The organism is Pseudomonas sp. NPDC085632, assembly GCF_044541255.1.
GTDB lineage: Bacteria > Pseudomonadota > Gammaproteobacteria > Pseudomonadales > Pseudomonadaceae > Aquipseudomonas.
The window spans coordinates 114,973-161,130 of sequence record NZ_JBITSX010000009.1 but is presented as its reverse complement, the minus strand read 5'-3'; the positions used below and the strand labels follow the sequence as shown (position 1 = coordinate 161,130).

Sequence of the window (46,158 nt, the reverse complement as noted above, 5' to 3'; positions counted from 1 at the left end):
GGCTTCGATCAACCTCGAAAGCGTGCTGCACAAACTGGCGTTTCTTCAGCTGTCGCCGAGCGGCAGCGGGATTCACGGGCTGGTCTACAGCATCGCCCAGGGCGAGGCGGGCAAGCGCCTGACCCGTTACAAAATCTCCTTGCGTCCGCAACTGGCGTACCTCGCGCATCGGGTCAACCAGCGCATCTTCCAACAGATGACCGTGCAGCAGATCATCAGCCAGGTGCTGGAAGAGCACGGCATTCTCGCCAGCGATTACCACTTCCAGCTCAGCGCGATTTATCCCGAACGCATTTACTGCGTGCAGTACGACGAGTCGGACCTCGATTTCATCCAGCGCCTGTGCGAGGAGGAGGGGATTCACTACCACTTTCAGCACACCACCAGCGGCCACAAACTCACCTTCGGTGATGACCAGACGGTGTTCCCCAAACTGGCGCCCGTGGCCTATCAGCAAGACTCCGGGCTGGTCGCGGACAAACCGGTGGTCAAGCGTTTCGGCCTGCGTCTGGCCACGCGCACCAGCCGTACGACACGGCGCGATTACGACTTCGTCAAACCGAAGATCGAGCTGGAAAGCGATGCCAAAAGCAGCGCCCAACCGGATCTTGAGGACTACGACTACCCGGGCCGTTTCGTCGATCGCGAGCGCGGTAAACACCTGGCCAATCGCGCGCTGGAACGTCATCGCAGCGACTATCGTCTGGCCGAAGGCAACAGTGATCAGCCGATTCTGGTCAGCGGGCATTTCCTCGCCCTGACCGAACACGCAAACCCGACGTGGAACGACCTGTGGCTGCTCACTGAGATCTTCCACGAAGGCAAACAGCCGCAAGTGCTGGAAGAGTCGGTGACCAGCGACACAACGGACAACAAGGACGATTTCCACCAGGGCTACCGCAACCGCTTCAGCGCGATCCCGTGGGACGTGCCGTACCGTCCGCCGCTCGATCACCCGAAACCGAAAGTCCTCGGCACCCAGAGTGCCGTGGTCTGCGGCCCGGAAGGCGAAGAGATCTACTGCGACCAGTACGGCCGGGTGAAGGTGCAGTTCTTCTGGGACCGCGAAGGCAAGCACGACGACATGACCAGTTGCTGGATGCGTATCGCGTCGAGCTGGGCCGCGGAAACCTTCGGTTCGATCAACATCCCACGGGTCGGCATGGAGGTGTTGATCACCTTCCTTGAGGGCGATCCCGATCAGCCGCTGATCACCGGTTGCCTGTACCACGGCGCGAATCTGCCGCCGTACAAGCTGCCGGATTTCAAGACCCTGGCCACGGTCAAGAGCAAGGAATACAAGGGCAGCCGCGCCAACGAATTGCGCATCGACGATACCACCAGCGAGATCAGCATTGCGCTGCGCAGTGACCACGGTGCGAGTGCGATCAACCTTGGTTATCTGACTCATCCGCGCCCGAGCGGTGGCCAGCCGCGCGGTGAAGGTTTTGAACTAAGAACCGATCGCCACGGTGCGGTGCGTGCGGCGGCCGGTCTGCTCATCACGACTGAGCCGCGCCCGAACGAATCCAAGCATCACAAGGATCTGCCGGAAACCGCCGAGCGCCTCGCGACTGCCAGCGATCAGCAAGATGGATTCGCCGTTCAAGCCAAAGAGTTGCAGGCCCAGGAAGCTGGCGATCAGGACGACGTCGCCAAAGCGCTGCACGCTCAGCATCAAGGCGTACTCGGCTCGGGTCCTGCGAACCTCACTGCCAACGAATTCCCCGAGTTCACCGAGCCGCATCTGGTCCTCGCCAGCCCGGCTGGTATTGCCCTGACCACGCCGCGCTCCAGCCACATCGCCACCGGCGAACACCTGGCGCTGAGCAGCACCGGCCACACCAGCCTGTCGATCGGCAAACGCCTGCTGGCCAGTGCCAGTCGCGGCATGCGCCTGTTTGTGCAGAGCATGGGCTGGCGGCTGGTCGCGGCCTCCGGCGACATCGACGTACGCGCGCTGAAGGACAGCATCAACCTGCTGGCCAAACTCAACATTACCGCCAACGCCGACCGCATCACCATCACCGCAAAAACCGAACTGGTGATTCAGGGCGGCGGCAGCGCCACCACCTACAACGCCGGCGGCATCACCCACGCCACCAGCGGCCCGTACACCGCGCACGCGGCGAACTTCGCCTACACCGGGGCGAAAAGTCTCGCTGGGGTATTCCCGGAACCACCGAAACCGGGCAAGGGCAACCTGGAATTGTTCAACCAGTACGCTGGGCGTCAGGGCATCAAAGAGGGCGATTACGAAGTCATCGATGCGCTGGGCAAAAGCATCAAGGGCAAGCTCGACGGCAAGGGTTTCGCCAGTGTCGCCGGCGCCGCACCGGGGCCTGCGCGGGTGCTGTTCGGTAAAGACCCGGCGGATACCTGGAGCGATGGCAGTTACATCGGCAAGCCGGAATGGCCGTTGAATCCGCCGGGGCCTGAAGAGGTGCCGAGCCAAGTGCAGGCGATGGTCGCGCAGGTGTTGCCGAGCAAGAGTTGGGAGATGTTGGAGAAGGGCAAGGACATGGCGCAAACAGGGATGAGTGCGATGCAGACGGCGCAAGGTGCGATGCAAACGGCGCAGCAAGTGAAAGGTGTGGTGCAGGGCGGGGTGGCGGGGTTGCCGAAGCTGGCGAGTGCGGTGTTGCCAAGTGCGTCGGGGCTTCTAGGGGCGGCGAGCAAGGCGGGCAAGTTGCCGAGCCTGCCTGCACCGAGTCTGCCAAAACCTTCCTTGAAAACCCCGGGCCTGTTGGCGGGTGAGATGCTGTCATGACTAATGAAGTAGCTGCTGTAAAACGTGAACCTCAGGTTGCCATCGTTCCACTGAACGCCATCGACATTCAGGACGTCGCCAGCAGTGCGGCAACCTTCGATGCTTGGCTGCAATCGGCTACGGATGGCGTGGTCACGCTTGATCGAATCAAGAACTACGCCGGCTTCCTGCCGGTGGTGGGCAACATCATGGCGCTAGTCGATGCGCTGGGTGACATCGTCACCCTGTCGAACGCCAAGCAACGCGACTTGCTCGCGTGGGCCAGCCTGGGCATCAACCTGATTGGCGTATTGCCTTTGCCGCCGTCGATGGCAGCTGCGCGCATGACTTTGCGCCCGACGCTGTTTCTGGTGCGTCAGGAAATGAGGGCCAGTAGCAAATTGCTGCTGAGCACTTCAGTGATTGAAGTGTTGGTCGGTCACCTGAACGCCTCGATTATCGGCACCCTCGATGATTTTGTTGAGCAAGCCAAAGGTAAGTTGCCGGGTATTCTGGCGGACGCTGGCAAGCTCGGTGAAGAAGTCATCAATGAGATTGCCAAAGGCATCGAAGCGGTGGCGTTCGGCAATCTGGATGCCAAAGGTGATCTGAATGCAGCCAGCGCCCAGGCGAGCGCCGCAGCCGATCAATTCAAGAATGATCCGCTGGCCTCATTCAGCAATGTTTTCGGGGCTGCCAACAGCGCCCTGAAGTCGGCAGGCAAAGGCCTGGCCAACAGCGTGGCGCAAAACCTTGTCCCCGATGACTTCAAAAAAACCGTTTCTGACGAAACCAAAAAACTGCGCGCCATGGGCCCGGAGCTGCGTACGCAGTTGAGCAAGCTCGACGATGAGTCGGTGCAGAACTCGATCGGCTGGTTGCTGCTGATCCTCTCCAGTGCCGTGACCTTGTGGCGCAAGCGCAATGCCCATGGGCAGAACGCCGCGGTCCACCCGGACAAGACCGGTCAGGCGAAGCGTACGGCATCCGAGGGGCAGTTGGCCTCTAACGGCCAACAGGCTTCGGCGACTCACGCACCCGAGCCGAAAAAAAACTGCGCCTGCGCCAGCACGGGGCGCAGTATCAATTTCGCCATAGGCTCTGAAAGCCTCAGCCATACCGATTTCAGCCTGCCCGGCCCCTTCCCGATCGAATGGACGCGCACCTACAACTCACGCCTCGACGCCTACGATCAGAGTGAACTCGGTGCGCGCTGGATCAACGAATTCACCACACGTTTCGACTGCGTGGACGATGGCCTGACCTTCTACGGCGCTGACGGCCGCGACCACAGCTACCCACTGCCAAAAGTCGGCCTGTTCCACTACGACGCCATCGAAGACATCACCCTGGTCCGCAACAGCGAAGATCAGTTGTTGCTGTGCCGTGGTTTCGAGCGCAAGGAAACCTACGTCCGCCGTGGCCAGCGCTTTGTGCTGAGCAATATCTCGCTGCGCAACGGCGCCGGGATGATGCTGCATTACGAGCATCGTCACGGCGAACACTCGGTGCTCTCCGACCTGATCACCTATCAGGAAAACGACTTCACCAAAGTCCATTTGCACCTCGGCACGATGATCGACGATCACGGCCGGTTTATCGGTGTCTGGCAGATCGTTGATGGAGAACCGCTGCGCCAGCTGTGTGCGTACCAGTACGACGCCTATGGCGACCTGATTCAGGCGCAGGACGAGAGCGGTGCAGTCTGGTCGTATCAGCTCCAGCATCACCTGATCACCCGCTACACCGACCGCACCGGGCGCGGCACGAACCTGCAGTGGGACGGTTCGAGCGCCAAGGCCAAAGCCGTGCGCGAGTGGGCGGACGACGGCAGCTTTGATACCCGTCTGGAGTGGGACGAGAACATCCGTCTGACCTACGTCACCGATGCCCTCGGCAACGAGACCTGGCACTACTACGACATCCTTGGCTACACCTATCGCATCCGCTACGCGGACGAGCGTTCGGAATGGTTCTTCCGCGACGAGGCGAAGAACATCGTGCGCCGCGTCAATGCTGACGGCAGCACCGATCGCTACAGCTACGATGAGCGCAGCAACCTGCTCGAACACATCCGCGCCGACCATACCGTGATGCATTACGCCTACGACGATCAGGACCTGCTGATCAAGATCAGCGACGCCGAGGGCGGTCAGTGGCAGCGCGCCTATGACGACCAGGGCAATCTGGTCGAAGCGCTCGATCCGCTGGGCAACAAAACCGAATACGCCTACAACAAATCCGGCCTGCCCACCGCGATCAAGGACGCCAACGGCAACGAAAAGACGTTGGACTACAACGACGCCGGGCAACTGGTCGAGTACGTCGATTGCTCGGGCAAAACCAGCGCGTGGGAATACAACGAACTCGGGCAGATGACCTGCTTCACCGACGCTGCCGGCAACGCCACCGAATACGAATACAAGGCCGGGCAATTGGTGTTGATCAAGCACCCGGACAAGACCGAAGAGCGCTTTGAGCGCGACGCCGAAGGTCGGTTGTTGGCGCACGTTGATGGACTTGATCGTTGCACCACGTGGAGCTACAGCGCTGCCGGTTTGATCGCCGAACGCATCGACGCAGCCGAACAAACCCTGCGCTATCGCTGGGACCGTCTCGGACGGTTAACGGCTTTGGAAAACGAAAACGAACAACGCGCGCACTTCCACTACGACCCGGTCGGTCGTCTGCTCGAGGAACGCGGTTTCGATGGGCGCAGCACGCGTTATCAGTACGACCCACTGACCGGTCGCCTCGCCCAATCGATCAATGGCCAACGTGTCATCTCTTTGAGCTTCGACCCGATGGGCCGTTTGACCGAGCGTCGCGCCACTCTGGGCGATCAGTCGCAAAGCGAAACCTTCGCCTACGATGGCAACGGCAATCTGGTGCTGGCCGACAACGCCGACAGCCGCCTGCAATGGTTCCACGACCCGGTCGGCAACCTGCTGCGCGAGCACCAGCATTACCTCGGCCTGGAAAAGCCCACCGTCGCGATCTGGCAGCACGAGTACGACGTGCTCAACCAACGAGTCGCCACCGTGCGCCCGGACGGCCACCGCGTCAGCTGGCTGACGTACGGCAGCGGCCACCTGCTGGGCCTGCGCCTCGATGAACACGAACTGATCGGCTACGAACGCGACGACCTGCACCGCGAAGTCGCCCGCCATCAAGGCAACCACCTGCTGCAAACCCAAAGCTGGGACCCGGCCGGCCGTTTGCAAGAACAACTGCTGGGACGCAGCGACGACAAATCCACACTGCTCAAACGCGAATACAGCTACGACGCCGCCGGCCAACTGACCGACATCAACGACAGCCGTCGTGGCCCGCTCGCCTATCGCTACGATCCCGTCGGCCGATTGCTCAGCGCCACCACACGTCAAGGCGTGGAAACCTTCGCCTTCGACCCGGCCGGCAACCTGCTCGACGACAAGGCGACAGAAATTCGCCGCCCACTGGACCTGACCCCACCGCGCAGCAAACTGGTCGACAACCTCCTGCGCGAATACGCCGGCACGCATTACGACTACGACGAACGCGGCAACCAGATCCAGCGCTGGCACAACGGCCAACGCAGCGACCTGCGCTGGGACCTGTTTGATCGACTGGTGCATTTCGAAGACCCGCGCCTCAGTGTGGATTTCGCCTACGACGCACTGGGACGACGCCTGCACAAAAACTCGCGTGCGCACTACAAGCAGCGGCCTGAAGCAGGCTCTCTCTGGAACAGAAACGAACACGCGCGCAAACAACGCGAACTCGGCTGCGGCTTCACCTTGTACGGCTGGGATGGCGACAACCTCGCCTGGGAAAGCAGTCCGGCACAGAGCGATGGCGAACCCGGCCGCACGGTGCACTACGTCTTCGAACCCGGCACTTTTGTTCCTGTTGCACAGGCTGTACGGCATGCGCCAATTGATCTGATTGGGCTGCCGGATTACAGCGGTGAATACAGCCTTGATGAAGATCCAGTGTGGAATCACAAGGCAACGGCATTACCGTTTGATGCGGTGGCCTGGTATCAGTGTGATCACCTCGGCACGCCGCAGGAGCTGACCGATTCCCAAGGCAACATGGCGTGGACCGCACAGTACAAGGCGTGGGGACAGGTGACGGAACAGCGCTCGGAGTGGGCGCGGCAGCATGGCGTGAAGAACCCGATACGGTTCCAGGGGCAGTATCACGATCATGAGACGGGGCTGCATTACAATCGCTACCGATACTACGATTCTGAGGTAGGGCGTTTCATTTCACAGGACCCGATTGGGCTGGCTGGTGGACTGAACCTTTATCATTACGTACCTAACCCGCTGGAGTGGATTGATCCACTTGGCCTTTCCGCCTCTTCTGATCTACCTCGGATGAAAGGTACGAGTATTCCTCGCGCCGGTAGAACGTTGAACAGCGCTGGATTTTCGAAAACCAAAGACAATGGGGTTAACGAAACCTGGAAGCATGCAGACGGTTCAGAGGTCAGGGTTCACAAGTACGGAAACTTGAATGCCTGCCCTCACAAATCTGGCAACAATGCACACATCCATAAACAGGATCCGTCCAATCATCAACTGGATGATGAGGGTAAAGTTTCCACCGATCCTAATAAAACTCACATTGGCATTCGTAATCCTGCCGATTTACCAGCTGTCCGAGGGAGACCACACGGATCATGAGTTATGAATACAAATTGGTGTTTGACGACAACTCTACAGCTCAGCATGTCATCGACATTGTTAAAGCTAGTAGTGCTTGTGTTCGCTCGGGCGACGGTGATCTTTATTTGAAGGATCACTCGTTGAATAGCAGTGGGGCTTACGATAGTCGTCTCATTTATGGGGATGATGAATCCCTGTGGCTCCAAGTGAATTTCCAATCAGCAGAACTGTACGCCCTACTTAAAACAGCACTCAATGGAAGAAATTTCAGGTGTCTTGAAGATGGGGACGAGGATGAAGAGGTTGGCTTAAATGAGGCCTTCCGCGTGTAGGTTGACTCTCGGTAAAATTGCAGCCGAATAGCCACTTTTTAATCTCTAAAAATTTATGAAATATATCAGGGGCAGGCCACGTTTTTGAAGGTTGATTAAACGCAACCTGCCTCTGATAAAAATCTCTGCCATTGGTGGCCGAAAGACGCGAAATTGATCGAGGCTGCAGTCAACCCTCGTAGTCGAAGGAGTGACAACATGAAAGACGCCATTCGCTTGGGCGACTCCACCACTCACGGTGGCAAAGTCCTCGAAGCCTTTTCCCAGACCGACCTAAACGGCAAGCCCATCGCCGGGGTGGGTCACAAGGTCAGCTGTCCTCTGTGCAAAGGCATTTTTCCAATTGCCGAAGGCAGCAGCACTTACACCGTCGATGGAACGCCCATCGCGCTGGACGGCATGAAAACCGCCTGCGGGGCCTCGCTGATTGCCAGTGGCCCCAAAGGAGCGGTGGTCAGTTGAATCCGCGAGGGTGAGCTCTTCGTTCGCCCTCAGGAATACTGCAAGTAAACAACCTGGCTTCATCCATTAAAGGAATAAACATGAAGAACACCGCTTTGATCCTCGCACTGACCGCCGCTCTCGGCACCGTCAATGTTGCTCACGCAGAAGGACCGGACGCTGCTACGTTGAAAGGGATGTACGACACTGGGCGCAACATGTCCGGTCTGATTAACCATTGCGTTGACAAAGGTTTCCTGAAAGCTGAAAGCACTGCGAACGCCAATAAAATGGTGGCGTTTGTTGCCGGTATTCCAGGGCAGATGGACAAGAGCGACGGCGATAAGAACGAGGCGCAAGGTCGCAAGGGTGAGGTATTGGACGATGGTCAATACAAAACCCTGGAGGCCAATCTGCCGCCGAGTCTGACGCTGAAGCAATGGTGCGAGCAGGCGGATCAAGGCATGCGCCAGGGATTGGAGCGTGTGGGTCTGTAATCTCCTTGGTGATTGATCGTTCCCACGCGCAACAATGGAATGCCTCAAGGGACGCTCCGCGTTCCAGTTCGCGAAGGTACGCGGAGCGTGGGAACGATCAGCGTTGGAGGTTATTTGGCGGAGAACTTCAACACCACGCTGTGGCTGTAAGTCTGCCCCGGATCAAGGCGAGTGCTCGGGAAGTCCGGCTGATTCGGTGAATCCGGATAGTGCTGAGTCTCCAGGGTAAACGCGCCCCAGTGCGGATACACCTTGCCACCCTTGCCCTTGACCGTGCCGTCGAGGAAGTTGCTGGTATAGAACTGCACACCCGGTTCCGTGGTGAACAACTGCAGCACGCGACCGGATTGCGGATCGCTCACCTCAGTCGCAACTTTGCCGATATCACCCTTGGTATCCAGCGCCCAGTTGAAATCGAACCCACCCTGTTTCGGCTCAGCGAATTTCAGCTGCGGATGATCAGCCTTGATGTGCGTACCGATCGCGGTCGGTTTGCTGAAGTCCATCGGCGTGCCGGCCACGGGCGCCAGTTCGCCGGTCGGGATCAATTTGGCGGTGACCGGGGTGTAACGGCTGGCGTGCAGGGTGGCGACCTGTTTGAGGATGTCGCCATTGCCGGCGCCGGCGAGGTTGAAATAGCTGTGGTTGGTCAGGTTGAGCACGGTCGGTTTGTCGGTGCTGGCCTTGTAGTCGATGCGCAGTTCGTTGTTGTCGGTGAGGCGATAGGTCACTTCGGTGGTGAGGTTGCCGGGGAAGCCCATTTCGCCGTCCGCCGACAGATAGGTCAGGGTCACGCCGACGGAATCCTTGTCCTTGGTTTCCTGTGCTTTCCAGACTTTCTTGTCGAAGCCCAGCGTGCCGCCGTGCAGCGCATTGGTCTTATCGTTTTGCGGCACTTGATAGCGCTTGCCGTCGAGTTCGAACGCACCTTCGGCGAGGCGATTGCCGAAGCGGCCGATGGTCGCGCCGAAGTAGGCGGTGCCCTTCTGGTAGCCCTGCACATCGTCGAAGCCGAGCACGACGTCGTCGAACTTGCCGTGCTTGTCGGCGACTTTCAGCGATTGCAGGGTCGCGCCGTAGGTGATGACGGTGGCTTGCATGCCGTGGCTGTTGCGCAGGATGTATTGTTCGACGGGCGTGCCGTCATTGGTTTTGCCGAAGGCTTTGTGTTCGGCGCTGAGGCCGGCCGCGTTGGCGGAGAGGGCGGCGATCATCAGGGACAGTCCGAGGCCGGAGAGCAGGTGACGGGATTGAAGCATGGTTGACGTTCCTTTTTGTTGTTGTTTTCAAAATGGCGCCGATGCCGTGTAGGAGCTGCCGACGGCTGTGATCTTTTGCCTTTGATTTCAGAGGCAAGATCAAAAGATCGCAGCCTTCGGCAGCTCCTACATGGGTACTAGTCATGCTATTTGTTGTATGGAAGGAAATTTATAGCTGATGAATCGTTTATTTCAACAATAAAGACAGACTAATTGGTTGTGGCGAAGGTGCCGAAGGTCGGTTGGTCATGTGCACCACTGCACTTTTTCGCAATCGGCGGCTCTATCCATGGCCAGGATGCGGTGACTCCCGCCGCACAGGAACGTGCCTGATCGAGAATTCATGCCGAGCGCTTTTCATCTGATTGCCCCTTTTTTTCGTCGTCCGTGCTTGTTGCTCGTCTGTTTGTCGTCGCTGTTGTTCAGCGGCTGCAGCCATCAGGACGGCAACGGTTTTTTCAACCAGATGCGTGACGGTCAGCCGCAGGAATTTTTGCAGACCAGCGTCGACCGCATGGCCACGCTGGCGATGCGCGACAACCTCAGCAGTCTTTACCGCTTGCAAGGCAAGCTGTACTTGCGCAACCCGGACGAGCTGCGCAAGTCGGGTTTCCTCAACATCCATGCCGCGGTGAAACAGGTGCGCCAGGCCATCGAGCAGCAACAGCCGCTGCCGGTGTTGGGTGGTCGAAAGGATCTGGCCGCGCTCAGCTATGCGATGAGTCCGGAGTTTCTCGGTGATCGCGTCGGCGCGTTCATCTATGCAATCGGCAGCATGCTGGTCACCGCCCACGGCAATCGCACCGAGTTCTACATGACGGACGCGATCAACCCGACGTTCGTTCACAACGCCGCCCGCAATATCGAAAAAGCCACGTGGATTTTGTCCCAACGCCAGAACAAGGAGGGCCAGCCGCTGCTGTTTTCCAATGAGATCTCGGAGGAGGGCAGCAACCTGAGCTTCGCCACCGAGTTCGGCAAAATCGTTGCGCGACTGGACCTGATCACGCAGATGCTTGATGAGCGCTACCGGCGGATCGGCCTTAACTATGCGCAGAGTTTGCTGTTCCTGAATTTCTTGCCGGTGCAATGAGTTCCACGAAACCTGTGGTGTGCAGATATCAAATGTGGGAGCGAGCCTGCTCGCGAATGCGGTCCTTCAGGCGCTGAAGTGTTGACTGAACTAGCGCATTCGCGAGCAGGCTCGCTCCCACATTGATCCAATAGTGAAGGTTGTTTTTGTATACAATCCACCGCCACTATTGATCAAAAAGGAGCTGCACCCGTCATGACCGACCCCGCAAGCGCCGATTTCACTCGTGTCGACCGCAACGCCCGAGCGGACAAACTGCCTTATGCCGCGTTGCTGGCGTTTGCCATGACCGGCTTCATCGCCATCCTCACCGAAACCCTGCCCGCCGGGCTGCTGCCGCAAATCGGCGCCGGGCTCAATGTCAGCGAGGTGCTCGCCGGGCAACTGGTGACGCTCTTCGCGTTGGGTTCGATTGTCGCGGCGATTCCGCTGACCGTCGCCACGCGCGGCTGGCCACGGCGGCGGGTGTTGTTGATGACGGTTGGCGGGTTTCTGGTGTTCAACACCGTCACCACGTTCTCCAGCCATTACGGTCTGACCCTGGCTTCGCGTTTTCTCGCCGGGATGGCGGCGGGGCTGTCGTGGGGGATCATGGCCGGTTATGCGCGCGGCATCGTGCCGGAGCATCAACAGGGGCGGGCGCTGGCGATTGCCATGCTCGGCACGCCCGTGGCGTTGTCACTGGGCACGCCGGCGGGAACGTGGCTGGGCAACCTGATCGGCTGGCGCGCGTCGTTCGGGATCATGTCGGCGCTGGCCCTGGTGTTGGCCGCGTGGATTGTCATTGCGGTGCCGGATCGTCCGGGGCAAGCCAGTGCCGAGCGTCTGCCGCTGCTTGAGTCCATGCGTCTACCGGGCGTGCGACCGGTGTTGTTCGTGGTGCTGACGTGGATGCTCGGACACAACATTCTCTACACCTACATCGCGCCGTTTCTGATGCAGGCCGGGCTCGCCGACCGGGTCGACCTGGTTTTGTTGGTGTTTGGCCTGTGTTCGCTGGTGGGGATCTGGATTATTGGCATGCTGGTGGATCGCTGGTTGCGCTGGCTGACGTTGATCAGCCTCGCGGTGTTTGCCCTGACGGCGCTGGTACTGGCATTGGCGGCACCGTCACCGCTGGTCATTTACGCGTGCATGGCGGTGTGGGGCTTGTCGTTTGGCGGCTCGGCCACCTTGCTGCTGACCTCGGCGGCGGACTCGGCCGGTGAGCATGTCGATGTGGTGCAGGCGATGCTTACAACCTCGTGGAACGTGGCGATTGCCGGGGGCGGCTTGTTTGGCGGTTTGCTACTGGATCGCGCAGGGGCGATGTCGTTTCCGTGGGCGTTGCTGATTCTGTCGCTGATCGCGCTGGCCACGGTGTGGATCAACAGAACCCACAGCTTCAAGCCGGGCCGGCGGGTGCACTAACTATCGAAGCCAGCCACACAACCCCTGTTGGAGCGAGCCTGCTCGCGAATGCGGTGGATCATTCAACTCATGTGTCGACTGACACAACGTATTCGCGAGCAGGCTCGCTCCCACAGGGGGGAAAGAGTGGTGAGGTTGATATGGCATAACGATAGACCGCATCGATATATGTGGTTATAAGAAAAATCGCTATGCTGCGGGCCAGATTTTTCCTGTCGTTTTTCTGGACGGTTTAATGGAATTGGCAAATTTCGGACTGGTGATTGCCGGGCTGGTAGTAGGGTTTATCGTCGGCATGACCGGTGTCGGCGGTGGTTCGTTGATGACGCCGATCCTGCTGTGGTTCGGCATCAACCCGGCAACCGCGGTGGGCACTGATCTTTTGTACGCCGCCATTACCAAATCCAGTGGTGTGCTCGTCCATCGCAAAAACAAAAACATCGACTGGGCCATCACTGGTTGGCTGACCCTCGGCAGCGTGCCGGCGGTGGCCATGACTCTGTGGTTCCTCAGCACTCTGCACACCGCGCCGGACGCGATGAACGCCATCATCAAACAAGCGCTCGGCTTTGTATTGTTCGCCACGGCGCTGGCGATTTTCTTCAAGAAACGCTTGCTCGACTTCGCCCACAAACGCGCCGGCGGTAACTACAACCCAAGCGGTTCGCGCCTGAACGTGATGACCGTGATCACCGGTCTGGTCCTCGGCACCATGGTCGCCCTGACGTCGATCGGTGCGGGCGCCCTCGGCACGGTCGCGCTGTTCATCCTCTATCCGCTGCTGCCGACCCGCCGTCTGGTCGGCACTGAAATCGCTCACGCCGTACCACTGACGCTGGTTGCAGGCCTGGGCCACGCGAGCATGGGCAATATGGATTGGGGCGTGCTGGGCTTCTTGCTGGTCGGCTCGCTGCCAGGTATTTGGCTCGGCAGCCACCTGACCGGACGCATCTCCGATGAAGTGCTGCGCCCGTGCCTGGCGACGATGCTGGTGCTGATCGGTTACAAACTGGCGTTCTGATCCGGCCATGAGTGAAACCACTGTCCACTGCGATGGCCGCCTCGCTATCACCGTCGAACCGCGTGAGATGCGCATGAGCCATTGGCTGTACGCGCCGCAGGTAGTCGATCTGCAGCAGCAAAAAGTGCTACTGGATCTGAGCGAGAGTCTGTGGGATTTGCTCGGTACCGCCGACGAGACGGCCAATGGCATCGAACTGGTGCTGCGCAAGTACCCGGGCGATCGGGCGTCGGTGAGGTTGAGCGTTGAACTCGACAGCGGTGAACTCAAGCTCGGTGGACAACCCGTCGATCCTTCGCAATTGCTCTTGGCGCTCGATTCAGCGCTGGAGTGAGGCTGCACGCTTGCGGCGAGCCGCCTCACTAGGGTTAGCGCTCAATGACGTATTTCATCACCGTCACCTGCAAATCGTCGTAGACCAGCTCTTCAATCACTTCCCAACCCAGCCGTGCATACAGCGACTGCGACGTGTCGGTGTAGAGATACAACTCCCGCACACCCAACGCCGCCGCTTCTGCAACCACTCGATTGACCAGTTGCGAAGCAATCCCGCGACCGCGTTCCTCAGCCTTGACGTAAACCCCCGCCAGCCATGGCGTCAGGTTCGGGCGCAGCTTCAGATCACTTTCGATCAACAGCGCGCCGCCCAGCAGTCGCGAACCCTCTAGCGCTACCACGACACTCGGCACTGCACCTTTGCCGCAAGACTCGCGCATGTGTTCGATACGGTCCTCGACGGTTTGTCCGGGACGAAACTCGCCCCATTCCTGAAAATTGAGCGTGGCCAGTTCTTCGATCAATCCGGGGTGATCGCACAGGTAATCGATGTACATGCGGGGGAACTCCATTCCATTGGCAGAATCACCACCCTAATGCGGTCATAAAAGGTAATCAAATCCGCGTTGCGATCATGTCGGATATGTTGCGCAATGTCGCGCCTGTCCTAAGCTTCTGACTAGGCGGAAGATATTTGCCGGGTTGGCCCGGAACAATCGCCACGATGCGCAATCATTAGAGCGTGGATATCAAAAGGAGATGCGCATGCTCATCAGGTCATTGACCCTGACACTCTTGCTGGCGATTGCCGGCCCCTTGTTCGCCGCTGACAACGATTCGCCCATCGCCGGGGACATGGGCCGCGCCCGACCGCTGATCGTGATCGCACAAAGCACCGTCGACCCCGTGTGGGTGGCGCTGAAAAAGTCGCTGGAGGATCCCGCCAACAAAAAGGGCGTCACCGACCGCAACATCAAGGTCTACACCATCCTCAACATGTCCGGCCAACTCGACGGCAAAGACATGGGCCAGCAAGACACCATGGCGCTGCTGCGCTCGCTGAAACTCGGCGCCGGGGCGTATCCGAAAGTGTTCCTGGTGGGCAAGGACGGCGAGACCAAACTCTCGGCTTCGGGGGATGAAGCGAAAGCGCTGGATCTGAAGAAGATTTTCGACACCATCGATGCCATGCCAATGGCCGAGAAGGAAGCGGCCGCTGCGGCTCAAGCGCCGGTTGCTGCTACGCCGGAACCGGCAAAAGGTGCGAAGAACGCGAAGTCGACCAAGCCTGCGAAACCAGCCAAGCCGCCGGAAATGCCGGATGATTGATTGCATACTCACTGAATAAAAAACTCTCCCTGTAGGAGTGAGCCTGCTCGCGATAGCGGTGTATCAGTCACCATCAGCGTTGACTGATACACCGCTATCGCGAGCAGGCTCACTCCTACAATCTTTATTCCGTTACCTGCATATTTGCGGACACTGACGCCCTCACAGCAACTTGTCTATTCACTGCTATCGCCATCATCAAGCAGGTAAACCAGCACACCTTTGGTATCACCAATGATCAGTGGTGAACGCGTGGTCAACACGAACTGGCAATTGGGAAAGGTTGCACTTAATTGCGCAATCAAGACGAGCTGCCATTGCGGATCCATGCGCAATTCCACCTCGTCGATCAGAACAATGCCGTCACCGTGCAGCGGGTTGTCCATTGATGGATTCATCATCGCCAGACGCCTGGCCATGTCACCCACCAACGCAATCATCGACTTTTCGCCAAGCGAGAGCTGAGTGACATTGAATGTCGCGCCATGCTTGTCGATTACCATATGCAGATGGGGCTTGCGTTGTACGCGCAGGTTAGTGACGTACGGCATGAACGCAGTCAGAGCCGAACGAACGGCAGTCAATTGGCGATCGCGAGTGGAGGCTTTCAAATTGGAGAGCGCTTTCCAGGCGTCGCTGTCAGTACCGAATTTTTCCGCCATTTCGGCCAGTGCGGTATCGGAAATCCCATCCTCGTTTTCGCTGTCCTCACGTTCACGAAACCATTCAAAAAAACCGCGAAAGTCGGCGCCACCGTTGAAGCTGGTGTCATAGCCGTCGAGTTGATCAGAGGCTTGTTTGCTGGTGATTTTAAGCGGGATGTCGAGAACGCAACGTTCGGCTGGGTAATAAGCGATTAGTGGGAGTGAGGCGTTATCGTCGGCGGTGAGTTGAGTGCGGTAGTGGTCTGCAAGCAGTCTGACTTCGTTCAAATATCCACGGCCCGAGGCTGCACCTTCTTGTCGACTTCGGGCAGCGCCCCATACGAACAATTCGTTTTCGGAACCCGGATCACTGCCAGCTGCGCGCGGGTGTGAAAGGTCGGTGATGCCAATCGAAAGGACGGCTCCTGAGGCGCCGTTGCGAATGTCTTGATCGACAAGGTATTTGCCATTGCCCTTATTGGAGCGAATTTTTGCGACCAGCCAGCTCAGGCAAATATTCAGGGAATTAAGAATGGTGGTTTTTCCACTGCCGTTGTTTCCCACCAGCACCGTGATGTTCGAACAGTGTGTCGGAGTAGGGGCAAACTGAATATCCAGGTCGCCAAAGCGTCCGACGTTCGAGAGTTTGAAATTTTTGATTTCCATGACTGCGTCCCTTGAGCAGCGATCGGATTACATGATGCGTTGTGCATTGTCATGACAGTCACTGGCCGGTTCGATGCAAGTGTAGAGGCAATAAAATCAATCGCTAACCCAAAGTCGTTGCAGCATGTGCCGACGGAAACGTCTGACACAAAGGCCCTTCAGGTCCTGCGGATTTTTCCTGCAAGTCGCGGCGGCGGTGGTGAACTGGTGGGTTTTGGGGAGGAGGGATAGTCTTCTTAGGCCGCTGCAAAACAAAGTGGTCGGACGTGGAAGTCCGGTTGTCGGTTACATCCATCAATGTCTCAAAAGCGCATGTCGACGTTATTTATGTCAACATCGCCGCGTTTTTTGGCGGCTGTGCGCAGGGGCACTTTCGAGTGCGCCGGGTTTTGGTGGATTGGCCTGGTCTTCCACACCTGCGTACAGCTGCCACCCTCATGTGGAAGTGAGAAAGGTAGTTTTTCCCACAATTCACTACGGTACTTCAAACATGAAAAAACCAACGCCAAACCCTCCAGAATCCCCCATGGATTCAGGATCTTTCGACGCCAACAACCCCCGATTACGCAACCCCCGTCACCCCGATCCCATCAGCTACCTCTTCACCATCCTCCCCGATATCGATACGCCCACGCTGCTCTGCCACGCTTGCGAAACCCTTGCCTCATTGAACGTCCTGACCACCGACCTGGCCGCTGAACTGCAAGGTTCGCCGCGCAGTCTCGCCTTGTCGATTCAGCAGTTGGCTGTGCTCGGCGAGTTGCTGGTCAACCGTGCGCTGGACAATCTCGATCCACCGGCGGCAACGCAACATTGAACAGGGAGGTTCATACATGGCTCGATACATTCCAATTACCGGGATCGACTGCAAGATTCCCGCTCTGCTGATCGACCGCGAAGCACCGGTGGATGTGCTGCATGGCACGGCGGCTTACCGTTTGCGCTGTGTGACGCAATTGATGGAGACACTCGCGCTCGGTGACGGTAAGGGCCACGACGCCTTGCTGCTGCAGGATTTCGCACGGGTGATGGCGATCCCGTTGCGGGACAGTTGCGACTTGATGGATGTCATCGGCTGGAAGTTGCAGGCGCAGCTTTAAAGACAAAAGATCGCAGCCTGCGGCAACTCCTACAGGATCGGTTTTTCACTCGGTCAATGTAGGAGCTGCCACAGGCTGCGATCTTTTGATCTTTATTCAGCAACAGCGCTAAGAATTGTATGGGCGATTTTCACCCGCTCAGGAATCGGAAAGTTCTTGTTCGCCATGATCACGATGCCCACGTCCTTGCTCGGCACAAACGCCACGTAAGTCCCGAAGCCACCCGTCGAGCCGGTCTTGTTGATCAACACATCTTCCGGTTGCGGTTGCGGCGGATTCAGCCACTGTACCTTGTGTGCCTCCATGGCCATTTCCGTCGAGTTGCCCGTCAGCAAATGCTCCAGGCTGATCGGGTAGCGGTACATTTCCCAACCGAGGCCTTGGGTCATATCGCCAACCGTGTAGTAACCGGTGTGGGTGTTGGCGATGGTTTTTTGCAGGGCGGCTTCCAGCGTTTCAGGTTTCAGGTTGGCCTGCACGTAACGCAGCATGTCCACCGCGCTGGTTTTCACCCCGTAGGCCTGCGAATCCAGTGCACCGGGCGTGACGCGCACCGGTTTGCCGTTCTTGTCATAGCCCTGCGCATACAGATCCATTTGCGCGGCAGGCACGCTGAGGTAGGTGTGCTGCAAACCGAGTTTCGGCAGCAGGGTTTGCGTCATTGCCTGATCGAAAGGCTGGCCGAGGCTTTTTGCGGCCAGATAACCGAACAGTCCCAGACTCGGGTTGGAGTACTGACGATGGCTGCCAGCCGGATACACCGGTTTCCACTGCTGGAAATAGCCGAGCATCTTGTCAGACGAATCCGCGTTATCCGGGAACTGCAGCGGCAAGCCGCCGGCGCTGTAAGTGCCCAGTTGCACCACGCTGATGTTGTCGAAGGCGCTGCCCTTCAATTCGGGCCAGAGCTGACTGGCCTTGGTCGACAGGTCCAGTTTGCCAGTGGCTTGGGCGTAACCGGCGAGGGTGGCGGTGAAGGTTTTGCTCACCGAGCCGATTTCGAACAGGGTGTTTTCGCTGACTTTCTGCCCGGTGTCTTTACTGGCGACGCCGTAGTTAAAGTAATGCACCTTGCCGTTAACGGTCAGCGCTACGGTCAGGCCGGGAATGTTCTGCTGCTGCATCACGGGCGTTACCGCGTCGTTGACCAATGCTTGCAGCTGCGCAGCGTCGGGCGCGGCGGCGAGACAGGATGTGGCGCCGAAAAACAGGCCGAAAGCGGCGCAGGAAATGACTTTGTTTGAATGAAAGGATGGCATGAGTGAACCACTCTCCATGAGTGTTGATGACGTTATCCCGCTACACTGCGGGCGATTTCTTCGTTGGGCAACTGATCAGCGCGGCCAATCTAGTCAGCGCGACGCCAACCGACAAACGATGAAAACTCGCACGAGCCATTAGAAAAATTTGGGACTGGGCATGATTCGACCGCAATTGCCGCTCAATGCACTACGCGCCTTCGAAGCATCGGCGCGTCATTTGAGCTTCACTCGCGCCGCCGTGGAACTGTGCGTCACGCAAGCAGCGGTCAGCCATCAGGTGAAAAGCCTTGAGGCGCAACTCAATGTCACCCTGTTCAAACGCCTGCCCCGTGGGCTGATGCTGACCAGCGAAGGTGAAACCTTGCTGCCGGTGCTGAGCACGTCTTTCGATCACATCGCGCAGATTCTCGAACGTCTCGCCGGAGGACAGTATCGCGAAATGCTGACCGTCGGCGCTGTCGGCACCTTCGCTGTCGGTTGGCTGCTGCCGAGGCTGGCGGACTTCCGGGCGAAACATCCGCTCATAGATTTTCGACTGTCGACCAATAACAATCGTGTGGATGTCGCGGCGGAAGGTCTGGATTACGCAATCCGTTTTGGCGCGGGGGCGTGGCATGGCATCGATGCGACGCGTTTGCTCGATGCGCCGCTGTCGGTGTTGTGCGTGCCGGAAATCGCTCGGCAATTGCAGACGCCGGGCGATCTGCTGCAACAAACACTGCTGCGTTCCTATCGCACCGATGAATGGCCTGAGTGGTTTCAGGCGGCCGGGTTGGCGACCCAGGCTGCGCCGCCGCAAAGCATCGTTTTCGACTCGTCGCTGGCGATGATGGAGGCCGCATTGCAGGGGAGTGGTGTGGCACTGGCGCCACCGCTGATGTTTGCCCGGCAACTGGCGGCGGAGGCGATTTGTCAGCCGTTTGCGATCGAGATTACGACGGGGAGTTACTGGTTGACGCGGTTGCAGTCGCGCCCTGAAACGGCGGCGATGTTCGCCTTCAAAAACTGGCTGCTGCAAATCTCAAGCTGACACAAATCCTGTAGGAGCTGCCGAAGGCTGCGATCTTTTGATTCTGTTTTGAAGATCAAAAGATCGCAGCCTTCGGCAGCTCCTACAGTTATCAGTGAGGCATCAGCGCACCAGACACGGCCGCTTGTTATCGAACGTCCACCCCGGAATCAGAAACTGCATCGCCACGCTGTCATCCCGCGCACCGAGGCCCATGCCTTTGTACAGTTCATGAGCCTTGGCCACCTGATCCATATCCAGTTCCACGCCCAGCCCCGGCTTCTTCGGCACTTGCACCAGACCGTCGACGATCTGCAGCGGCGCCTTGGTCAAACGCTGGCCGTCCTGCCAGATCCAGTGGGTGTCGATGGCGGTGATCTCGCCCGGTGCAGCAGCTGCCACGTGGGTAAACATCGCCAGGGAAATATCGAAGTGGTTGTTGGAATGCGAACCCCAGGTCAGGCCCCATTCATGGCACATCTGCGCCACGCGCACCGAACCCTGCATGGTCCAGAAATGCGGGTCGGCCAGTGGAATGTCCACCGACTGCAACTGGATCGCATGGCCCATCTCGCGCCAGTCAGTGGCGATCATGTTGGTGGCGGTTTTCAGCCCGGTGGCGCGGCGAAATTCGGCCATGACTTCACGGCCGGAATAACCGTTTTCCGCACCGCACGGGTCTTCGGCATAGGCGAGCACCTGATGCTGATCGCGGCACAAACGAATGGCTTCTTTCAGTGACCACGCGCCGTTCGGATCGAGGGTAATGCGCGCGTCGGGGAAGCGCTCGGCGAGCGCCGTCACCGCTTCGATTTCGGCATCGCCACTGAGCACGCCGCCCTTGAGTTTGAAGTCCTTGAAACCGTATTTCGCATGGGCCGCTTCGGCGAGGCGCACCACGGCTTCGGCAGTCATGGCTTTTTCGTGACGCACGCGGAACCAGTCGTTGTCGGCGTCCGGCTCGCTGCGATAGGCGAGGTCAGTTTCGCGCTGATCGCCAACGTAAAACAGATAACCGAGCATCTTCACTTCGTCGCGTTGCTGGCCTTCGCCAAGCAACGCCGCCACCGGTACATCGAGATGCTGACCGAGCAGATCGAGCAGCGCAGCTTCGAGGCCTGTCACCGCGTGGATGGTAATGCGCAGGTCAAACGTCTGCAGACCACGGCCGCCGGCATCGCGGTCGGCGAAGGTCTGGCGCACTTGATTGAGGATCTTCTGCCAGGTGCCGATCGGGCTGCCGATCACCAGGCTGCGTGCATCTTCCAACGTCTGGCGAATACGCTCGCCACCGGGAACCTCACCGACGCCGGTATGGCCGGCGTTGTCCTTGAGAATAACGATGTTGCGGGTGAAAAACGGCCCGTGGGCGCCACTCAGATTGAGCAGCATGCCGTCGTGGCCGGCCACCGGGATGACTTGCATGTCGGTGATGATCGGGGCTTTGGCGGTGTCGTGTGCGGTCATGGTTTTTATCCTTCTTATTCGCAATCTTTAAAAATGGACAGCAGGCGTGCTTTGGCGCGGCATCGACCACGGGGATTTCAGCAGCAGGTTTCGGTGTGGTGCGCGCGAAGAAGACGATGATCGCGGCAATGATCGAGGTCGCCGCCAGGCCATAGAGACCGCCCTGAATCGAGCCGGTGTGTTCTTCGAGGAGGCCGAACGTGGTCGGCGCGACGAAGCCGCCAAGGTTGCCCACCGAGTTGATCAGCGCGATCACCGCCGCAGCGATACGGGCATCCAGATACGCCTGCGGAATCGGCCAGAACAGCGATGAAGCGGATTTGAAGCCAAGCGCGGCAAAGCAGATCGCAACGAAAGCAAAGATCGGCCCGCCGGTGGTGGACATGAACATCCCCGCAGCGGCGATCAACAGGGCGGTGGCGACCCACGCCTGCTGGTGTTTCCACTTGGCCGAGAACGAAGCGAAGGCGTACATGCCGATGATCGACAGCAACCACGGAATCGAGTTGAACAGGCCGACCTGGAAGTCGCTCATCTCGCCCATTTTCTTGATGATGCTCGGCAGCCAGAAGGTTGCGGCGTAGATGGTCAACTGAATGAAGAAGTAGATCAGGCAGAACAGAATGATCTGGCGGTCCTTGAGCAGTTTGCCCATCGATGGTCGGATGGGCGTCGCGGCTTCGCGGGCCTGCTGTTCAGCGTCAATGGCGTTGACCAGAGCATCCTGTTCGGCGCGGCTCAGCCATTTCGCGTCGTGAGGTTTGGCGTCGAGCCAGAACCAGACAAACACGCACAGGCCGACCGAGAACATCCCCTCAATGAAGTACATCCACTGCCAGCCGTGCATGCCCAGTCCGTTGATTTGCAGAAGCAGGCCGGACAGCGGGCCGGAGATCAACGAGGCGACGGCCGAGCCGCTGAGGAAGATCGCAATTGCCTTGCCACGCTCGGCACCGGGCAGCCAGCGGGTGAAGTAGTAGATTACCCCGGGAAAGAACCCGGCCTCGGCCACGCCGAGCAAAAAGCGCAACACATAAAAGTGGGTTTCGTTCTGGATGAACGCCATGCCGGCGGCAACCAGGCCCCAGGTGAACATGATGCGGGTCAGCCAGATGCGTGCGCCGACTTTCTGCAGCAGCATGTTGGAGGGCACTTCGAACAGCGCGTAACCGATGAAGAACAGCCCGGCGCCGAAGCCGTAAGCGGCGGCACCAATGCCCAGGTCATGTTCCATGTGGGTGCGGACGAAACCGATGTTCACGCGGTCAATGTAATTGACGATGAACATGATCACGAAGAGCGGCAGGACGTGGCGTTTCACTTTCGAGATGGCGGACGCGAGTGTCGAATCGACGCCCTCGTTCATCCCGGAGACGGAGGTTTTCACTTGATTTTCTCCCACTGATTATTTTTATGCGGGGTAGGGCAGGTCTTGCGTTGTTGATAGACATCATACAACTGGGAATTTTTGTCCTACAAGTGGGTGGGGCCGATTAATTTTATCTGGAAGGCCGATTTCTTATGCTTTTTCATATTTAGTCCCAGCGTTTATTGGCTTTTGTACTTTGAGGGTCGCGATAAATTTCCACGGCTGCGCACGAGTGATCTTCAAGGAGGCTTGGGTTTTCCCGATTTATTTGAATGTTGTCATACAAGTTTTGGCGCTAGAATGAATCCCGTCAGCCAGCCTCGCAATGCTACGATCGGCAAGCCCCGATCACCGGAACCGACCATGCAAGAAGACCTCGACGCTCCCGCCCGCAAACGTGCGCCCAACCTCGCCCATGATCTGGTGGAGAAGCTCACGCAAAGCATCCTGCTCGGCCAACTGTCACCCGGCGACAAGCTGCCCTCGGAGAACGCCATCGTTCAGGAACACGGCGTCAGCCGCACCGTGGTGCGCGAGGCGATTTCCAAGTTGCAGGCTTCGGGACTGGTGGAGACGCGCCACGGCATCGGCACGTTCGTCATCGAGCGCGCGGCGGAGCAGGGCTTGCGCCTGAATGTCGACACGGCGCTCGGTGTGCGCAGCATCCTTGAATTGCGCCTGGGCCTGGAAACCCAAGCGGCGGCGCTGGCGGCGCAGCGGCGTACGGAGGCGCAATTGCTGCAGATGCGTCAGGCGCTGGATGACTATCAACGGCTGCTCGACAACAACGACAGTTGCGTCGAGACAGATCGGCGCTTTCATCTGCTGATTGCCGAAGCCACGGGTAACGTCTGCTTCAGCGAGATCATGCAGCACCTGGGCAGCGCGATGATTCCGCGTAACCGGCTCAATGCTGCTGAACGTGGCGCGGCGGATTTGAGCAAGCTCGGGCAACTGGCCCACATGGAGCATGAGGCGATACTGAATGCGATCAAGCGTCAGGATGCGGATGCCGCGCGCGCAGCAATGTGGCTGCACCTGAGCAACAGCCGCGACCGCTTTTCCGCACAGGGTTGAGCGCCGTCGGTCTGGTCGATAGCACGCCGCTGCAAGGCCTGATTCCAAGTTGTACGGCCCGGGTTTTCCGGACCTCCTTGGTGAGGTGTGTCATGGCTAATGATTTGCTGTTTCAGGGTGGCGTGCTGCCCACCGACCCAACCCGGCCGATGCCCGGCACCGATGAGCCGACGCTGGCCGATCATGATTCACCGATGGGAATGCCCCCAGGGCGTGATCCATTGAGCGATGCTGACCGGCCCGAAGACTGGAGGGATCCGGCAGCGGATGATGAGGATGTGCCGCCGGCAGATGAGCCGACGCCGTTGTCGGATGATCGGCGCTGATCGGTGATTGGCTTTGATTAATGTGTTGTCTGTGCTGGCCCCTTCGCTGGCAAGCCAGCTCCCACAGGTTTTGCGGATGTCGCCGAAAACCATGTTCACCATAGAACTTTGTGGGAGCTGGCTTGCCAGCGATGGCGACATTTGCTTCAACAATAATCATTGATCAGATTGCTGTCCGAACAGCCCCAACCCGCCGCTCCAGATTCAACGCCAACACACTGATCAACACCACCACCGACCCCACCAGCACCAGTAACGTCGGTCGCTCCCCCAAACCAACCGACGCAATCCCCATCGCCGTCGGCGGTATCAGATACAACGTCATCGTCGCCCGGCTCAAATCCACATGCTTGAGCACAAAGCCCCACGCCAGATAAGCCAGCGCACTGGGAAACACGCCCAAGGCCAACACCGCCCACTGCACACGTAGCGGCGTATTCAGCACGGCTTGACCCAGCCCCGGCAAATAAATCAGCAGCATCAACGTTCCCGACCACACCGCGTAACACGCCAGACTGAAGCCGTCGTAACGCCGTGCATGGTGTTTCTGCAGGGCGAAATAAACGCTCCACGAAACCGCCGCCAACAGGATCAGCAATGCATGCACATCGATAGCGCCCAAGCCCTTATCGCCGCTGACCACAATCACCACGCCGACAAACCCGAGCAACACACAACCCCAACGCCAGGCGCTGACCTGATCCTTGAACACAAACCGCGCCAGCAACGTGCTGAACAGCGGGCTCGATTGCGCCAACACACTGGAAGCACCGGCACTGACGCTTTGCTGGCCGATGTTCAGCGCGACGTGGTGCAGGCTGACGGCGAAGAAACCCAAGGCAAACAACAACGGCACATCGTGCAGATGCGGTAGGCGAATGCCCTTGAACGCGGCGATGAGCGCCATGAACAGCGACGCCAAGAGAAATCGCAGCAACGCCAGGTGCCCGGGCTCATAGGCTTGCAATCCGATGTGAATGCCGGTGGGCGAATAGGCCCAGCAACCGACGACGAAGGCCATCGCCAAAAGGATTTTCAGCGGGGAAGAGTGCGGCATGATCAGGCGCTCGGTGGTGTTGATGCGCCGAGTATCCGGGCGCCCAATCATTCGCCACAACTGACTTATACTGTGCTGAATGTTCACTCAGAGTGATGAGTATGGAGCTGGCACAAATCCGTATGTTCAAGACCGTGGCCGAGGTCGGCAGCATCGTGCGGGCGGCGGAAAAGCTGTTTTGCGTGCCGTCGAACATCACGGCGCGGATCAAGGCGCTGGAGGCGGAGTTGGGCGTTGCGCTGTTTCTGCGCGAGGGCCGGGGGTTGCGCATCAGCCCGGCGGGGCAGACGTTTCTCGCCTACGCGCAAAAGATTCTCGCGCTGACCGCTGAAGCGAAACGCGCGGTGGATCCCTCGGCCGAGCCGTCCGGGCCGCTGCGCATCGGTGCGATCGAATCGTCGGCGACCGGGCGTTTGCCGCGCTTGCTGGCAAAGTTTCACAAGCGCTATCCGCAGGTCGCGCTGGAACTCACCACGGGCACTTGGGGGCAGTTACTCGATGACACTGTCAGCCATCGTCTCGACGGGGCGATTGTCGCGGTGGATGTCGAACGTTCGCAGCTCAGGCGCACACCGATGTATCGCGAAGAATTGCTATTGATCGCGTCGACCTCGTTCGGGCCGGTACGCGGTATCGATGATTTGCAGGATAAAACCGTGTTCATGTGGCCGCAGGGTTGTCCGTATCGAGCGGCGCTGGAGCATTGGCTGTTGCGTCAGGGCCAGGCGCTGCCGATTGTCAGCCTGGCCAGTTATGGGGCGATTGTCGGTTGTGTCAGCGCCGGGGCGGGGGTGGCCCTGGTGCCCAAGGGCGTGTTTGAGCAGTACGCGAAAGGGGCTGGGTGTGTGGGGTATGAGTTTCCTGAATTGACCGCCGTTGACAACTTGTTTTACTGGCATGAAAACGCCGGGGTGCATCCGGCGCGGGAGGCGTTTGTGGCGATGTTGCGGGAGGAGTTTAGTGTGTAGGAAAAGCCAGCCCTCACCCCAGCCCTCTCCCGGAGGGAGAGGGGGCCGACCGAGGTGTCATGCGGTATATGTCGACCTGATCGACCCAATTGATTATGGCTTCGGCACAGCACGTTCAGGTCGGTGGATCTCTCCAATATCCCCCAATCAGTCCCCTCTCCCTCAGGGAGAGGGCTAGGGTGAGGGGCTTTTTCAGGCACCCCCGATATCCCGCATCAACAGCCCAAACCGCAAATCCACCGCCTCCGGAATCGGCACATAAACCGTATGCCCATCCCCCGGAGCCACCTCAATGGCCTCACCCTTGAGGCTCTGCAATTCATGAAGATCAAAATGAAAATTGCCCTTCGGTGTCATCAATTCCAGATGATCACGCAGACCAAAACGGTTCTTCACTTTGACTTCGGCCAGCCGCCCACGCCGCTCGCCAGTCAACTCACCCACGAACTGCTGACGCTCCGACACCGAACTGCCGTGCTGATAATTCTGGTATTCGTCATGCACATGCCGACGCAGAAAACCTTCGGTGTAGCCACGCTGCGCCAGTGACTCAAGATCCGTCATCAGACTGCGATCAAACTCACGCCCGGCCACCGCATCATCAATCGCCCGGCGATACACCTGCGTGGTGCGTGCGCAATAAAAGTGCGATTTGGTCCGGCCTTCAATCTTCAATGAATGCACGCCCATGCGCGTCAGTCGCTCGACGTGCTGCACCGCACGCAGGTCCTTGGCGTTCATGATGTAGGTGCCGTGTTCGTCCTCGAACGCCGGCATCAACTCGTCGGGACGATTGGCTTCCCGTAGCAGGAACACCTGATCGGTGGGCGCGCCCAGACCCAGGGTCGGCTCGGGCTGGAAGGTCTGGACGATCTCACCGAGCTGATTTTCCGTGGCCTCTTGCGCCGAGTATTTCCAGCGACAGGCGTTGGTGCAGGTGCCCTGATTGGCATCGCGTTTGTTCATATAACCCGACAGCAGGCAGCGCCCGGAATAGGCCATGCACAGTGCGCCGTGGACGAACACTTCCAGCTCCATGCCCGGCACCTGTTCGCGGATTTCGCCGATTTCTTCCAGCGACAATTCCCGCGACAGGATGATCCGACTCAAACCCTGTTGCTGCCAGAACTCGACGCTCGCCCAGTTCACCGTGTTGGCTTGCACCGAGAGGTGGATCGGCATCTGCGGGAAATGTCGGCGCACCAGCATGATCAGGCCCGGGTCAGACATGATCAGCGCATCCGGCGCCATCTCGATCACCGGCGCCAGATCCCTGAGGAAGGTTTTCAGTTTGGCGTTGTGCGGGGCGATATTGACCACCACGTAGAAGCGCTTGCCCTGCGCCTGGGCCTCACGAATCCCCAGCGCCAGGTTGGCGTGATCGAACTCGTTGTTGCGCACCCGCAGGCTGTAACGCGGCTGGCCGGCGTAGACGGCATCGGCACCGTAGGCGAAGGCGTAGCGCATGTTTTTCAGGGTGCCGGCGGGGGCGAGCAGTTCGGGGGCGGCGAGGGTGGGCGTGGTCATGGCGGTGTCGGTCGCAAAAGCGCGGCAGGGTAGAGCGGATGCGCGCGGGGCGCATTGATCTGGATCTACGTTTCGGCCTTTTCTGTTTGTGCAGAAACAGCACAGATCATGTGTCGGTTTCACTGTGTTCGACGGTCAGGCGCCTGCTTAAAGTCTGTTCATCACTCAAATGAACAGAGGCAGTATCCATGCAGCGTTTTACCCGTCGTTTCCTCAGCGCCTGTGCATTTTCCGGTGTGTTGGCCAGCACCGGTGTACTGGCAGACAACCACCCGACCATTCGCGCAATGTCCGGTGCCACACCGGTCAGCCAGTTACCGGCCGGCAAGTCCGCCTTGCTGGTGATCGATTTTCAGAACGAGTACTTCACCGGCAGGATGCCGATTCCGGACGGTGCCGCTGCGCTGGCGAAAACCCGTGAGCTGATCACGTTTGCCGATCACCACAAGATTCCCGTGTACCACGTTCAACACGTGGCCCCAGCCGGTTCGGCGGTGTTTGCCATCGATGGCGAAACCGTGAAATTTCACCCGGACATGCAGCCGCGCGCGAAGGATGCGGTGCTGCAAAAGACCACGGTCAGCGTGTTCGGCAGCACCGATCTGAACGAACGGCTGAAGCAATCCGGCATCAACACGGTCATCGTCACGGGCCTGATGACCCACGCCTGCGTTGCCGGTGCCGCGCGGGACGCGGCGCCACTCGGTTACAGCGTGATCGTCGCCTCGGATGCCTCGGCAACCCGCGCGATCAGCCGCGCCAATGGTGCCTCCATCGACAAGGATGCCTTGCACAAAGCCGCACTGGCGGAGATCGAGGACACCTTCGGCGATGTGCTGAACACTGATGAAATCGTCAAGTTGCCGGTTCGCTGATCGGCTTGCGCTGATCCGCAACTATGCTCCATGAATAAAGATGGCACTCGTGCAGGCCCCGGTTGACTAAGCATCGGGGCGTGCACGACGCCTGACTGACATGGATCGGACATGAACGAAAAAAGCCTTCAATTCAAATCCCTCACCGTGCTGCTGTTGCTGGTCACGGTGGCGTTTATCTGGATCCTCCTGCCGTTCTACGGTGCGGTGTTCTGGGCGGTGATTCTCGGCATTGTGTTTGCGCCGATGCAGCGCCGGCTGCAAGCGAAATTCGGTTGGCAGCGCAACCTGACGTCCTTGTGTACCTTGGCGGTCTGCCTGGTGATCGCGATTCTGCCGGTGATCATCCTCAGTGTGCTGCTGGTGCAGGAAGGTGCAGCGGTCTACAAGAACATCGAAAGTGGCGAGCTGGACATCGCCGCGTATCTGGCGCAATTCAAGCACAGCCTGCCACCTTACTTTCAGCACTTGCTCGACCGCTTCGGCATGGGCGAACTCAATGCGCTGCGCGAAAAAATTGTCAAAATGGCGATGCAGGGCAGCCAGGTACTGGCCAGTCAGGCGTTCAGTCTTGGCCAGGGCACGTTCGAATTCGTGGTGAGTTTTTTCATCATGCTGTACTTGCTGTTTTTCTTTCTGCGCGACGGCGCTGAACTGGCGCGCAAGGTGCGTACCGCCGTGCCGCTGGAAGAAACTCACAAGCGTCGTCTGCAACTGAAATTCAATCGGGTGGTGCGGGCGACGGTGAAGGGCAATCTGGTGGTGGCGGTGACGCAAGGGGCACTGGGCGGGGCGATTTTCTGGTTTCTCGACATCCCCAGCGCATTGCTGTGGGCGGTGTTGATGGCGTTTCTGTCACTGCTGCCGGCGGTAGGCGCGGGTATTGTCTGGGCGCCGGTGGCGGTGTATTTCCTGCTCGGCGGGATGATCTGGCAAGGCGTAGTGCTGGGCCTGTTCGGGGTGTTTGTGATCGGTCTGGTGGACAACGTGCTGCGGCCGATTCTGGTGGGCAAGGACACCAAAATGCCCGACTACATGATTCTGATCTCGACCCTTGGCGGCCTGTCAGTGTTTGGTCTCAACGGCTTTGTGATCGGGCCATTGATCGCGGCGTTGTTCATGTCGAGCTGGGCACTGTTCGCCGAAACCAAGCCCAAGGTACAACTGCCTTAAGCGTGAAACGGCTGGCTGACGAGCTTCTGCGACAACGCTTGCGCGGCGGGCAGTGAGGTGAGCGGACCACTGATGGCTTCGCCGTCGCGCATCAGATACCAGCAGGCGAGCAAGCCCGATGCTCGGAGCGAGGCGGGAACGGCGCTGCCAATAACGGACATGATTTGAACCTGAGCCATGACGGGTACCTCCATCTATCAATGGAGCTACCTTAGAGATTCGCCGGGTCTACGGACAATCAACGCTTTCGATAGTGGTCATTGACGCCGTTGAGGGCGGGCTCAATCGACCACTTGATCGAGCATATGCATGACTTCGCGCTCGTTGAGCAAACCTTTGTGCACCAGATTCTCCGCCAGCAGCGAAAGAAACTTGGCGCAGCGGTGGCCTTCCAGGTGCTTGAGCTCGGTCAGCGCGCTGTATACCTTGCTGGAGGTGCACAGGCCGACAATGCGGTGCGGGTTTTGTGTGGGCATACAATCGTCCTTGTTCTTATCAACCTGTTGTTTACGGACGGATTCAGATTGCGGTTCCGTCATGACAAATAAATGACCGTTTTGTGGAAAAGTACATAACGCTCGAGTCAATCATGCCGACTTTAGCCGGTGAAACTGTCCTCACAGCGACCTTGGCGAGATTTTTTCAGACGCTGGCCGACCAACGGTCATAAAAAAGCCCCGCTATAAAAGCGGGGCTTTGTGTTCCGTTTACCAGCGTGGACCGCCGTAGTAGTGCGGCCGACCGTAGTAGCCGCGAGGCGGGCCGTAATACACCGGGGCCGGTTGCACGTAGACCGGTTGCTGCACATACACCGGCGCCGGCTGGTAGTAGACCGGTGGCGGTGGCTGCTGCACATAAACCGGTGGCGGCGGGGCGGCATACACCGGCGCTTGTTGCACATACACAGGGCGATCCTGATTGATAAGCGCCGAGCCGATGATGGCCGAGCCAACGATCGCGCCAAACACCGCTGGGCCTTGCCAGTAATTGCCGCCGTGGGCTTCTGCTTGCCCTGCGACAGCAAAAGCACCGATCAGCAGGGCCACGATAGGGAGTTTACGAATCATGATAAATCCTCGGTTCTTCGACCCGGCGGCAGGGCCTGCACCAGGCCCACAGTTGTCGCGGGGATACTTCTAAGACAGCGAAATTCTGAAAATCAGCACAGCCGCTGGGTAAATTTTGTGTAAGGTCTGTACCGGCTTCTTTACCGGGCCGCGCGAGGGCCGCGCAGCACGTTTAAAACAGGCCTCTATGATCGTTCAGAACCCGATGGGCTGGCTAATCCCGTCCATCCGAAAGTGCGTTTGAAGGAGAAGTTTCATGCAGATGAACCCGAACAAAGACACCCAGCTGTGCATGTCCCTGTCAGGGCGCCCAGGCAACTTCGGTCTGCGTTTTCATAACCATTTGTATGAGCAGTTGGGTCTGAACTTCTATTACAAGGCGTTCAGCAGCCAGGACCTGACCGGCGCAGTCGGCGGGATTCGTGCCTTGGGTATTCGCGGGTGCGGCGTGTCGATGCCGTTCAAGGAAGCGTGCATTGCGCTGGTTGATGAACTGGATGCGTCGGCAGCGGCAATCCAGTCGATCAATACCATCGTCAACACCCACGGTCATCTCAAGGCTTACAACACCGATTACATTGCCATTGAGCAGTTGCTGAAAACCCACGCGGTGCCCAAGGCATCGACCTTTGCCCTGCGTGGCAGCGGTGGCATGGCCAAAGCGGTGGCCAGTGCCTTGCGTGATGGTGGCTACAAAAACGGACTGATCGTCGCCCGCAACGAGCGCGCCGGGCGTGCGTTGGCGGATTCGTTGGGTTATCGCTGGCAGGCCGAGCTGGGTGATGAGCGCCCGCAGATGCTGATCAACGTGACGCCAGTGGGTATGGACGGCGGGCCGGAGGCGGGGCAGTTGGCTTTTACGCCTGAGGTGATCAAGGCTGCCGAAACGGTGTTTGATGTGGTGGCGATTCCGTCGGAGACGCCGTTGATCGTGCGTGGTCGGGCTGAGGGCAAACGGGTGATTACCGGGCTTGAGGTGATTGCTATTCAGGCGCTGGAGCAGTTTGTGCTGTACACCGGCGTGCGGCCGAATGAGGCCCAGTTTGCGGCGGCGGTGGCGTTTGCCCGGAGCTGATTCTCATGATTGTGCTGTGAGTTAACCGGCCTCATCGCTGGCAAGCCAGCTCCCACAGGTATCGGGTTGGAACACAAATCTGTGAGCAGCTCCCATACCCTGTGGGAGCTGGCTTGCCAGCGATGAATTCACCGCGGTTTATCCTGCTGCCTATACTGCCTCCTCCAGCAAGCACAGACTTGCCCACCACAAAAACCGTGATCGAGGCCCCCATGCACCCGCCCATCCTCAACCTGCATCAGGTCGAACTCGAACCCCTGCCCGAAGCCCTGGCCCCGGAAGGCGAAACCGCCGGCCGCTATCAGCAGCGCATGGCCCGTGTCGGTCAGCAACTGGGTTCGCAGAAGCTCGGCTATCGCCTGTACGCCTTGCCACCGGGCATGCGCGGCAGTCCGTTTCACAGTCATCGGGTCAATGAAGAGATGTTCTACGTGGTAGCCGGGGAGGGCGAGGTGCGTCTGGGCGCCGAGCGTTTTCCGATCCGCGAGGGTGACGTGATCGCTTGCCCGCCGGGTGGGCCGGAGAAGGCGCATCAGATCATCAATACCAGCCAGGCCGAACTGCGTTATCTGGCCGTGAGTACCCAGCAGCAACCTGAAATTTGCGAATACCCGGATTCGAACAAATATGCGGTGATGGATAACTTCACGGTTGATGCCGGAGGCAATGTCTCAGGCTTCGTCGCGGTGGCACGGCAGGCGGATGGCGTCGATTACTGGGATGGTGAATAACCCCAGGATCTGAAACCTGATGAATAACCCCCTGTGGGAGCGAGCTTGCTCGCGAATAGGCCGTGTCAGTTACATCATCGTTGAATGACACACCGCATTCGCGAGCAAGCTCGCTCCCACAATGTATTTGTGGTGATTATTCGAGTCGGGCCAGGCGCTCTTCCAGTGCGGCGATCCGCGCCTCCAGCTCTTCAATACGCTCAACCGAAACGCCACTGCTCGCACTGCGATCCGACGGATTCTGCCGTGCCGCCATGATCGCCTCGATATCCGCCGGATCACCCAACGCATGGGTATAACGATCTTCGCGCTGCCCGGCCTGACGTGGAATCAGTACCGCCAACCCCCGCGCAATCAAACGCTCAAGCTGATGCACCACCTGCTCGGCGTCTTCAAATTCATGCATGCGCCCACTACGGGTCAGCAGTTCATTGACGGTTTGCGGGCCGCGCAGAAACATCAATCCGCTCAGAATCACTTGCGCCGGCACCAGCTCCAGCGCTTTGTCGACCTTGTGCTCCCAGCGGTCGGCACGACTGCCCATCACCAGCTTGGCGAAACCGCGACCTTCCAGCGCACGCAGACTCTGGCCGACCTGGCCCGGAGTCAGGTTCATCACCGGTTCGCGGCTGGTTTTCTGATTGCACGCCGTGACCAGTGCATTAAGGGTCAGCGGATAGGTTTCCGGACTGGTGGCCTGTTTCTCGATCAACGAGCCGAGGATGCGAATTTCCGTGGCATTGAGCCGAGGCTCGTCGAAGGTGGATTCTGGTTCTGTGGTCATCGCGCGTTCCCTCTGCAGTCGAAGGCGCCTAGCCTAATCCTTGCCAAACAAAAGGCAAGCCGTGTGGTCATCAAGCATGGCTATAATCGCCTCCTTCTTCCACCCAGCCACCACACGAGACTGCCATGACCATTTCCCTGTACGCCGCATCCGTCCCGGTTTTTCAACAAATGCTCAACGCTTTGAGCGATGTGCTGAAAAAGGCTGAAGCCCACGCCACCGAGAAAAACATCGACCCGAACGCATTCCTGCAGGCCCGTCTGTACCCGGACATGTTCCCGCTGACTCGCCAGGTGCAGATCGCCGTCGACTTCGCCAAAGGCGTTTCCTCGCGTCTGGCTGAAGTCGAAGTGCCGAAGTACGACGATACCGAAACCACCTTCGCCGAGCTGCAAGCCTTGATCGCCAAGGTTTTGGCTTACATCGGCGAGATCAAGCCAGAGCAGATCAATGGCAAGGAAGGCATCGAAATCGTCACCCGTCCGGGCACGCCGAAAGAGAAGCGCTTCAGTGGTCAGGCTTACCTGCTGACTTACGGTCTGCCGCAGTTCTTCTTCCACGTCACCACCACCTATGCGCTGCTGCGTCATAACGGTGTTGAAGTGGGTAAACGCGATTACATGGGCGCGTTCTGAGTTTTTAAAAGCCCCTCACCCTAGCCCTCTCCCAGAGGGAGAGGGGACTGATCGCGTTGTTTGCACGAGATATGCCGACGTGAAATATCAAGTCGAACTCAAGTCTTGAGGGCAACAACGATCGGCTCCCTTCCCCCTCGCCCCCTTGGGGGAGAGGGTTGGGGTGAGGGGGAAAAGACCTCAGCCACAAAAAAGCCCGCCAAGGTTCACACCATGGCGGGCTTTTCATTACAGCGTCTGTTACGCAGTACGTTGGGCTTTCGCTTCTTCACCCAGACACGCCGCAGCGGTGAACAGCACGTCAGTCGACGAGTTCAGCGCCGTCTCGGCCGAATCCTGCAACACGCCAATAATGAAACCGACCGCCACCACCTGCATGGCGATTTCGCTCGGAATGCCGAACAGGCTGCACGCCAACGGAATCAACAGCAACGAACCACCGGCCACACCCGAAGCGCCACAGGCACAAATTGCGGCGACAACGCTGAGCAGGATCGCCGTCGGAATGTCCACGGCAATACCCAGTGTGTGCACGGCAGCCAGGGTCAGTACGGTAATGGTGATCGCCGCGCCGGCCATGTTGATCGTCGCGCCCAGCGGGATCGACACCGAATAGGTGTCTTCATGCAGGCCCAGACGTTTGCTCAATTCCAGGTTGACCGGAATGTTCGCCGCCGAGCTGCGGGTGAAGAACGCGGTGATACCGCTTTCGCGCAGGCACTTGAGAGTCAGCGGGTATGGGTTGCGACGCAATTTCCAGAACACGATCAGCGGGTTCATCACCAGCGCCACGAACAGCATGCAGCCGAGCAGCACGGCCAGCAAGTGCGCGTAACCGATCAGCGCGCCAAAACCGGAGGTGGCCAGTGTCGAAGCGACCAGACCGAAAATACCCAGTGGGGCGAAGCGAATCACCACCCGCACGATCACCGTCACGCCGTTGGACAGATCACCCAGCACTTCGCGGGTCGTGTCGCCGGCATGGCGAATCGCGATGCCCATGCCGATCGCCCACGCCAGAATACCGATGAAGTTGGCGTTCATCAGGGCGCTGACCGGGTTGTCCACCACGCTCAGAAGCAGGCTTTGCAGCACTTCGCCGATACCGCCCGGCGCTGTCACCGCAACGTTTTCGGTGGACAGCACCAGATGCGACGGAAACGCCATGCTGGCAACCACGGCCACGACGGCGGCGCTGAACGTGCCCAGCAGATACAGGAACAGAATCGGCCGGATATGGGTTTCCTGACCGTGCTTGTGGTTGGCAATCGACGCCATCACCAGCACAAACACCAGAATCGGCGCGACGGCTTTCAACGCCGAAACGAACACCTTGCCGATGAAGGCCGTGGACTTCGCGGCTTCCGGGGCAAGCATCGCCAGGGCGATACCGGCGATCAGGCCGATCACGATCTGCGTGACCAGGCTGAGATTTTTCAAGCGTTGCAATAGAGAAGGGGATGAAGCGGTCATAACGGCATCTCTGATTTTTTATAGGGTGCAAGGTTGCGTGGCAATACGGGTGAAACGGGGGCAGACCACCGCCACGCACCGAAAGTGTTGACGCGATATCAACGCCATTAAACCGGGCGCTGACCAGGGTGTACGTTTTTCAGGGCGCGGACTTTATCACAGCGTAGGCCTTATCCTTCAGGCCTGTGACGATCTGCCACCGGATCAGGCAACAAAGTCGGCAGGTTTGTGCAAGTCAGCCCGGACACACTCTGTTAAGATTGCGCATCCTTATTTTCAAGTTCTGCCAGCGGGCCTCCGGGTCAACGCTGGTGTCGTCGTTTTGCTGGAGTTGCGCATGCTGTTGCCCATTCTTCTGTTGTCCGCCGCCGGTTTTACGGTGCTGACCACGGAATTCGTCATCGTCGGCCTGTTGCCGGCGATTGCCCGAGACCTCGAAGTCACCATCCCGCAGGCCGGGTTGCTGGTGACTCTATTCGCTTTTACCGTGGCCATGTTCGGGCCTTTCTTGACCGCCTATTTCGCCCGCTTCGAACGACGCAAACTGTTTATCAGCATCCTGATCATGTTTGGCCTGGCCAATACCGTGGCGGCGCTGGCGCCGAACATCTGGGTGATGGCGATTGCCCGGTTGATCCCGGCGCTTGGTCTGCCAGTGTTTTGGGCTTTGGCCAGCGAGACTGCCGTGGACATCGTTGGCCCGGATTTCGCCGGTCGCGCGATCGCCAAGATTGGCTTCGGCATTGTCTGCGCGACCGTGTTTGGCATTCCGGTCGGCACGCTGATTTCCGACGCGTTCGGCTGGCGCAGTGCCTTCGGTATTCTGGCGGTAATCGCCTTTGCCAAGGCCTTGCTGCTGTTTGTTTATTTGCCGAAAACCAGCCTGCACCAGCATCAGGTCAGCTTCCGTTCGCAGTTCAAGATCCTGCGCAGCCCGTTGATGATCGGCCATATCTTCCTGTCGATTCTGGTGTTTAGCGGCATGTTTACCGCTTACACCTATCTGGCCGACATTCTTGAGCGCCTCGCCGGTTTCAACGGCACCGTGGTCGGTTGGTGCCTGATGGCTTTCGGTGCGGTCGGGCTGATCGGTAACTCGCTGGGCGGTCGTGCGGTGGACCGGCATCCGCTGGGTGCGTCGGTGTTGTTCTGTGCGTTCATGATTGCCGGCATGGTCTCGCTGGTGCCGAACATTCACTCGCCGCTGGGGCTGGCGGTGGCCATGGGGATCTGGGGCATTACCCAGGCTGCGTTGTTCCTGGTCAGCCATGTGCGCTTGATGAAAGCCGCGCCGGAAGCGCCGGCCTTTGCCGCTTCGTTGAACATCGCCGGAGCCAATCTGGGGATTGGCCTGGGCGCCATGGTCGGTGGCCGGGTCATCGACAGCGCGGGCCTGGGCTTCCTCGGCTTTGCCGCCGCCGGATTCATCCTGCTCTCGGTGTTCCTCGCCATGGTGCTGATGACACTCAAACCGCGCGAAATGTGCGCCGAGGCCTCATAACGCGGTAAACAGCTCGCGTCGGGCACCTTCGGTAATCGCAACGATGCCGGGGTGCTTGACCTTGCGCTCCACCGAAATGGCATAGAAGGACTCGGTCACCGCGTCGGTCTGGCCAATCAGCTCGACGCCATACTGGCGCTTCACTTCATCGGCAATCACGCTCGGGCCGATAAAAATCCCGCTGCCGGATTGGCCGAAAGCCTGCATCAAGGCACTGTCATCAAACTCGCCGACGATTTGCGGCTGGATCTGCTGCTCGGCAAACCAGCGTTGCAAGCGGCTGCGAACCACGGTTTCCGCGCCGGGAATCAACAGTGGCGCGCCGTGCAGGCTGCGAGGGAAATCCTGACCGTATTTTGCCGCCAGTTCGGGAGTGGCGAAGAAGCTGATCCCGCACTCGCCGAGTTTCTGGCTGTAGCCCTTGATGTCGAGGTGCGAGGGCATCGGGCTGTCGGAAATCACCAGGTCCAGACGCTGGATGGCCAGATCGGCGAGCAAGCGTTCGAGCTTGTCTTCGCGGCAGGTGATGCGCAGGGGTTCGTTCAGCTCCATGGTCGGTGCGATCAGACGATAGACGATGGATTTCGGCACCACGTCCGCCACGCCGACGCGAAACAGAATCTGCTGTTCGTTGGGCTGGGCGCGCAGCATCAGTTCCAGTTCGCCGCCGAGCTGGAACATCTGCTCGGCGTAGGGCAGGGCTTGTCGCCCGGCTTCAGTCAATTCGAGTTGCCGGCCGACGCGTCTGAATAACTCGATGCCATACGTCTGTTCGAGCAGTGATATCTGTCCGCTGATGGTCTGTGGCGTCAGGTTCAGCTGTTCGCACGCACGCACGATGCTGCCAGTCTTGGCGACGACCCAGAAGTAATGCAGTTGTCGGTAGTTGAGCATGAGCGTCTTCACTTCGTTAAAACCGAAGTATAGCCGCTAAAAATACGAATTTTCCTGAAGTGTTTGTCTCCCTAGAATGCCCAGCCATCGACGGCCGGTCTGTGACCCTGTCTGTTCATTCGAAGGAAGCCCCATGAAATACACAATTCCAACATTGATGTTTACGTCTTTACTGCTTCTGGCCGGTTGCGATCAGGCCGAGAAAAGCGCCCAGCAACTGATGGGCAAGGCTGCCGAAAGCGCCAAGCAAGCGATCGACGATACGCATAAAGCCGCCGAACAAGCCCTGAGTGATGCCACCGGCGGCGTGATCGAGAAGAAAGAAACACCGGAAAAAGACGCGGAAAAATCCGAATCTTCCTCCAAGACCATCTAATTCGTCTTACACAGACTCAGGACTGACCCATGGAATATCTGTTACAGCTCGCCGCCAGCCCCACCGCCTGGGTTGCTTTGGCCACATTGGTGGTGATGGAAATCGTGCTTGGCATCGATAACCTGATCTTTATCTCGATCCTGACCAACAAACTGCCCAAGCAGTACCAGCAGAAGGCGCGCCGCATCGGTATCGGCATGGCGTTGATCCTGCGTCTGGCGTTGTTGAGTACCATCGCGTTCATCGTGCAACTGACTGCGCCGGTGATCGAGATCCTTGGTCAGGCATTCTCCTGGAAGGACATGATCCTGATTGCCGGTGGTTTGTTCCTGGTGTGGAAAGCGACGACCGAGATCCATCACAGCATGGACCCGGCACCGGAAGACCCGAAGTCGGCGACTTCGACGGTTACTCTGGGTTTTGCCGCCGCCATCGGCCAGATCCTGATGCTCGACATGGTGTTCTCGATCGACAGCATCATTACTGCAGTCGGCATGACTGAGCACTTGCCGATCATGATCATCGCGGTGGTGGTGTCGGTGCTGGTGATGCTGTTTGCTGCTGAGCCGCTGGCCAAGTTCATCAACGATAACCCGACGGTGGTGATGCTGGCTCTGGGCTTCCTGATCATGATCGGTATGACCTTGATCGCCGAAGGCTTCGGCGCCCACGTACCGAAAGGTTATGTGTATGCGGCGATGGCGTTCTCGGCTTCGATTGAAGTGCTGAACATGATGTCGCGTCGGGCGAAGCAGAAGAAGTTGGCTGAGCAGGCGTAACCGCCAGTAAGCCAAAAAGGCCGCTTGAACTGAGTTCAGGCGGCCTTTTTTCATTTCAGGTTTTCTATATGCCGAACGCCAGCCCCTCACCCCAGCCCTCTCCCGAGGGAGAGGGAGCCGATCTGTGAAGTTTTCGAACCTGAGTTCGGCTCGATATTGCAGGTCGGCGTAACTCGAAAAAACAACTCGGTCAGTCCCCTCTCCCTCCGGGAGAGGGCTAGGGTGAGGGGCTTTTCGCTTTTGACGTTAAGCCTCAGTGCGCAGTGGCGTGACGAGGACTTTGTTTAGGCGTTTTTTCGAGTGCAGCAGGCTGAACCGGATAATGATGGTGGCGCCGCGAAACCCGCAACACCCCCCACAACATGGCAGCGGCCACGGCCAGCCATCCGGCAATCAACATCACAATGGTCATGGTCAGGCTCATCAGTGCCTCCTCTTCGCCCTGCATCGGGCGCACGCTTTTTCAATTCGCTCTGTTTCAGTGACAGTCTAGACAATGCAGTGTTTCAGACTATTGACCAAAGGTCGCTGGTCACCAATCAGTTTGCTCTATGCAAGCGATGTGTCTGCCGCTTAAGGCTATACCGCAGACTGGCGCGGCCCTATGATCGCAGGCGTTGCCGGAACACGATGACCGGCGTCTGAACAGAGAGTGATGATGGTGCAGGTATTTTCTCGAATTCGTGCGGCGCTGCTGGTGGCGGGTTGTGCGGCCGTGTTGGCCGGATGTGCAGGCAGTGTCGCGCCCGAGGTCAAGCGTCTGCCGGAGCGGGTCGAACTCAGCGGCACGTTCTATCGCGGTGAAGCTAATCAGAGCGGGCCGCAAGTGCTGGCCAGTCTCCTGTCGCAGCAAGGCATCGTGATCACCCCGGGCTTGCTGGAAAAGCCCCTGCATCTGCCGGGCGCCGAAGACAAACTGCAGCAGAATATCCAGAACCTTGCCCGTGAGTACGGCATGGTGGTGTACCCGCTGGACAGCAATTTGCCAGCGCTGTTGACGCAAGTGGCGGCGGGTTATCCGGTGATGGTGCGTTTCAGCGAGGGTTCGGCATTCTGGGCCGAGCCGCGTTACGCGATCCTGTCCGGTTACGACCGCAACAAACAGAAGGTGCTGCTGCGTGCCGGCATGAATCGTCGCGAACTGATGAGTTTCAGTTCCTTTGAGTCGGCACTGGAAAAGTCCGGTGGCTGGGCCGTGCTGATTCAGAAACCGTCGCAGATCCCGGCAGCCGTTGACCATCAGCGCTGGCTCAAGGCTGCCGATGAGCTGGCTCAGGCCGGTCAGGAAAACGAAGCGGCGCAGGCGCGCAAGGCGTTGGTCGCACACTGAGTTTTCCGTTCGTCATCTGCCGGGCACGACGGCGCCCGGCAAGCCTCCTACTTATACATCCCGTGTTTTTGCGGGTGAATCAGGAGGCGATATGCAAGATTCCCCAGCAGCGAAAGGCCCGCATTCCTCTGAGCATTCCTCGGGAGATAACTTGGGGTTCGATCCGGACTCGCCCGATCTTGATGATCCGCAGGTCGATCCTGTCGGTCCGGCCAAGGCGCCTCTCGACGTCGAGTCCGGCGAGGATGCCAAGAAGCCGGCCAAGCCTTATGACCCGTTAGCCAATCTGAAACCTTGATGCGAGGTGCGTATGAGTACCGATTCAAGCTTCGATGACCAGAAACCGGACAGTGTGCCTACCACTCCAGAGCCGGAAATCGATCCCGTGCTGGACCCCGACAGTCCGATGCGCGACCCAATGGCCCGGCCCAATATCATGACGCCGGAACCTTCGCGGGATCCGAATGCCGGGGATGGCATTCCTGATGATGATCAGATGCCGCTGCCCAATGACTGAAATGCAGATGAAAAAAAGCCCCGAGGATTCGGGGCTTTTTTTTGTGCGGTGGCTTACTTGGACGCTTCGACCACGCCGCTCTGGCGATTCTTTAGGTTTTTCTCGGCCTTGTACTGCTGAGCCACTGCCGGAACGCTGGCGCTGCGCCCGGTTTCTACCCAACTGCGAATACGGCTGGCATCGGCAAAGTGGGTGTACTTGCCGAACGCGTCGAGAATGACCAGCGCGACCGGGCGATTACCCATCTTGGTCACCAACACCAGGCAATGACCGGCGGGATTGGTGAAGCCGGTCTTGGTGATCTTGATGTCCCAGTCGGCCTTATTGACCAGGTGATCGGTATTGCGGAAACCCAGGGTGTAATTGGGTTTGCGGAACGACACGGTCTTTTCCTTGGTGGTGGTGAGTTCGCTGAGAATCGGATATTTGCTCGCGGCGACCAGTAACTTGCTCAGGTCGCGGGCGGTGGAAACGTTTCGCTCGGACAAACCGGTGGGCTCGACATAGTGCGTGTTGGTCATGCCCAGTGCCTTGGCCTTGGCGTTCATGGCCGCGATAAAGGCTGCGTAGCCTCCCGGATAGTGGTGCGCCAGACTGGCGGCGGCGCGGTTTTCCGAAGACATCAAGGCGATCAGCAGCATCTCGCGACGCGGCAGTTCACTCTTTAGTTTGACTCGGGAGAACACGCCCTTCATTTCCGGCGTATTGCTGATATCGACATTGATCCATTCGTCCATGTTTTGCCGGGCTTCAACCACAACCAAACCGGTCATCAACTTGCTGACAGAAGCGATCGGCACGATCACGTCAGGGTTGCTGGAGTAGATGACTTTATTGGTCTGCATATCCATGAGCAGGGCGCTGCCGGAGGCGATCTTCAGGGTCGAAGCGTCGCGTGGTGCAGCGGTGGTTTCCGCAGCGTTGATCGTTGGCGTGATGAAAGTGCCTGAAACTGCAAAAAACAGGCTCAGAATCGAAAGACGAATTTTCACGCGGGCGAACTCATAAAAGTTGGATATTCCGTTAGTTTGTAACGGGTTATTTCTTCAAAGCGTCGCATTCTAGGAGTATGGCTGAAGATCTGTCGATGGTTGTTTGAGTGACCTGAAAATCTTGTGAAAAGGCCTGTAAAAAGAGGGGTTTCCGGCGAACGGTTACAGTTTTTTCTCAGGCATGAAAAAACCCGCACAAGGCGGGTTTTTCTTATTGCTGAAAGTACCACTCAAGTGTGCAGGGTTTCCGCCGCGTAGAGGGTGTTTTCCAACAGGCATGCGCGGGTCATCGGACCGACGCCACCCGGCACCGGAGTGATCCAGCCAGCGCGGGGCAGGGCGGTTTCGTAGACAACGTCACCGACCAGTTTGCCGTCGTCCTGACGGTTGATGCCGACGTCGATCACGATCGCGCCTTCCTTGATCCACTCGCCTTTGACCAGGCCCGGCTTGCCGGCGGCCACGACCACCAGATCGGCACGGCCGACGTGGCCGGCCAGATCCTTGGTGAAGCGGTGAGTCACGGTCACGGTGCAACCGGCCAGCAACAGTTCCATCGCCATCGGGCGACCGACGATGTTGGAGGCGCCGACGACCACTGCATCCATGCCATAAAGATCAGCGCCGGTGCTTTCCAGCAGCGTCATGATGCCTTTAGGCGTGCATGGACGCAGCAATGGAATGCGCTGGGCCAGACGACCGACGTTATAAGGATGGAAACCGTCGACGTCTTTGTCCGGGCGGATACGCTCCAGCAGTCTGGAGGCGTCCAGGTGCTCGGGCAGCGGCAACTGAAGCAGGATGCCGTCGATCGCAGGGTCGTCGTTGAGGCGATCGATCAGATCGGTCAACGCGTCTTGCGTGGTGTCGGAGGGCAGGTCGTAGGCTTGAGAGAGGAAGCCAACCTCTTCACAGTCTTTACGCTTGTGCGAGACATAAACCTGAGAGGCAGGATCGCTGCCGACCAGGATCACCGCGAGGCCGGGAGTGCGCAGGCCTTGCTGGCGACGCTCGGCAACTCGTTGGGCGATCTGCTGGCGCAGGCTGGCGGCGATCGATTTGCCGTCGATTAGTTGTGCAGTCATTGCGCGTGATTAACCATCGAGAGGGGAAAAAATGAGAACGCATTCTCGCATGTCGAGCGGTGAGGGCAAAGGCGCTTGGTCAGCAAATTCCTCTAACTCCTTTAATTAAATGAATTTTTTTCAAAAAGGATTTGACGACCTTCGGAGCGCTCTATACTATTCGTCGCACTTGTCGGGCACAGCCTAGCACTGGTTAAGAAGGTGAAGCGGAATCAAGGTTCTGCAACGCTGGAAAGCACTTAGTTTGTAGTCCTTTAAGAGTACAGATTAATAAGGCGCCCGTAGCTCAGCTGGATAGAGCATCCGCCTTCTAAGCGGATGGTCGCAGGTTCGAGTCCTGCCGGGTGCGCCATTAGGCAGCTTTGGCACAAGTAACGCGATATGGTGGGCGTAGCTCAGTTGGTAGAGCACGGGATTGTGACTCCCGTTGTCGTGGGTTCGATCCCCATCGTCCACCCCATATTTCGAAAGGCGCCAGATGTAACAGTCTGGCGCCTTTGCTTTAAAAGTTTCATCCGCGGATGTGGTGGAATTGGTAGACACACTGGATTTAGGTTCCAGCGCCGCGAGGCGTAAGAGTTCGAGTCTCTTCATCCGCACCAATTAAAGCTTCATTCATGTCTTCGGGCTGGTGAGGTTCAACAAAGAAGTTGTTTGGCTTTTTTGTTACGCAATATGGTGGGCGTAGCTCAGTTGGTAGAGCACGGGATTGTGACTCCCGTTGTCGTGGGTTCGATCCCCATCGTCCACCCCATATTTCGAAAGGCGCCAGATTTAACAGTCTGGCGCCTTTTTTGTTTTAGCGGTTCTGAAAGTCGGCTTTTGTCGGTTTCGGTGCGCAGGGCAGGGCGCTTCGTCGTATTTATGTGGCTCGATGATGCTGCGCTGCTCGCCGGGCTTGCTTGCAAGAACGGCCGTCAGGGAGTGATTGGCAATCTCTTCTATATATAGAAGCGGTTGGCGCAGAGCCCTGGCGTGATTGGTTGTATTCGCCTGTGGGGCGCGCTGCATTGGTGTGGCGGTCCCGATAATATGCCTGCTGTTTTTTTACCCGTTTTCAGTAGGGTGACTTCTTGAGTTTGACCCACTAGAATGCATGCCCTTGATTCTGGGGTCGGAAACGGCCGGCTAACGTCTGTGCAACGAGGAATATCCATGCAAGTTTCTGTTGAAAATACTACTGCTCTCGAGCGCCGCATGAGCGTCACCGTGCCGGCTGAGCGCATCGAGACTCAGGTCAACAAGCGTCTGCAGCAGACTGCCCAAAAGGCCAAGATTGCTGGCTTCCGTCCAGGCAAAGTGCCGATGAGCGAAATCAAGCGCCGTTTCGGTGCTGATGCTCGTCAGGAAGCTGTAGGCGACGTGATCCAGTCCTCCTTCTACGAAGCTGTGGTTGAGCAGAAGCTGAACCCGGCAGGTTCGCCATCGATCGAGCCTAAGTCGCTCGAAGCGGGCAAAGACCTGGAATACGTTGCTGTATTCGAAGTGTTCCCTGAGTTCACCGTTGCCGGTTTCGACGGCATCACCGTTGAGCGCCTGAGCGCTGACGTGGCTGACGCTGACCTGGACAAAATGCTCGACATCCTGCGCAAGCAGAACACTCGTTTTGAAGTGGCCGATCGCGCTGCCCAGAACGAAGACCAACTGAACATCGATTTCGTTGGCAAGGTTGACGGCGAAGTGTTCGCTGGCGGTTCCGCCAAGGGCACTCAGCTGGTGCTGGGTTCCGGCCGCATGATCCCGGGCTTCGAAGAAGGCCTGGTTGGCGCCAAAGCCGGCGAAGAGCGTGTTCTGAACCTGACCTTCCCTGAGGACTATCAGAACCTGGACCTGGCTGGCAAAACCGCCGAGTTCACCGTGACCGTCAACACTGTGTCCGAGCCTAAGCTGCCAGAGCTGAACGAAGAGTTCTTCGCTCAATTCGGTATCAAGGAAAGCGGCATCGATGGTTTCCGCACCGAAGTTCGCAAGAACATGGAGCGCGAACTGCGTCAGGCGATCAAATCCAAGGTCAAGAATCAGGTAATGGACGGTCTGCTGGCCACCAACCCGATCGAAGTGCCTAAGGCGCTGCTGTCTAACGAAGTTGATCGTCTGCGCGTGCAGGCCGTTCAGCAGTTCGGCGGCAACATCAAGCCTGATCAACTGCCGGCCGAGCTGTTCGAAGAGCAAGCCAAGCGCCGCGTCGTGCTGGGTCTGATCGTTGCTGAGGTGGTCAAGCAGTTCGACCTGAAGCCTGACGACGCTCGCGTTCGCGAAATGATTCAGGAAATGGCTTCGGCTTACCAGGAGCCTGAGCAGGTTGTGTCGTGGTACTACAAAAACGAGCAGCAGCTGAACGAAGTGCGTTCGGTTGTGCTGGAAGAACAAGTTGTGGATACTGTTCTGCAGAAAGCTAGTGTGACCGATAAAGCGGTCTCTTACGAAGAAGCAGTCAAGCCGGTAGAAGCTCCAGCAGCCGACTGATTGATTTTGCGTTAAGAAGTACACACCATAAGCCAGCTCTCGAGCTGGCTTATGCGTATTCAAGACATAACTATTTGGGAGCGACTGCAGAGCATGTTCCGTAATTCTTATATTCAGCAGAACTCTGATATCCAGGCCGCCGGCGGCCTGGTCCCGATGGTTGTCGAGCAATCTGCTCGTGGCGAACGCGCCTATGACATCTATTCGCGCCTGCTCAAGGAGCGAGTGATCTTTCTGGTTGGTCCGGTAGAGGACTACATGGCCAACCTGATCTGCGCGCAACTGCTGTTCCTTGAAGCGGAAAACCCGGACAAGGACATCCATCTTTACATCAACTCCCCAGGCGGTTCGGTGACTGCAGGCATGTCGATCTACGACACCATGCAGTTCATCAAGCCGAACGTGTCGACCACCTGCATCGGCCAGGCCTGCAGCATGGGTGCATTCCTGCTGACCGCAGGTGCCCCGGGCAAGCGTTTCTGCCTGCCGAACTCGCGCGTGATGATTCACCAGCCACTGGGCGGTTTCCAGGGCCAGGCGTCGGACATCGAAATCCACGCCAAGGAAATCCTCTTCATTCGCGAGCGCCTGAACACGCTGATGGCCAAGCACAGCGGGCGTACTCTGGAAGAAATCGAGCGCGACACCAATCGCGACAACTTCATGAGTGCAGAAGCTGCGAAGGAATATGGCCTGATCGACGAAGTGATCAACCAGCGCCCAGCTTAAAATAAGCAGCTCAAAATAGGCTTGGTCGGCTTGTCTGATCAGCGGCGGGCTTGAAAAAGCCCGCAATAGCCTGCATCGTGTGTTGCAAGCGTATCGGATGTGGATCGAACGCGTGTCTGGCGGCGGCTCGGGCGGGGGCGGG

The 46,158-nt window shown here is 58.4% G+C and carries 45 protein-coding genes, 4 tRNA genes and 1 pseudogene; 33 read left to right on the top strand and 17 right to left on the bottom strand.

Annotated features, from left to right (window positions below; translation table 11 throughout):
* The 5 genes from tssI to ACIF4X_RS10070 all read left to right on the top strand — a co-directional run.
* On the top strand, positions 1 to 2,770 hold a 2,770-nt coding region (tssI, locus tag ACIF4X_RS10090), incomplete at its 5' end, for a type VI secretion system tip protein TssI/VgrG (protein WP_397482006.1).
* The gene (locus ACIF4X_RS10085) at positions 2,767 to 7,422 is read left to right on the top strand and encodes an RHS repeat-associated core domain-containing protein (RefSeq protein ID WP_397482005.1); all 4,656 of its coding nucleotides are present in this window, start codon (positions 2,767 to 2,769) and stop codon (positions 7,420 to 7,422) included. The genes tssI and ACIF4X_RS10085, both read left to right, overlap by 4 nt.
* A complete protein-coding gene (locus tag ACIF4X_RS10080; RefSeq protein ID WP_397482004.1) occupies positions 7,419 to 7,736 on the top strand; it encodes a hypothetical protein in 318 nt (105 codons plus the stop codon). Before ACIF4X_RS10085 ends, ACIF4X_RS10080 begins: the two co-directional genes overlap by 4 nt.
* A gap of 198 nt (positions 7,737 to 7,934) precedes the next feature.
* A complete protein-coding gene (locus ACIF4X_RS10075) occupies positions 7,935 to 8,198 on the top strand; it encodes a PAAR domain-containing protein (RefSeq protein ID WP_397482003.1) in 264 nt (87 codons plus the stop codon).
* A gap of 80 nt (positions 8,199 to 8,278) precedes the next feature.
* Positions 8,279 to 8,674: a hypothetical protein gene (locus ACIF4X_RS10070; RefSeq protein WP_397482002.1), complete on the top strand. Its 396-nt coding sequence runs from the start codon at positions 8,279 to 8,281 to the stop codon at positions 8,672 to 8,674.
* Positions 8,675 to 8,784: 110 nt separating this feature from the next.
* Here the strand turns inward: ACIF4X_RS10070 and ACIF4X_RS10065 are convergent, their stop codons facing one another.
* Entirely contained in the window at positions 8,785 to 9,933 is a 1,149-nt protein-coding gene (locus ACIF4X_RS10065; RefSeq protein ID WP_397482001.1) for an aldose epimerase family protein, read from the bottom strand.
* Between the two features lie 343 nt (positions 9,934 to 10,276).
* On the opposite strand from ACIF4X_RS10065, the gene ACIF4X_RS10060 reads away from it, so the two are divergent.
* The 4 genes from ACIF4X_RS10060 (at position 10,277) to ACIF4X_RS10045 (ending at position 13,791) form a co-directional block, all read left to right on the top strand.
* Positions 10,277 to 11,026, top strand: coding sequence for a hypothetical protein (locus tag ACIF4X_RS10060; protein WP_397482000.1), 750 nt, complete (start codon positions 10,277 to 10,279; stop codon positions 11,024 to 11,026).
* Positions 11,027 to 11,221: 195 nt separating this feature from the next.
* Positions 11,222 to 12,436: an MFS transporter gene (locus tag ACIF4X_RS10055; protein WP_397481999.1), complete on the top strand. Its 1,215-nt coding sequence runs from the start codon at positions 11,222 to 11,224 to the stop codon at positions 12,434 to 12,436.
* Positions 12,437 to 12,671: 235 nt separating this feature from the next.
* Positions 12,672 to 13,457 (top strand): sulfite exporter TauE/SafE family protein, encoded by a 786-nt coding sequence (locus ACIF4X_RS10050; RefSeq protein ID WP_242207532.1) that lies wholly within the window; start codon positions 12,672 to 12,674, stop codon positions 13,455 to 13,457.
* Between the two features lie 7 nt (positions 13,458 to 13,464).
* Positions 13,465 to 13,791, top strand: coding sequence for a hypothetical protein (locus tag ACIF4X_RS10045; protein ID WP_397481998.1), 327 nt, complete (start codon positions 13,465 to 13,467; stop codon positions 13,789 to 13,791).
* Positions 13,792 to 13,825: 34 nt separating this feature from the next.
* Here ACIF4X_RS10045 and ACIF4X_RS10040 read toward each other — a convergent pair whose 3' ends face one another.
* Positions 13,826 to 14,290 carry a GNAT family N-acetyltransferase gene (locus tag ACIF4X_RS10040; protein WP_397481997.1) on the bottom strand — a complete coding sequence of 155 codons (465 nt, stop codon included), beginning with the start codon at positions 14,288 to 14,290 and terminating at the stop codon, positions 13,826 to 13,828.
* Between the two features lie 208 nt (positions 14,291 to 14,498).
* Here ACIF4X_RS10040 and ACIF4X_RS10035 point away from each other — a divergent pair, with 208 nt between their 5' ends.
* Positions 14,499 to 15,062, top strand: a complete 564-nt coding sequence (locus tag ACIF4X_RS10035; protein ID WP_397481996.1) for a DUF4174 domain-containing protein — start codon at positions 14,499 to 14,501, stop codon at positions 15,060 to 15,062.
* 176 nt (positions 15,063 to 15,238) lie between these two features.
* Here ACIF4X_RS10035 and ACIF4X_RS10030 read toward each other — a convergent pair whose 3' ends face one another.
* Positions 15,239 to 16,372 (bottom strand): AAA family ATPase, encoded by a 1,134-nt coding sequence (locus tag ACIF4X_RS10030; RefSeq protein ID WP_397481995.1) that lies wholly within the window; start codon positions 16,370 to 16,372, stop codon positions 15,239 to 15,241.
* A gap of 526 nt (positions 16,373 to 16,898) precedes the next feature.
* Here ACIF4X_RS10030 and ACIF4X_RS10025 point away from each other — a divergent pair.
* Positions 16,899 to 17,189 carry a DUF6124 family protein gene (locus tag ACIF4X_RS10025; protein WP_397481994.1) on the top strand — a complete coding sequence of 97 codons (291 nt, stop codon included), beginning with the start codon at positions 16,899 to 16,901 and terminating at the stop codon, positions 17,187 to 17,189.
* Positions 17,190 to 17,205: 16 nt separating this feature from the next.
* Entirely contained in the window at positions 17,206 to 17,472 is a 267-nt protein-coding gene (locus ACIF4X_RS10020; RefSeq protein ID WP_093433981.1) for a hypothetical protein, read from the top strand.
* A 92-nt stretch (positions 17,473 to 17,564) separates the two neighbouring features.
* On the opposite strand, the gene ampC is transcribed toward ACIF4X_RS10020, so the two are convergent.
* Positions 17,565 to 18,731, bottom strand: coding sequence for a class C beta-lactamase (ampC, locus tag ACIF4X_RS10015; protein ID WP_397481993.1), 1,167 nt, complete (start codon positions 18,729 to 18,731; stop codon positions 17,565 to 17,567).
* A 160-nt stretch (positions 18,732 to 18,891) separates the two neighbouring features.
* Between ampC and ACIF4X_RS10010 the strand changes: the two genes are divergently transcribed.
* Entirely contained in the window at positions 18,892 to 19,764 is an 873-nt protein-coding gene (locus ACIF4X_RS10010; protein WP_397481992.1) for a LysR family transcriptional regulator, read from the top strand.
* Between the two features lie 102 nt (positions 19,765 to 19,866).
* On the opposite strand, the gene gudD is transcribed toward ACIF4X_RS10010, so the two are convergent.
* The gene (gudD, locus tag ACIF4X_RS10005; RefSeq protein WP_397481991.1) at positions 19,867 to 21,210 is read right to left on the bottom strand and encodes a glucarate dehydratase; all 1,344 of its coding nucleotides are present in this window, start codon (positions 21,208 to 21,210) and stop codon (positions 19,867 to 19,869) included.
* A 43-nt stretch (positions 21,211 to 21,253) separates the two neighbouring features.
* Positions 21,254 to 22,597: pseudogene (locus ACIF4X_RS10000) on the bottom strand (MFS transporter); the annotation flags it as partial.
* A 345-nt stretch (positions 22,598 to 22,942) separates the two neighbouring features.
* On the opposite strand from ACIF4X_RS10000, the gene ACIF4X_RS09995 reads away from it, so the two are divergent.
* Both ACIF4X_RS09995 and ACIF4X_RS09990 read left to right on the top strand, forming a co-directional pair.
* Positions 22,943 to 23,656, top strand: coding sequence for a FadR/GntR family transcriptional regulator (locus ACIF4X_RS09995; protein WP_397481990.1), 714 nt, complete (start codon positions 22,943 to 22,945; stop codon positions 23,654 to 23,656).
* 92 nt (positions 23,657 to 23,748) lie between these two features.
* Positions 23,749 to 23,982, top strand: coding sequence for a hypothetical protein (locus ACIF4X_RS09990; RefSeq protein WP_397481989.1), 234 nt, complete (start codon positions 23,749 to 23,751; stop codon positions 23,980 to 23,982).
* 163 nt (positions 23,983 to 24,145) lie between these two features.
* Here the strand turns inward: ACIF4X_RS09990 and ACIF4X_RS09985 are convergent, their stop codons facing one another.
* Positions 24,146 to 25,039 (bottom strand): DMT family transporter, encoded by an 894-nt coding sequence (locus tag ACIF4X_RS09985; RefSeq protein WP_397481988.1) that lies wholly within the window; start codon positions 25,037 to 25,039, stop codon positions 24,146 to 24,148.
* 101 nt (positions 25,040 to 25,140) lie between these two features.
* On the opposite strand from ACIF4X_RS09985, the gene ACIF4X_RS09980 reads away from it, so the two are divergent.
* Positions 25,141 to 26,007 (top strand): LysR family transcriptional regulator, encoded by an 867-nt coding sequence (locus tag ACIF4X_RS09980; protein WP_397481987.1) that lies wholly within the window; start codon positions 25,141 to 25,143, stop codon positions 26,005 to 26,007.
* 192 nt (positions 26,008 to 26,199) lie between these two features.
* On the opposite strand, the gene yegQ is transcribed toward ACIF4X_RS09980, so the two are convergent.
* Positions 26,200 to 27,534: a tRNA 5-hydroxyuridine modification protein YegQ gene (gene yegQ / locus ACIF4X_RS09975; protein WP_397481986.1), complete on the bottom strand. Its 1,335-nt coding sequence runs from the start codon at positions 27,532 to 27,534 to the stop codon at positions 26,200 to 26,202.
* A gap of 188 nt (positions 27,535 to 27,722) precedes the next feature.
* Here yegQ and ACIF4X_RS09970 point away from each other — a divergent pair, with 188 nt between their 5' ends.
* Both ACIF4X_RS09970 and ACIF4X_RS09965 read left to right on the top strand, forming a co-directional pair.
* Positions 27,723 to 28,409 carry a cysteine hydrolase family protein gene (locus tag ACIF4X_RS09970; protein WP_397481985.1) on the top strand — a complete coding sequence of 229 codons (687 nt, stop codon included), beginning with the start codon at positions 27,723 to 27,725 and terminating at the stop codon, positions 28,407 to 28,409.
* A 111-nt stretch (positions 28,410 to 28,520) separates the two neighbouring features.
* Positions 28,521 to 29,582 (top strand): AI-2E family transporter, encoded by a 1,062-nt coding sequence (locus ACIF4X_RS09965; protein WP_397481984.1) that lies wholly within the window; start codon positions 28,521 to 28,523, stop codon positions 29,580 to 29,582.
* Here ACIF4X_RS09965 and ACIF4X_RS09960 read toward each other — a convergent pair.
* The 3 genes from ACIF4X_RS09960 to ACIF4X_RS09950 form a co-directional block, all read right to left on the bottom strand.
* Entirely contained in the window at positions 29,579 to 29,761 is a 183-nt protein-coding gene (locus tag ACIF4X_RS09960) for a hypothetical protein (protein WP_397481983.1), read from the bottom strand. The genes ACIF4X_RS09965 and ACIF4X_RS09960 overlap by 4 nt on opposite strands.
* 102 nt (positions 29,762 to 29,863) lie before the next feature.
* Positions 29,864 to 30,058 (bottom strand): hypothetical protein, encoded by a 195-nt coding sequence (locus ACIF4X_RS09955; RefSeq protein WP_016984641.1) that lies wholly within the window; start codon positions 30,056 to 30,058, stop codon positions 29,864 to 29,866.
* Between the two features lie 231 nt (positions 30,059 to 30,289).
* The gene (locus tag ACIF4X_RS09950) at positions 30,290 to 30,649 is read right to left on the bottom strand and encodes a hypothetical protein (RefSeq protein WP_034154666.1); all 360 of its coding nucleotides are present in this window, start codon (positions 30,647 to 30,649) and stop codon (positions 30,290 to 30,292) included.
* 256 nt (positions 30,650 to 30,905) lie between these two features.
* Between ACIF4X_RS09950 and ACIF4X_RS09945 the strand changes: the two genes are divergently transcribed.
* Both ACIF4X_RS09945 and ACIF4X_RS09940 read left to right on the top strand, forming a co-directional pair.
* Positions 30,906 to 31,724: a shikimate 5-dehydrogenase gene (locus tag ACIF4X_RS09945; RefSeq protein ID WP_397481982.1), complete on the top strand. Its 819-nt coding sequence runs from the start codon at positions 30,906 to 30,908 to the stop codon at positions 31,722 to 31,724.
* Positions 31,725 to 31,936: 212 nt separating this feature from the next.
* Positions 31,937 to 32,455, top strand: coding sequence for a cupin domain-containing protein (locus ACIF4X_RS09940; protein ID WP_397481981.1), 519 nt, complete (start codon positions 31,937 to 31,939; stop codon positions 32,453 to 32,455).
* A 136-nt stretch (positions 32,456 to 32,591) separates the two neighbouring features.
* Here the strand turns inward: ACIF4X_RS09940 and ACIF4X_RS09935 are convergent, their stop codons facing one another.
* Complete coding sequence (locus ACIF4X_RS09935; RefSeq protein WP_397481980.1) at positions 32,592 to 33,239, bottom strand: YceH family protein; 648 nt, start codon at positions 33,237 to 33,239, stop codon at positions 32,592 to 32,594.
* A 125-nt stretch (positions 33,240 to 33,364) separates the two neighbouring features.
* Here ACIF4X_RS09935 and ACIF4X_RS09930 point away from each other — a divergent pair, with 125 nt between their 5' ends.
* The gene (locus ACIF4X_RS09930; RefSeq protein ID WP_093434020.1) at positions 33,365 to 33,874 is read left to right on the top strand and encodes a DUF1993 family protein; all 510 of its coding nucleotides are present in this window, start codon (positions 33,365 to 33,367) and stop codon (positions 33,872 to 33,874) included.
* Between the two features lie 240 nt (positions 33,875 to 34,114).
* On the opposite strand, the gene sstT is transcribed toward ACIF4X_RS09930, so the two are convergent.
* A complete protein-coding gene (sstT, locus tag ACIF4X_RS09925; RefSeq protein WP_397481979.1) occupies positions 34,115 to 35,347 on the bottom strand; it encodes a serine/threonine transporter SstT in 1,233 nt (410 codons plus the stop codon).
* Positions 35,348 to 35,684: 337 nt separating this feature from the next.
* Between sstT and ACIF4X_RS09920 the strand changes: the two genes are divergently transcribed.
* A complete protein-coding gene (locus ACIF4X_RS09920; protein WP_397481978.1) occupies positions 35,685 to 36,848 on the top strand; it encodes an MFS transporter in 1,164 nt (387 codons plus the stop codon).
* Here ACIF4X_RS09920 and nhaR read toward each other — a convergent pair.
* Positions 36,843 to 37,742 (bottom strand): transcriptional activator NhaR, encoded by a 900-nt coding sequence (nhaR, locus tag ACIF4X_RS09915; RefSeq protein WP_108225594.1) that lies wholly within the window; start codon positions 37,740 to 37,742, stop codon positions 36,843 to 36,845. The genes ACIF4X_RS09920 and nhaR overlap by 6 nt on opposite strands.
* Positions 37,743 to 37,875: 133 nt before the next feature.
* On the opposite strand from nhaR, the gene ACIF4X_RS09910 reads away from it, so the two are divergent.
* Both ACIF4X_RS09910 and ACIF4X_RS09905 read left to right on the top strand, forming a co-directional pair.
* Positions 37,876 to 38,118 (top strand): hypothetical protein, encoded by a 243-nt coding sequence (locus ACIF4X_RS09910; protein WP_397481977.1) that lies wholly within the window; start codon positions 37,876 to 37,878, stop codon positions 38,116 to 38,118.
* Positions 38,119 to 38,147: 29 nt separating this feature from the next.
* The gene (locus tag ACIF4X_RS09905; protein WP_034154674.1) at positions 38,148 to 38,897 is read left to right on the top strand and encodes a TerC family protein; all 750 of its coding nucleotides are present in this window, start codon (positions 38,148 to 38,150) and stop codon (positions 38,895 to 38,897) included.
* Between the two features lie 253 nt (positions 38,898 to 39,150).
* Here the strand turns inward: ACIF4X_RS09905 and ACIF4X_RS09900 are convergent, their stop codons facing one another.
* A complete protein-coding gene (locus tag ACIF4X_RS09900; protein ID WP_397481976.1) occupies positions 39,151 to 39,321 on the bottom strand; it encodes a hypothetical protein in 171 nt (56 codons plus the stop codon).
* Between the two features lie 234 nt (positions 39,322 to 39,555).
* Between ACIF4X_RS09900 and ACIF4X_RS09895 the strand changes: the two genes are divergently transcribed.
* The 3 genes from ACIF4X_RS09895 to ACIF4X_RS09885 all read left to right on the top strand — a co-directional run bounded on the left by ACIF4X_RS09895 (position 39,556) and on the right by ACIF4X_RS09885 (position 40,744).
* Positions 39,556 to 40,227, top strand: a complete 672-nt coding sequence (locus tag ACIF4X_RS09895; protein ID WP_397481975.1) for a peptidase C39 family protein — start codon at positions 39,556 to 39,558, stop codon at positions 40,225 to 40,227.
* Positions 40,228 to 40,318: 91 nt separating this feature from the next.
* Positions 40,319 to 40,525: a DUF6021 family protein gene (locus ACIF4X_RS09890; RefSeq protein WP_397481974.1), complete on the top strand. Its 207-nt coding sequence runs from the start codon at positions 40,319 to 40,321 to the stop codon at positions 40,523 to 40,525.
* Positions 40,526 to 40,537: 12 nt separating this feature from the next.
* Complete coding sequence (locus tag ACIF4X_RS09885; RefSeq protein WP_397481973.1) at positions 40,538 to 40,744, top strand: hypothetical protein; 207 nt, start codon at positions 40,538 to 40,540, stop codon at positions 40,742 to 40,744.
* A 53-nt stretch (positions 40,745 to 40,797) separates the two neighbouring features.
* On the opposite strand, the gene pbpG is transcribed toward ACIF4X_RS09885, so the two are convergent.
* Both pbpG and folD read right to left on the bottom strand, forming a co-directional pair.
* The gene (gene pbpG, locus ACIF4X_RS09880; RefSeq protein ID WP_397481972.1) at positions 40,798 to 41,736 is read right to left on the bottom strand and encodes a D-alanyl-D-alanine endopeptidase; all 939 of its coding nucleotides are present in this window, start codon (positions 41,734 to 41,736) and stop codon (positions 40,798 to 40,800) included.
* A 230-nt stretch (positions 41,737 to 41,966) separates the two neighbouring features.
* On the bottom strand, positions 41,967 to 42,821 hold the full coding sequence (gene folD, locus ACIF4X_RS09875; RefSeq protein ID WP_397481971.1) for a bifunctional methylenetetrahydrofolate dehydrogenase/methenyltetrahydrofolate cyclohydrolase FolD: 855 nt from the start codon (positions 42,819 to 42,821) through the stop codon (positions 41,967 to 41,969).
* Between the two features lie 275 nt (positions 42,822 to 43,096).
* On the opposite strand from folD, the gene ACIF4X_RS09870 reads away from it, so the two are divergent.
* The 6 genes from ACIF4X_RS09870 to clpP all read left to right on the top strand — a co-directional run bounded on the left by ACIF4X_RS09870 (position 43,097) and on the right by clpP (position 46,016).
* Positions 43,097 to 43,173: transfer RNA gene (locus ACIF4X_RS09870), tRNA-Arg, on the top strand.
* 32 nt (positions 43,174 to 43,205) lie between these two features.
* Positions 43,206 to 43,281, top strand: a tRNA-His gene (locus tag ACIF4X_RS09865).
* Between the two features lie 57 nt (positions 43,282 to 43,338).
* Positions 43,339 to 43,423, top strand: a tRNA-Leu gene (locus tag ACIF4X_RS09860).
* A gap of 76 nt (positions 43,424 to 43,499) precedes the next feature.
* Positions 43,500 to 43,575 (top strand) — tRNA-His (locus tag ACIF4X_RS09855).
* Between the two features lie 401 nt (positions 43,576 to 43,976).
* Positions 43,977 to 45,287 carry a trigger factor gene (gene tig, locus ACIF4X_RS09850; protein ID WP_397481970.1) on the top strand — a complete coding sequence of 437 codons (1,311 nt, stop codon included), beginning with the start codon at positions 43,977 to 43,979 and terminating at the stop codon, positions 45,285 to 45,287.
* Between the two features lie 93 nt (positions 45,288 to 45,380).
* Complete coding sequence (gene clpP, locus ACIF4X_RS09845) at positions 45,381 to 46,016, top strand: ATP-dependent Clp endopeptidase proteolytic subunit ClpP (RefSeq protein WP_007951559.1); 636 nt, start codon at positions 45,381 to 45,383, stop codon at positions 46,014 to 46,016.
* Positions 46,017 to 46,158 lie beyond the last annotated feature (142 nt).

Coding starts and splice junctions, on each gene's coding strand:
- ACIF4X_RS10045 (WP_397481998.1), top strand. CDS start 13,465: ATGAGTGAAACCACTGTCCACTGCGATGGCCGCCTCGCTATCACCGTC.
- nhaR (WP_108225594.1), bottom strand. CDS start 37,742: ATGCTCAACTACCGACAACTGCATTACTTCTGGGTCGTCGCCAAGACT.
- ACIF4X_RS09950 (WP_034154666.1), bottom strand. CDS start 30,649: ATGATTCGTAAACTCCCTATCGTGGCCCTGCTGATCGGTGCTTTTGCT.
- ACIF4X_RS09955 (WP_016984641.1), bottom strand. CDS start 30,058: ATGCCCACACAAAACCCGCACCGCATTGTCGGCCTGTGCACCTCCAGC.
- ACIF4X_RS09905 (WP_034154674.1), top strand. CDS start 38,148: ATGGAATATCTGTTACAGCTCGCCGCCAGCCCCACCGCCTGGGTTGCT.
- ACIF4X_RS10070 (WP_397482002.1), top strand. CDS start 8,279: ATGAAGAACACCGCTTTGATCCTCGCACTGACCGCCGCTCTCGGCACC.
- tig (WP_397481970.1), top strand. CDS start 43,977: ATGCAAGTTTCTGTTGAAAATACTACTGCTCTCGAGCGCCGCATGAGC.
- ACIF4X_RS09980 (WP_397481987.1), top strand. CDS start 25,141: ATGGAGCTGGCACAAATCCGTATGTTCAAGACCGTGGCCGAGGTCGGC.
- ACIF4X_RS10040 (WP_397481997.1), bottom strand. CDS start 14,290: ATGTACATCGATTACCTGTGCGATCACCCCGGATTGATCGAAGAACTG.
- ACIF4X_RS09895 (WP_397481975.1), top strand. CDS start 39,556: ATGGTGCAGGTATTTTCTCGAATTCGTGCGGCGCTGCTGGTGGCGGGT.
- clpP (WP_007951559.1), top strand. CDS start 45,381: ATGTTCCGTAATTCTTATATTCAGCAGAACTCTGATATCCAGGCCGCC.
- ACIF4X_RS09995 (WP_397481990.1), top strand. CDS start 22,943: ATGCAAGAAGACCTCGACGCTCCCGCCCGCAAACGTGCGCCCAACCTC.
- yegQ (WP_397481986.1), bottom strand. CDS start 27,534: ATGACCACGCCCACCCTCGCCGCCCCCGAACTGCTCGCCCCCGCCGGC.
- sstT (WP_397481979.1), bottom strand. CDS start 35,347: ATGACCGCTTCATCCCCTTCTCTATTGCAACGCTTGAAAAATCTCAGC.
- ACIF4X_RS09900 (WP_397481976.1), bottom strand. CDS start 39,321: ATGAGCCTGACCATGACCATTGTGATGTTGATTGCCGGATGGCTGGCC.
- ACIF4X_RS10030 (WP_397481995.1), bottom strand. CDS start 16,372: ATGGAAATCAAAAATTTCAAACTCTCGAACGTCGGACGCTTTGGCGAC.
- ACIF4X_RS09940 (WP_397481981.1), top strand. CDS start 31,937: ATGCACCCGCCCATCCTCAACCTGCATCAGGTCGAACTCGAACCCCTG.
- folD (WP_397481971.1), bottom strand. CDS start 42,821: ATGACTGCACAACTAATCGACGGCAAATCGATCGCCGCCAGCCTGCGC.
- ACIF4X_RS09885 (WP_397481973.1), top strand. CDS start 40,538: ATGAGTACCGATTCAAGCTTCGATGACCAGAAACCGGACAGTGTGCCT.
- ACIF4X_RS10080 (WP_397482004.1), top strand. CDS start 7,419: ATGAGTTATGAATACAAATTGGTGTTTGACGACAACTCTACAGCTCAG.
- ACIF4X_RS10010 (WP_397481992.1), top strand. CDS start 18,892: ATGATTCGACCGCAATTGCCGCTCAATGCACTACGCGCCTTCGAAGCA.
- ACIF4X_RS09945 (WP_397481982.1), top strand. CDS start 30,906: ATGCAGATGAACCCGAACAAAGACACCCAGCTGTGCATGTCCCTGTCA.
- ACIF4X_RS09985 (WP_397481988.1), bottom strand. CDS start 25,039: ATGCCGCACTCTTCCCCGCTGAAAATCCTTTTGGCGATGGCCTTCGTC.
- ACIF4X_RS10085 (WP_397482005.1), top strand. CDS start 2,767: ATGACTAATGAAGTAGCTGCTGTAAAACGTGAACCTCAGGTTGCCATC.
- ACIF4X_RS10060 (WP_397482000.1), top strand. CDS start 10,277: ATGCCGAGCGCTTTTCATCTGATTGCCCCTTTTTTTCGTCGTCCGTGC.
- ACIF4X_RS09920 (WP_397481978.1), top strand. CDS start 35,685: ATGCTGTTGCCCATTCTTCTGTTGTCCGCCGCCGGTTTTACGGTGCTG.
- ACIF4X_RS09970 (WP_397481985.1), top strand. CDS start 27,723: ATGCAGCGTTTTACCCGTCGTTTCCTCAGCGCCTGTGCATTTTCCGGT.
- ACIF4X_RS09965 (WP_397481984.1), top strand. CDS start 28,521: ATGAACGAAAAAAGCCTTCAATTCAAATCCCTCACCGTGCTGCTGTTG.
- ACIF4X_RS10055 (WP_397481999.1), top strand. CDS start 11,222: ATGACCGACCCCGCAAGCGCCGATTTCACTCGTGTCGACCGCAACGCC.
- gudD (WP_397481991.1), bottom strand. CDS start 21,210: ATGACCGCACACGACACCGCCAAAGCCCCGATCATCACCGACATGCAA.
- ACIF4X_RS09910 (WP_397481977.1), top strand. CDS start 37,876: ATGAAATACACAATTCCAACATTGATGTTTACGTCTTTACTGCTTCTG.
- ACIF4X_RS10035 (WP_397481996.1), top strand. CDS start 14,499: ATGCTCATCAGGTCATTGACCCTGACACTCTTGCTGGCGATTGCCGGC.
- ACIF4X_RS09890 (WP_397481974.1), top strand. CDS start 40,319: ATGCAAGATTCCCCAGCAGCGAAAGGCCCGCATTCCTCTGAGCATTCC.
- ACIF4X_RS10020 (WP_093433981.1), top strand. CDS start 17,206: ATGGCTCGATACATTCCAATTACCGGGATCGACTGCAAGATTCCCGCT.
- ACIF4X_RS10050 (WP_242207532.1), top strand. CDS start 12,672: ATGGAATTGGCAAATTTCGGACTGGTGATTGCCGGGCTGGTAGTAGGG.
- ACIF4X_RS09960 (WP_397481983.1), bottom strand. CDS start 29,761: ATGGCTCAGGTTCAAATCATGTCCGTTATTGGCAGCGCCGTTCCCGCC.
- ACIF4X_RS09935 (WP_397481980.1), bottom strand. CDS start 33,239: ATGACCACAGAACCAGAATCCACCTTCGACGAGCCTCGGCTCAATGCC.
- ACIF4X_RS09930 (WP_093434020.1), top strand. CDS start 33,365: ATGACCATTTCCCTGTACGCCGCATCCGTCCCGGTTTTTCAACAAATG.
- ACIF4X_RS09990 (WP_397481989.1), top strand. CDS start 23,749: ATGGCTAATGATTTGCTGTTTCAGGGTGGCGTGCTGCCCACCGACCCA.
- ACIF4X_RS10025 (WP_397481994.1), top strand. CDS start 16,899: ATGGATTCAGGATCTTTCGACGCCAACAACCCCCGATTACGCAACCCC.
- ACIF4X_RS10075 (WP_397482003.1), top strand. CDS start 7,935: ATGAAAGACGCCATTCGCTTGGGCGACTCCACCACTCACGGTGGCAAA.
- ampC (WP_397481993.1), bottom strand. CDS start 18,731: ATGCCATCCTTTCATTCAAACAAAGTCATTTCCTGCGCCGCTTTCGGC.
- ACIF4X_RS10065 (WP_397482001.1), bottom strand. CDS start 9,933: ATGCTTCAATCCCGTCACCTGCTCTCCGGCCTCGGACTGTCCCTGATG.